Origin of the sequence: Stenotrophomonas sp., assembly GCF_032099025.1 — a bacterium.
Taxonomy (GTDB): domain Bacteria; phylum Pseudomonadota; class Gammaproteobacteria; order Xanthomonadales; family Xanthomonadaceae; genus Stenotrophomonas.
The window spans coordinates 57,206-114,876 of record NZ_DAMCID010000009.1 but is presented as its reverse complement, the minus strand read 5'-3'; the positions used below and the strand labels follow the sequence as shown (position 1 = coordinate 114,876).

At 65.9% G+C, this 57,671-nt stretch carries 47 protein-coding genes (1 of these 47 cut by a window edge); 22 read left to right on the top strand and 25 right to left on the bottom strand.

Going from position 1 to position 57,671, the window contains the following annotated elements; all coding sequences use genetic code 11:
* Positions 1-283 carry the end of an alpha/beta hydrolase gene (locus tag RT456_RS08595; protein ID WP_313345156.1) on the top strand. The gene continues 713 nt to the left of window position 1, outside the view, so the window shows 283 of its 996 coding nt (coding positions 714-996); the start codon falls outside the window, past its left edge; its stop codon occupies positions 281-283.
* On the top strand, positions 280-1,902 hold the full coding sequence (locus RT456_RS08590) for a carboxylesterase/lipase family protein (protein WP_313345153.1): 1,623 nt from the start codon (positions 280-282) through the stop codon (positions 1,900-1,902). Before RT456_RS08595 ends, RT456_RS08590 begins: the two co-directional genes overlap by 4 nt.
* 136 nt (positions 1,903-2,038) lie before the next feature.
* Here RT456_RS08590 and RT456_RS08585 read toward each other — a convergent pair whose 3' ends face one another.
* A complete protein-coding gene (locus tag RT456_RS08585; RefSeq protein WP_313345150.1) occupies positions 2,039-2,170 on the bottom strand; it encodes a hypothetical protein in 132 nt (43 codons plus the stop codon).
* A gap of 9 nt (positions 2,171-2,179) precedes the next feature.
* Here RT456_RS08585 and RT456_RS08580 point away from each other — a divergent pair, with 9 nt between their 5' ends.
* From RT456_RS08580 to RT456_RS08570, 3 genes are all read left to right on the top strand, one after another.
* Positions 2,180-2,668: a cysteine dioxygenase family protein gene (locus RT456_RS08580; protein WP_313345147.1), complete on the top strand. Its 489-nt coding sequence runs from the start codon at positions 2,180-2,182 to the stop codon at positions 2,666-2,668.
* Between the two features lie 214 nt (positions 2,669-2,882).
* The gene (locus RT456_RS08575; RefSeq protein ID WP_313345144.1) at positions 2,883-3,242 is read left to right on the top strand and encodes a hypothetical protein; all 360 of its coding nucleotides are present in this window, start codon (positions 2,883-2,885) and stop codon (positions 3,240-3,242) included.
* A 35-nt stretch (positions 3,243-3,277) separates the two neighbouring features.
* Positions 3,278-4,117, top strand: coding sequence for a PhzF family phenazine biosynthesis protein (locus tag RT456_RS08570; protein WP_313345141.1), 840 nt, complete (start codon positions 3,278-3,280; stop codon positions 4,115-4,117).
* A 57-nt stretch (positions 4,118-4,174) separates the two neighbouring features.
* On the opposite strand, the gene RT456_RS08565 is transcribed toward RT456_RS08570, so the two are convergent.
* Positions 4,175-7,987, bottom strand: a complete 3,813-nt coding sequence (locus RT456_RS08565) for a LamG-like jellyroll fold domain-containing protein (protein WP_313345139.1) — start codon at positions 7,985-7,987, stop codon at positions 4,175-4,177.
* Positions 7,988-8,192: 205 nt separating this feature from the next.
* Positions 8,193-10,952, bottom strand: coding sequence for a TonB-dependent receptor (locus RT456_RS08560; RefSeq protein ID WP_313345137.1), 2,760 nt, complete (start codon positions 10,950-10,952; stop codon positions 8,193-8,195).
* 264 nt (positions 10,953-11,216) lie between these two features.
* Between RT456_RS08560 and RT456_RS08555 the strand changes: the two genes are divergently transcribed.
* Genes RT456_RS08555 through RT456_RS08545 form a run of 3 tightly spaced genes read left to right on the top strand, consistent with a single transcriptional unit; the run spans position 11,217 to position 13,289 of the window.
* Positions 11,217-12,239, top strand: coding sequence for a sugar kinase (locus tag RT456_RS08555; protein ID WP_313345265.1), 1,023 nt, complete (start codon positions 11,217-11,219; stop codon positions 12,237-12,239).
* On the top strand, positions 12,226-12,864 hold the full coding sequence (gene eda, locus RT456_RS08550) for a bifunctional 4-hydroxy-2-oxoglutarate aldolase/2-dehydro-3-deoxy-phosphogluconate aldolase (RefSeq protein WP_313345134.1): 639 nt from the start codon (positions 12,226-12,228) through the stop codon (positions 12,862-12,864). Before RT456_RS08555 ends, eda begins: the two co-directional genes overlap by 14 nt.
* Before the next feature lie 38 nt (positions 12,865-12,902).
* Complete coding sequence (locus RT456_RS08545; RefSeq protein WP_313345131.1) at positions 12,903-13,289, top strand: hypothetical protein; 387 nt, start codon at positions 12,903-12,905, stop codon at positions 13,287-13,289.
* Between the two features lie 50 nt (positions 13,290-13,339).
* Here RT456_RS08545 and ligD read toward each other — a convergent pair whose 3' ends face one another.
* The 3 genes from ligD to RT456_RS08530 all read right to left on the bottom strand — a co-directional run bounded on the left by ligD (position 13,340) and on the right by RT456_RS08530 (position 17,342).
* Positions 13,340-15,877 (bottom strand): DNA ligase D, encoded by a 2,538-nt coding sequence (ligD, locus tag RT456_RS08540; RefSeq protein WP_313345128.1) that lies wholly within the window; start codon positions 15,875-15,877, stop codon positions 13,340-13,342.
* Positions 15,878-15,883: 6 nt separating this feature from the next.
* Complete coding sequence (locus RT456_RS08535; protein WP_313345125.1) at positions 15,884-16,837, bottom strand: Ku protein; 954 nt, start codon at positions 16,835-16,837, stop codon at positions 15,884-15,886.
* A gap of 106 nt (positions 16,838-16,943) precedes the next feature.
* Positions 16,944-17,342: a hypothetical protein gene (locus RT456_RS08530; protein ID WP_313345122.1), complete on the bottom strand. Its 399-nt coding sequence runs from the start codon at positions 17,340-17,342 to the stop codon at positions 16,944-16,946.
* A gap of 164 nt (positions 17,343-17,506) precedes the next feature.
* Here RT456_RS08530 and RT456_RS08525 point away from each other — a divergent pair, with 164 nt between their 5' ends.
* A complete protein-coding gene (locus RT456_RS08525) occupies positions 17,507-17,851 on the top strand; it encodes a hypothetical protein (RefSeq protein ID WP_313345119.1) in 345 nt (114 codons plus the stop codon).
* Positions 17,852-17,970: 119 nt separating this feature from the next.
* On the opposite strand, the gene RT456_RS08520 is transcribed toward RT456_RS08525, so the two are convergent.
* On the bottom strand, positions 17,971-20,106 hold the full coding sequence (locus tag RT456_RS08520) for a TonB-dependent receptor (protein ID WP_313345116.1): 2,136 nt from the start codon (positions 20,104-20,106) through the stop codon (positions 17,971-17,973).
* A 149-nt stretch (positions 20,107-20,255) separates the two neighbouring features.
* Between RT456_RS08520 and RT456_RS08515 the strand changes: the two genes are divergently transcribed.
* From RT456_RS08515 to RT456_RS08505, 3 genes are all read left to right on the top strand, one after another.
* Complete coding sequence (locus RT456_RS08515) at positions 20,256-21,458, top strand: amino acid aminotransferase (protein ID WP_313345113.1); 1,203 nt, start codon at positions 20,256-20,258, stop codon at positions 21,456-21,458.
* A gap of 154 nt (positions 21,459-21,612) precedes the next feature.
* Entirely contained in the window at positions 21,613-22,629 is a 1,017-nt protein-coding gene (locus RT456_RS08510; RefSeq protein WP_313345110.1) for a class 1 fructose-bisphosphatase, read from the top strand.
* 204 nt (positions 22,630-22,833) lie between these two features.
* Positions 22,834-23,544 carry a 2OG-Fe(II) oxygenase gene (locus RT456_RS08505; RefSeq protein WP_313345108.1) on the top strand — a complete coding sequence of 237 codons (711 nt, stop codon included), beginning with the start codon at positions 22,834-22,836 and terminating at the stop codon, positions 23,542-23,544.
* 23 nt (positions 23,545-23,567) lie between these two features.
* Here the strand turns inward: RT456_RS08505 and RT456_RS08500 are convergent, their stop codons facing one another.
* Positions 23,568-24,926, bottom strand: coding sequence for a GlcNAc-transferase family protein (locus RT456_RS08500; protein ID WP_313345106.1), 1,359 nt, complete (start codon positions 24,924-24,926; stop codon positions 23,568-23,570).
* Between the two features lie 585 nt (positions 24,927-25,511).
* On the opposite strand from RT456_RS08500, the gene RT456_RS08495 reads away from it, so the two are divergent.
* Both RT456_RS08495 and RT456_RS08490 read left to right on the top strand, forming a co-directional pair.
* The gene (locus tag RT456_RS08495) at positions 25,512-26,018 is read left to right on the top strand and encodes a hypothetical protein (RefSeq protein WP_313345103.1); all 507 of its coding nucleotides are present in this window, start codon (positions 25,512-25,514) and stop codon (positions 26,016-26,018) included.
* Positions 26,019-26,048: 30 nt separating this feature from the next.
* A complete protein-coding gene (locus RT456_RS08490; RefSeq protein ID WP_313345100.1) occupies positions 26,049-27,032 on the top strand; it encodes an NAD-dependent epimerase/dehydratase family protein in 984 nt (327 codons plus the stop codon).
* Between the two features lie 183 nt (positions 27,033-27,215).
* Here RT456_RS08490 and RT456_RS08485 read toward each other — a convergent pair whose 3' ends face one another.
* Positions 27,216-27,707: a hypothetical protein gene (locus RT456_RS08485; RefSeq protein ID WP_313345097.1), complete on the bottom strand. Its 492-nt coding sequence runs from the start codon at positions 27,705-27,707 to the stop codon at positions 27,216-27,218.
* A 245-nt stretch (positions 27,708-27,952) separates the two neighbouring features.
* Positions 27,953-28,999, bottom strand: coding sequence for a hypothetical protein (locus tag RT456_RS08480; RefSeq protein ID WP_313345094.1), 1,047 nt, complete (start codon positions 28,997-28,999; stop codon positions 27,953-27,955).
* 155 nt (positions 29,000-29,154) lie between these two features.
* On the opposite strand from RT456_RS08480, the gene RT456_RS08475 reads away from it, so the two are divergent.
* From RT456_RS08475 to RT456_RS08465, 3 genes are all read left to right on the top strand, one after another.
* A complete protein-coding gene (locus RT456_RS08475; RefSeq protein ID WP_313345091.1) occupies positions 29,155-29,934 on the top strand; it encodes a hypothetical protein in 780 nt (259 codons plus the stop codon).
* On the top strand, positions 29,912-31,606 hold the full coding sequence (locus RT456_RS08470) for a hypothetical protein (RefSeq protein ID WP_313345088.1): 1,695 nt from the start codon (positions 29,912-29,914) through the stop codon (positions 31,604-31,606). The genes RT456_RS08475 and RT456_RS08470 overlap by 23 nt, the downstream gene beginning before the upstream one ends.
* Positions 31,607-32,595: 989 nt before the next feature.
* Entirely contained in the window at positions 32,596-33,483 is an 888-nt protein-coding gene (locus RT456_RS08465) for a trypsin-like serine protease (RefSeq protein WP_313345085.1), read from the top strand.
* A 223-nt stretch (positions 33,484-33,706) separates the two neighbouring features.
* On the opposite strand, the gene RT456_RS08460 is transcribed toward RT456_RS08465, so the two are convergent.
* The 15 genes from RT456_RS08460 to dnaA all read right to left on the bottom strand — a co-directional run bounded on the left by RT456_RS08460 (position 33,707) and on the right by dnaA (position 50,872).
* Positions 33,707-34,798 carry a PA0069 family radical SAM protein gene (locus RT456_RS08460; protein ID WP_313345082.1) on the bottom strand — a complete coding sequence of 364 codons (1,092 nt, stop codon included), beginning with the start codon at positions 34,796-34,798 and terminating at the stop codon, positions 33,707-33,709.
* A gap of 391 nt (positions 34,799-35,189) precedes the next feature.
* Positions 35,190-35,933 (bottom strand): pyridoxine 5'-phosphate synthase, encoded by a 744-nt coding sequence (locus tag RT456_RS08455; protein WP_313345079.1) that lies wholly within the window; start codon positions 35,931-35,933, stop codon positions 35,190-35,192.
* A gap of 4 nt (positions 35,934-35,937) precedes the next feature.
* On the bottom strand, positions 35,938-36,207 hold the full coding sequence (locus tag RT456_RS08450; protein ID WP_313345263.1) for a hypothetical protein: 270 nt from the start codon (positions 36,205-36,207) through the stop codon (positions 35,938-35,940).
* 69 nt (positions 36,208-36,276) lie between these two features.
* Positions 36,277-37,746, bottom strand: coding sequence for a cardiolipin synthase (gene cls, locus RT456_RS08445; protein ID WP_313345076.1), 1,470 nt, complete (start codon positions 37,744-37,746; stop codon positions 36,277-36,279).
* Positions 37,747-37,846: 100 nt separating this feature from the next.
* Complete coding sequence (locus tag RT456_RS08440) at positions 37,847-38,263, bottom strand: biopolymer transporter ExbD (protein WP_313345073.1); 417 nt, start codon at positions 38,261-38,263, stop codon at positions 37,847-37,849.
* 3 nt (positions 38,264-38,266) lie between these two features.
* Positions 38,267-38,692, bottom strand: a complete 426-nt coding sequence (locus tag RT456_RS08435) for a biopolymer transporter ExbD (RefSeq protein ID WP_313345070.1) — start codon at positions 38,690-38,692, stop codon at positions 38,267-38,269.
* A 57-nt stretch (positions 38,693-38,749) separates the two neighbouring features.
* Positions 38,750-39,511: a TonB-system energizer ExbB gene (exbB, locus tag RT456_RS08430; RefSeq protein ID WP_313345067.1), complete on the bottom strand. Its 762-nt coding sequence runs from the start codon at positions 39,509-39,511 to the stop codon at positions 38,750-38,752.
* Between the two features lie 86 nt (positions 39,512-39,597).
* Positions 39,598-40,155 (bottom strand): energy transducer TonB, encoded by a 558-nt coding sequence (locus RT456_RS08425; RefSeq protein ID WP_313345260.1) that lies wholly within the window; start codon positions 40,153-40,155, stop codon positions 39,598-39,600.
* A gap of 256 nt (positions 40,156-40,411) precedes the next feature.
* Positions 40,412-41,608, bottom strand: a complete 1,197-nt coding sequence (locus RT456_RS08420; RefSeq protein WP_313345064.1) for a tetratricopeptide repeat protein — start codon at positions 41,606-41,608, stop codon at positions 40,412-40,414.
* 132 nt (positions 41,609-41,740) lie between these two features.
* Complete coding sequence (locus tag RT456_RS08415; protein ID WP_313345061.1) at positions 41,741-42,547, bottom strand: M48 family metallopeptidase; 807 nt, start codon at positions 42,545-42,547, stop codon at positions 41,741-41,743.
* Positions 42,548-42,616: 69 nt separating this feature from the next.
* Positions 42,617-43,456, bottom strand: coding sequence for a CPBP family intramembrane glutamic endopeptidase (locus RT456_RS08410; RefSeq protein ID WP_313345058.1), 840 nt, complete (start codon positions 43,454-43,456; stop codon positions 42,617-42,619).
* 73 nt (positions 43,457-43,529) lie between these two features.
* On the bottom strand, positions 43,530-45,989 hold the full coding sequence (gene gyrB / locus RT456_RS08405) for a DNA topoisomerase (ATP-hydrolyzing) subunit B (RefSeq protein WP_313345055.1): 2,460 nt from the start codon (positions 45,987-45,989) through the stop codon (positions 43,530-43,532).
* Positions 45,990-46,101: 112 nt separating this feature from the next.
* Positions 46,102-47,199, bottom strand: coding sequence for a DNA replication/repair protein RecF (gene recF, locus RT456_RS08400; RefSeq protein ID WP_313345052.1), 1,098 nt, complete (start codon positions 47,197-47,199; stop codon positions 46,102-46,104).
* Between the two features lie 950 nt (positions 47,200-48,149).
* Positions 48,150-49,250, bottom strand: a complete 1,101-nt coding sequence (gene dnaN, locus RT456_RS08395) for a DNA polymerase III subunit beta (protein ID WP_313345049.1) — start codon at positions 49,248-49,250, stop codon at positions 48,150-48,152.
* Positions 49,251-49,540: 290 nt separating this feature from the next.
* The gene (gene dnaA / locus RT456_RS08390) at positions 49,541-50,872 is read right to left on the bottom strand and encodes a chromosomal replication initiator protein DnaA (RefSeq protein WP_313345046.1); all 1,332 of its coding nucleotides are present in this window, start codon (positions 50,870-50,872) and stop codon (positions 49,541-49,543) included.
* Between the two features lie 252 nt (positions 50,873-51,124).
* Here dnaA and rpmH point away from each other — a divergent pair, with 252 nt between their 5' ends.
* The 5 genes from rpmH to mnmE all read left to right on the top strand — a co-directional run bounded on the left by rpmH (position 51,125) and on the right by mnmE (position 57,571).
* The gene (rpmH, locus tag RT456_RS08385) at positions 51,125-51,265 is read left to right on the top strand and encodes a 50S ribosomal protein L34 (RefSeq protein WP_006404565.1); all 141 of its coding nucleotides are present in this window, start codon (positions 51,125-51,127) and stop codon (positions 51,263-51,265) included.
* A 5-nt stretch (positions 51,266-51,270) separates the two neighbouring features.
* Positions 51,271-51,759, top strand: a complete 489-nt coding sequence (gene rnpA / locus RT456_RS08380) for a ribonuclease P protein component (RefSeq protein ID WP_313345043.1) — start codon at positions 51,271-51,273, stop codon at positions 51,757-51,759.
* Positions 51,756-53,447 carry a membrane protein insertase YidC gene (gene yidC / locus RT456_RS08375; RefSeq protein ID WP_313345040.1) on the top strand — a complete coding sequence of 564 codons (1,692 nt, stop codon included), beginning with the start codon at positions 51,756-51,758 and terminating at the stop codon, positions 53,445-53,447. Before rnpA ends, yidC begins: the two co-directional genes overlap by 4 nt.
* A 104-nt stretch (positions 53,448-53,551) precedes the next feature.
* Positions 53,552-56,224, top strand: a complete 2,673-nt coding sequence (locus tag RT456_RS08370; RefSeq protein ID WP_313345037.1) for a polysaccharide deacetylase family protein — start codon at positions 53,552-53,554, stop codon at positions 56,222-56,224.
* A gap of 3 nt (positions 56,225-56,227) precedes the next feature.
* Positions 56,228-57,571, top strand: coding sequence for a tRNA uridine-5-carboxymethylaminomethyl(34) synthesis GTPase MnmE (mnmE, locus tag RT456_RS08365; protein WP_313345034.1), 1,344 nt, complete (start codon positions 56,228-56,230; stop codon positions 57,569-57,571).
* Positions 57,572-57,671: the final 100 nt, after the last annotated feature.

The following is a 57,671-nucleotide window of genomic DNA, read 5'->3' as shown; positions in this document are numbered from 1 at the left end:
GGACGCGGCACTGGTGCGGCAGTTCTCCCTGCAGCTGCAGGTCACGCCCGCTACGCCGCCCACCTTCCTGGTGCACGCGCAGGACGACACCGTGGTGTCGGTGCACAACAGCCTGCTGTACTACCAGGCGTTGACGGCAGCCGGCGTGCCCACCGAAATGCACCTGTTTCCGCACGGCGGGCATGGCTTCGGCGTGCGCATTCCACCCGGCTTCACCGCCGCCCAATGGCCCACGCTGGCGCTGCGCTGGATGCAGGCACAGCCCCGGGGAGACGCACCATGACGGCCACCCCCGCCGATCTGCAGCGCCGCCGCTTCCTGCGCGACAGCGCGCGCTATGCCCTGATGCTGGCTGCCGGCTCGCTGCCGCTGCTGCCGGCACTGGCCAGTGCCTCGAACGGTCCTGCGCCGACGGATTCGCTTGCACGGGTGCGCGGCGGACGGCTGCGCGGCCGTTGCGAGCAGGGCGTACATCGCTTCCTCGGGCTGGCCTACGGCGCGGACACCGCCACGCGGCGCTTCCAGCCACCGCAGCCGGAACCGCCCTGGCGCGGTGTGCGCGATGCGCTCGCCCATGGCCCCTCCGCGCCGCAGGGGGGCAACGACGGCCCGGGCAGCGAGGACTGCCTGTACCTCAACGTGTGGACACCGGCGCTGCGCGACGGCGTGCGCCGACCGATTCTGTTCTACATCCACGGGGGTGCCTACAACAACGGGTCCGGCAGCGACCCGCAGTACGACGGCAGTGCGTTGTGCAGGCGTGGCGACGTGGTGGTGGTGACCGTCAATCACCGGCTCAACGTGTTCGGTTACCTGTACCTGGCGCAGCTGGGCGATGCGCGCTTCGCCGATTCGGGCAATGTCGGCCAGCTGGATCTGATCCAGGCCCTGCAGTGGGTACGTGAGCACGCCCAGGAGTTCGGCGGCGATGCGGACAACATCACGGTGTTCGGCCAGTCCGGCGGCGGTGCGAAGATCGCCACGCTGATGGCGATGCCGGCCGCGCGCGGGCTGTTCCAGCGGGCGTGGACGATGAGCGGCCAGCAGGTGACCGCAGCCGGTCCGCGCGCGGCCACCCAGCGCGCGCGCATCGCCATGGAGACGGTGGGCGCGGCCGACGTGGAGGCACTGCTGGCCCTGCCGGCGCAGGCACTGCTGGCGGCCACGCGCGCCCGCGATCCGTCGCGGGTGGAAAGCACCAGCCTGTATTTCGGTCCCGTGCTGGACGGCGGTGCGCTGCCGGTGCACCCGTTCTGGCCGGAGGCACCGGCACAGTCCGCGCAGGTGCCGATGGTGATCGGCAACACCCACGATGAAACACGCGCGTTCCTGGGCAACGACCCGGCCAACTTCACGCTGACCTGGGACACGCTGCCCGCGCGGTTGGAGAAGGAGCAGTACGTCGATCTGCTGCCGTCGGTGGTGATCGCCGAATACCGCCGCCTGTATCCGCACTACACCCCGTCGGACGTGTTCTTCGCCGCCACCACCGCCGGGCGCTCGTGGCGCGGCGCCGTGGAGGAACTGGAGGCGCGCGCGCGCCAGGGCGCGCCGACCTGGGCCTACCAGCTGGACTGGGGCTCGCCGGTGGAGGGCGGCCGGCTGGGCGCGTTCCACACGCTGGATATCCCGCTGGTGTTCGACACCGTGCGCGCGCACGGTTCGCGCACCGGCAACGGGCCGGAGGCGCAGCATCTGGCCGACCTGATGAGCGACGCCCTGATCGCCTTCGCGCGCCACGGCGACCCCAACCACGCCGGCCTGCCGCGCTGGGACACGTACTCCCTGGCACGGCGGCAGACGCTGCTGTTCGATACCACGCCGCAGCAGGCCGACGACCCACGCGGCGGCGAGCGCCGGCTGTACCGTCAGGCCCCGTTCGTGCAGCGCGGAACCCTGTAGCGACACGCCACGCGTGTCCTTCGGGAGCCCGGCCGCGTTCGACACCCCGGAGGATCGCCACGATAGGCAGCGCCAACAGATAAACGTAGTTTGATCGCTATTTCGGCCATCATGCGGCGAACGGACGTGATTCAGATCAAACATGTTGTTCACCGGGATGACCTAAACTGCGGGAATGCAAGACCAATGCAATCCATTTCCGCCGTTCCATGGCCGTGATCGACTGATCGCCGCGGTCGATCATGCAGTCCAGCACGACGATGCCCATCAGATCGCCGTGACCCTGCGCAGCGCGCTGCGCGAGGCCATCGCCGACAGCCGCATCCAGCTGCCGGCCTGCGTGCACCGCCCGATCAGCGACCACTACGCGCGCCGCGAGCTGTACCGCAGCCCCGTCCATGGCTACAGCATCGTGGCCATGAGCTGGGGCCCGGGGCAGGGCACGCCGCTGCACGACCACAGCGGCCTGTGGTGCGTGGAAGGCGTGTGGCTGGGGCAGCTGGAGATCACCCAGTACCGGCTGCTGGAACGCGACGGCGAACGGTTCCGCTTCCAGGCCGAGCCGTCGATCATCGGCGACTGTGGCAGTGCCGGCAGCCTGATTCCGCCCCATGAGTACCACACCATCCGCAACACCCGCGACGATGCGCTGGCGATCTCGGTGCATGTCTACCAGGGCGAGATGACCCGCAGCGCGATTTTCGAACCGGACGGCAACGGCTGGTACGAACGCCGCGTCAAAGAGATGGAAACCGACGCAGCCTGACCGCGCAGGCATCGTAAGTGCGAGGGCGCGCATGGCTGCCCCGGTGAGGTCCAGGTCAAATCTAGGAGTTTGTTCAATGCGTGGCGCTATCGGCCCCGATAGGCTTGCGCCCTGTTCGCCATGGCGTTGCGTCGAGGCCCCCACATGCGGATTCTGAACATTGGACAGCGACGATCGTTCCGGCGTTGAATGCGATCCCACGGCCGAAAACCCCGTGCGCCCGCCGTCGCAGGAGGCGCCGCCGGACCACCAGGCCGGGTGGCGGGTCGTCGAACTGCAGGAGGAAGGCATCGCGTACTTCGTGGTCAAGGACGACACCGACCGCGTTCAAGTGACCATCGGCAATGCCGGCGGTGTGTTCTGGGCGGTTCCCGCCGCCGGCGCGATGGCGAAAGTCTCGCTGCCGTCCTGGCGCCTGAGCATTCCGGCCGATGCCCTGCCGACGCAGGTGTATGGCAGCGCGGACTTCTCGCTGGTGCTGTTCGACCACGGCGGCGATGCCGTGTGGTCGGTCGAGTTTCTTCGCGAGGCACCGGGCCTCGATGCTCGACCCATTCCGCGCCGCACGCGATGATGGGCGTGCAGCATGCACCCCCCGCAGGAGATTCCGTGTCTACCCATCCCTTCCACCAGGTCAACGTGTTCAGCGCCGACCCGCTGCTCGGCAACCCACTGGCGGTAGTACTCGATGCCATCGGACTGGGCGAGGCGCGCATGGCCGCGTTCGCGCGCTGGACCAACCTGAGCGAAACCACCTTCGTGCTGCCACCGACCGATCCACGCGCGGACTACCGGGTGCATATCTTCACCACGATGGAAGAGCTGCCGTTCGCCGGTCACCCCACGCTGGGCAGCTGCCATGCCTGGCTGGCGCACGGTGGCGTGCCGCAGGGCGAGGAGATCGTGCAGCAGTGCGGCATCGGCCTGGTGCGCATCCGCCGCACCGGGGCAGGGCTGGCCTTTCTGGCGCCGCCGCTGCTGCGCGGCGACGCACTGGAGCCGGCATTGCGCGAGCGGGTGCGCATTGGTCTGGGGCTGGACGCGGCGGCGGTGCTCGATGCGCGCTGGGTGGACAACGGCACCGGCTGGCTGGCGATGCGCCTGCGCGACCGCGCTGCGGTGCTGGCACTGCAGCCGGATTACGCGGCGCTGGAGGGGCTGAAGGTGGGCGTGTTCGGGCCATGGCTGCAGGGCGATGGCGATGCCGCACAGTTCGAATCACGTGCCTTCATCGCCGGTGACGGCGCGCCGGAAGACCCGGCCACCGGCAGCCTCAACGCCGGCATCGCGCGTTGGCTGCTGGACGAGGGGCAGGCACCGGATCGGTATGTGATCAGCCAGGGCACCGTGCTGGGGCGTGCGGGGCGGCTGCAGGTGGAGCGGGTGGGCGATGCGCTGTGGATCGGTGGGGCGTGTGTGACGTGTATCGAGGGCGTGGTGACGTTGTAGGCGTGCAGCCGGGCATGGCCCGGCTCTACGGATGGTGCAGCCGGGCAGGGCCCGGCTCTACAGGCTCACGCTGTTGTTGAGCTGGGTTACTTCGGCACCGCCGTCGGCCAGCATCACCCGCACGCGCAGGCCGCTGCGGTTGCCGGCCGGCAACGGCAGGCCCACGGTGGTGGTTCTGGGCACCAGGTCGGTGGGCGCACCCATGGCGGGAATCTCGATACGGGCCAGTTCGCGCCCGTTCGCGTCCTCCAGCACCGCGGTTCCCACCGGCGTCCCCACATGGCCCAGGCTGTGCACGGTCACATGCACCTGGCGGCCGTCCACGCGTATGTCGCCGCGGCCGACACCCAGGTCCGGTCGCTGCTCCACCGGTGTACCGGCGGTAACCAGTTCGAACTCGAACACCTGTGCCTGGCCCGGTGCGAAGCGCAGCGGCACGGAGGCGCTGCGTTCCAGCTGCACATCGCGCGTGGTGGCCTTGCCGTCGATGCGATCGTCGCCGTCGCGGTCCACGCCGCTGGTCATCCGCCATTGCCCGGCGGTGACGTTCCAGGTGCTCATCTGCGCCTCCACGGCGCGCGTACCGAGGTTGTACGCGATCACCTTGAAACGCTCGGTGGACGGCGCATGCACCAGCAACGCCACCTGCTCGGCCGCGTCGGGCTGCGCGAAACGCCAGCTCACCGTATGGCCCGGCCAGCTCTGGTTGCGCTTGAGCGCGATGCCGCCCAGCCGCGCGCGCTGCAGGAACTCGCTGGGGGCTTCGACACGGTCGGACCACCAGTGCCCCTCGGTGTTCATGTACTCGCGCTGCGCCTTGGCCTGGATGCCGTCGGCATGCAGTGCCTCCAGGTACTTCTTGTCACCGGTTGCCTGCCAGGCCATCAGGCTGGAGAAGCCGGTGTTGCCGGCATCGGCGTCGGCGATGAGCTTCGGATTCCACGCGGATGCCTTGCCCAGCACCTCCACGTAGTTTTCGCCCAGGTTCGCCAGCGCGCCAGGGCCGCCGCGTTCCACCCGGTAGTCCAGCGCCTTGAGGTACTTGTCGTCGCCGGTCCAGCGCCACGCGGCCCAGAAGGTGTGCATGACATCGCCACCGCCGGAGCCGTTGTTGAGTTCACCGCCGCGCACCTTGCCCGTCGCCCAGTTGATCTCGTTCGGCAGCGCCCAACGGCCCTTGTCGTCGGTGTAGGCATGGGCCAGGTAGCTGTCGGCCAGGCCGGTGACCAGCTTGCGTCCGGTCGGATCGGCGTTGTACTGGCCCATCAGGAACGCCGGGTGCAGCGCCGGGAACGAGTAGGGCTTCTGCCATTGCCAGTTCGGCTCGCGGTACACCTTGTTGCCGCCGAACCAGTTGCTGGAGAACAGCAGGTGGCCCTGTGGGTTGGGCAGGATGATGCGTTCGTCGAAGGCCTTCACCGTCTCCATCAGCCGCTCGACGGTGAGGGGGTCGCCCCAGTTGAGGTAGAGCATGGCGCTGTTGGCGTTGATGCCTTCCTCGTAGGAATGCAGTTCATCGGTCTCGATGGTGCTCAGGCCATTGGAGAACATGCCGTTGCGGTACACCGCATCGGACAGCGCGGTGAGCGAGCGGTTGAGCCGGTCCGGCTCCACCCCCATCAGCGCAAGGCCCGGCCACTGCTGGGTCAGGTCGGTGTCGTCGGAGATGCCGCCGCCGAAGTCGCCGTAGTCGATCTGGCGGTTGTCGATCCACCAGTCCACGAACCGGCGCACGTACCTGAGGTCTTCGGTCTGCCGGAACGCCCACAGCGGCACGCCCTTCGGCGCCACCGGCTGGGTGAACGGCGGTTTGCCCTGGCTGTTGTAGCTGATGTAGTTCCAGTACAGCCGGCCCAGCGCATGGTCCGGATCAACCCGCAGCAGATCGCTCAGGTCGGCATACACACGCGCATACAGGCGCTGTCGCTTGGAGGTGGTGTGTTCCTCCACCAGGAAGCCCCAGTTGTCACGGACCTGGTTGAAGCGGTCGGCCAGGTGCTCCTTCTTCGCTTCGTCGCGCGCCTTGTAGACCATGCGGATCTCCGCGCCATCCAGCGAACCGGCGTTGAAGCCCGGTGCGCCCGAGGCGATGCTGATCCACAGGCTGTCGGCGGTGAGGATGCGGTCGCGCAGGTCCAGCCACAGCGTGCGCGTTTCGTTGGGCGTGACCGACACCGACACGTCGATCATGTCGCGCGCCGGCCAGATCGGATCCTTGATGCGGATGTTGAGCGGAATCAGTCCGTCGCGTGCCGCAGGGAGGTCCAGCGCGGGCAGGTCGATGGCCACGCCATCCAGGCCGTCGTACATGTTTTCCCAGCTGTGTGCCCAGCTGCGGATCAGCGGCTGCGCGCCCGGTGCGTCACCCACGCCGGACGGCACCAGCACATGCACGATCGGCAGCGGGGTGGCGGGCAGCGTGTCCGCGCCGCGCCGACGGGAGCCGGCGCCCTTGGGCAGCGCCATCACCGTGCTGCGCTCGGCCGCCGGGTAGCGGCCGTCGATGTACTCGCGCAGTGCGGTGATGTTGAGATAGTCGGGCAGGGCCTGGCTGTCGATCAGGTAGCGCTGCTTGACCGTGCCTTCCGGCTCGGCCGCGTCGCTGACCTGGTACGCCCAGATTTCCTGGATCGGGGTTTCCTGCGCCACGTTGCGGACGTGCAGCACGCCGCCGGTCTGCGCCGGAATGTCGTCCACGCTGCGCACCACGCCCTGCGGGCGCTGCAGCAGCGGCGTGGCAGCGGCGTCACCGCTGCCGTGGCTGAGCGAACCGTATGCCGCACCGCGCACTTCAATGCGGTTGACGGTCTCGCCCTCCGGCAGGGTCAGGTCGAGCTGCTGCCCGCCTTCCACGTAGGTGTTCCAGTCGGGCAGCTGGAAGTAATCGTTGCGCCCGGGCAGGCGCGAGCGGTTGTAGACACCGGGCCAGGTGGTCTCGGCAATGCCGTCGGTGGCCTTCCACATCCACTGCTTGTGGTCTTTGGTGTCGGCGAACTCGATCTTGCGGATGGTGGTGGTGGGCGCCGCCAGCGCCGGCGGTGCCGCACGGTCCCAGCCGAAGCGGTGGTTCCAGGCGCGCATCGGGCCGCTGTCGGCCACGGCGGTGGTGGGGGCCTTGTTGCCCGCCAGCGCCGCCATGCCGGCGGCATCAAGCAGGCGGTCGTAGACGCGGATCTCGTCGACGTCGCTGCCCCGCAGGAAGTTGTAACGGCTCTGCACCTGGTAAGGCGCCATCACCCGGCCGGCCAGGCCGAGCTGGTCCAGCGCGGCATCGTAATCGGCGGTGGTCTCCTGCCGCGCCACTTCCCGGCCGTCCACATACAGGCGCACGCCATGGTTTTCATCCCAGCCGAGGGCGATGTGCTGCCACTGCTGGGGCGAGGGATTCTGGTCAAGCTTGAACGACACGCGGGTGCGCGCCAGGTTGGCATCGGTCACGAAGGCATCGAAGCCGTGCCCGTTCCAGTCGATGCGCAGCCAGGCCATGTCCCAGCTGCTGTGGTCGGCATAGCCGACCCGGAATATCACGAACGGGGCTTCACCCACCGCATAGCGCGGGCGCCAGTAGAAGCCCAGCGTGCCGCGTTGCGCCTGGATGTTGCCGGGTGCGTTCCACGACAGCACGCCGTCGTCGTCCCACTGGATGGCGGCACCGTGCGCGCCGTTGGGCACGCGCTTGACCTTGTCCTGAAAATTCGGAATGGCATCGCCCTGGGCGGTGTCGGCGGTAAAGCCCTGGTCGGCCGAGACGTGGAACAGCAGCTGTGGTGCGCCCTGTGCCCAGGCCCCCGCGCTGCCTCCCAGCAGCAGCAACAGCAGGCTGGCGGAAAGAAGGGTACGGCGGGGCGAACGGACAACGTGCAGCGGCATGGCGGTTCCTTTCGACAACTCAGCGGTACGGCAGTGGCGTTGGGGATGGGCACAACGCAATGCACGTGCGCTGCCTGCAGACGCGCGGCCTTCCCCGCCGCCTGTCATGCACGCAGCACACGCTAGCAAAGCAACGGTTCCCCAACATCTTGCGTCGCAGCAGTGGCGGCGTGCCCTGGCACGCCGCCACCGGGTCTACGATGGATCAGAACTTGTAGCGCGCGCCCAGCATGAACTGCCGGCCGGTTTCGGTGTACTGCAGCGGCAGGCGGCCGGTGGCCGGCGAGTACACCCACTCATCGCTGGCCTCGTTGGTCAGGTTCATGCCTTCCAGGCTCAGCTCCAGCTTGTCGTTGATCGCGTAGCGGATCGAGGCATCGATGAAGGTGGTGCCGGTCATGCCATGGGTACCGTCCACGTTGAAACCGGCTTCGGTGCCCGGCACCTGGGTCAGGTAATCATCGCGGTTGGTGGCCGAGACGCGGCCGGAGAACACCTTGCCTTCGTAGAACAGCGTGGCGTTCCAGGACGACTTGGACAGACCGGTCAGGTCCGCCTTCATCACCGGCTGGCCGCTGGAGTTGATGTACTGGATCTGCGATTCCACCCAGGTGTAGTTCAACTGCACGCCCAGGTTGGACCACTTGCCCGGCAGGAAGGTGAAGGGCTGGATGTAGTTCGCTTCCACACCGTGCAGCTCGCCGCCGGGGGTGTTGACCGGCTTGGTGTAGGTGAAGTCATCGGCGGGCGAGGCGCCCGTGCCGATCAGCAGTTCGGCCGGCAGGCCACTGGCGCTGTACGGCGCCACTTCGCGCGTGGTCTGCACGAAGCTTTCGATGTCCTTGTAGAACAGGCCGATACCGGCCATGGCACCTTCGGAGAAGTACCACTCGAAGCCCAGGTCCACGTTGGTCGCGCGGATCGGGTCCAGGTTCGGGTTGCCGCTGGAGATGGTGCGCGCACCACCTGCCACGGCCACCGTGGCACCCGGGGTCAGGCTGCCCAGGCCCGGACGGCTCATCACCTTGGCGGCGCCAAGACGGATCAGGAAGTCCGGGCTGATTTCGGCTACCAGGTTGAACGAGGGCAGGGTGTCGTCGTAGCTGCGGTCAACGGTGGTGGACACCGTACCGGTGGCCAGCGTGGACAGACCGGTGGAGCTCTGCTTGGTCTTGACGTACCGCACGCCGAAGTTGCCCGAGAACGGGATGCTGCCCAGGTCGGTGGAGAACTCGCCCATCAGGTAGCCGCCACGGTCTTCCTCGTCCACGCTGCGCACGTTGTTGGCGCGCGGGGCGACGGCGAAGATGCCGGAGTTGCTGTAGATGTCGAACTGGTTGGCGATGGCGTCCAGGTTCGGCACCACCCACTGGTCCGGGCTGCCGGTGATGCCCTTCAGGCTGGCCTGCTGGGTCATGTCCACCGGCACGATCTTGGTGCCGTTGGGGAAGTTGGGCACGGCCAGTTCGCTGGCGCGGCGCAGTTCCACGGTGCTGAAGGTGTAGTTCTTGGCCAGGATGCCGCCCTTCAGGCGGAAGCCGGGGCTGATGTTCCAGTTGAAGTCGACCTGGCCGGTGTCGAAGTCGTTGTCCACGTACTGCGGACGCAGGCGGATCTCGGCCAGTTCCCAGCCCGCCGGGTTGGTCGGGTCGATGCCGTAGTTCAGCGTCGGGAACCGGCTGTTGCCCCGGTAGTCGTAGCTGTAATTGTCGACGTCGTACTTGTCCATGATGATCGTGGTCTGGACCGGGTTCTCGTGCTTGGAGCGCGAGATGCCGACCTTGCCGGACAAGGTGAAGTCATCGCCAAAGCGGTGCTGGCCGTTCAACGCGATCTGCTTGAACTCGGTGCTCCACTCGTCGTGGCGGTTCTCGGTGCGGATGTCGACGTTGTCGAACTCACCGTAGACCAGCGCGTTGTTCTCGATCACGCCGTTCTTGACGATCATCGCCGGCTTGCCGACCAGGCGCGGGGTGGTGCTGGTGCCACGGCTGAAGGAGATCGCCTCGATGTAGTGCTCGTCGCGCTCGGCATCGATCTTGGAGTACAGCGCGTCCAGCGAGATTTCGGTGGCGTCGCTGGGCTTCCACTGCAGGGTGCCGGTCACGCCCAGGCGCTTCTGCTCGTGTTCCATCTGCACGTAGCGCGGGAAGCGCGGGTGGTAGACGTTGGCGCTGCGCGCGGCGGCGAACGGCGAGGCGGCGTTGAAGTTGCCATTGCTCGGGCCGTTGGCCCAGCGGCCGGTGTTGGAGCCTTCTTCCAGCGCCTGGCGCTCGGAGTAGGCCACCGACAGCAGACCGCCGAAGGTGCCATCGGCCCAGGTGTTGGAGATCAGCGCGGCGATGCGCGGGTCGGCCTTCTGCGCCATGGCGTTGTAGCTGGCCTGGCCGCTGGTGGCGAAGGTGAAGCCGTCATAGTCGAACGGGCGCGCGGTGCGCAGGTCGACGGTGGCGCCCAGCGAGCCTTCCTCGACGTCGGCCGAGGCGGTCTTGCGCACGATCAGCTGCGAGAACAGGTCCGAGGCGAACACGTTGAAGTCGAAGCCGCGGCCGCGGTTGGTACCACCGCTCTGGTCGCCGGCGCCGACCGTGGTCAGGGCCTCCATGCCATTGATGCGCACGCGGGTGAAGTCCGGGCCCAGGCCACGCACCGAGATGTTGCGGCCTTCGCCGGCTTCACGGGTGATGACCACGCCGGGTACGCGCTGCAGCGACTCGGCCAGGTTCAGGTCGGGGAACTTGCCGATATCCTCGGCGACAATGGCATCGACCACGCCGGACTCGCTGCGCTTGATGTCCAGCGCTTTTTCAACGCTGGCGCGGTAGCCGGTTACGGTGACGGTATCCAGGTCGGTGGCCGCGGCCGGGGCCGGGTCCTGCGCCAGGACGGTACCGCTCAGCGCCAGGCCGATGGACAGGGCGAGCAAGGTAACCGGTGTCTTTTTCTGGTTGTTTCGATATTGCATGTTTTCCCTCTCCCAAGGTGCTACATGAAACAGCAATCCGGCGACATGTCAGTGCAATGACACCGCTGGTCAGGGCGGACGTTAACAGTCCGTTGGAGATCGGGCATCTTGCACCGCAGCAGACTTTCAATGTCCCGTAGACGCTTGCGGGACATAGGTTCCGACATTCCGTCCCGGTGGACGGACGGGTCCGCACCCGTAGAATGACACCGCTAGCCAATCTGCCAGGCCATGACCCGCGGGTCATGCCACCACGAAGGATCCATCGCCATGAGTCGTGTTGTCTGTTTCGGGGAATTGTTGCTGCGCATGAGCGCGCCAGGCCGTGAACTGCTGCTGCAGACCGCGCAGCTGGCGGTCCACGCCGGTGGTGCGGAAGCCAATGTCGGCGTCTCGCTGGCCCACTTCGGCCACACGGTGAGCATGGTCAGCACGCTGCCGGCCAACCCGCTGGGCCAGTACGTGGCCGGCGAGCTGCGCCGGCACGGGGTGGGCACCACCCACGTTCAGACCCGGCCCGGCCGCATGGGCCTGTATTTCCTGACCACCGGTGCGGTGCAGCGCGCGAGCGAGGTGGTGTACGACCGCGTGGATTCGGCGTTCGCGCTGGGCAGTGCAAGCGACTATGACTGGGACGTGCTGCTGCAGGGCGCGCAGTGGCTGCACCTGTCCGGGGTCAGTCCGGCGCTGAACCCGGCCATGGCCGAGGCCACGCTGGTGGCCGCGCGTGCGGCCTGCGCACGTGGTGTGCGGGTGTCGTTCGACGGCAACTTCCGGCCCTCGCTGTGGGCGCGCTGGGAAGGCGACGCACCGCGCATCCTGCGCGAGCTGTTCGACTGCGCCACCGTGGCCTTCGCCGATTACCGCGATATCGGCGTGGTGCTGGGCGGGCAGTTTGAACAGGCCACGCTGGCCGAGCGCGTGGATGCCGCCGCCACCCAGGCATTCGCCGCGTTCCCGCGCCTGCAGTTCATGGCGTGCACGCAGCGCACCCCGCACAGCGTGGACCATCATGCGCTGGGCGCCATGCTGGTCGGCCGCGACGGCACCCGTGCCGTGGCGCCGACGCGCGAGATGATCGGCATCGTGGACCGCATCGGCGGTGGCGACGCGTTCGCCGCCGGCATCCTGCATGGCATGATGCGTGGCTTCGAACCGGAAGCGATCGTGCGTTTCGGCCTGGCTGCGGCCTGCCTCAAGCACTCGATTCCCGGTGATTTCAACCCCGTCAGCGAAGCTGACGTACTGGCCCTTACGGGCGAGGAGCGATTCGATGTCCGGCGCTGATCCGCGCGTACGCGCAGTCCTGAAACTGGCCCCGGTGATTCCGGTGTACACCCCTGAAAGCGTTGATGAGGCGGTGAACGTCGCCCAGGCGCTGTTCAACGGCGGGCTGCCGGTGATCGAGGTGACCCTGCGCACGCCCATCGCGATGGACGCGATCCAGGCCATGGTCGAGGCCGTGCCCGATGCCGTGGTGGGCGCGGGCACCGTGCTGACCGCCGCGCACATGGAGCGGGTGAAGGCCGTGGGGGGCCGCTTCGCGGTGTCGCCCGGCGCCACGGCGCGCCTGTACGCCGCCGCGCGCGATACCGACCTGCCGTTCCTGCCGGGCGTGGCCACCTCGTCCGAACTGATGCTCGGCCTGGAACACGGGCTGGATACCTTCAAGTTCTTCCCCGCAGTGCAGGCCGGCGGCGCGGCCATGCTGTCGGCATGGAACGGCCCGTTCGGCGACGTGCGGTTCTGCCCCACCGGCGGGATCAGCGCGCAGACCGCGCGCGACTTCCTGCACCTGCCCAATGTGCTGTGCGTGGGCGGCTCGTGGCTGACCACGCGCGCCCTGCTGCAGGCGCGCGACTGGGCCGGCATTGAACAGCTGGCACGGGAATCGGCGGCGCTGGTCGGCTGACGCCATAATGGTCGCAGTTCCGTTGCGGTTGAATGCCCATGTCCTCTGCCCTGTCGCTCGCCAAGACCGTTGTGTTGTCCGTGCTGTCGGTGGTGGTTGCGCTGTTCGTGCTGGGCATGATCAACGGCGCGGCGAGCTGGCTCGCAGGGTGGATCGGGCTGGGTGAAGGGGAACCGCGCCTGGCGTGGGACCTGGCCTGGACCCTCCTCGGTGGCGTGGCCGCCACCGCCTTCGCGGCGCGCTACGCACCGGCCTGGCCGTACGTGCACGGCGGCGTGGTGTGGGCGCTGATCGCGGCGGCATCGGTGTATGCCGCGTGGGACCTGGGCAATGATTTTCCGTTCTGGTTCGTCGTCGTCTTGCTGGTGTCGCTGCCGTTCCAGGCCGCCGGTATCTGGCTGGGGGCGCGGTATCGGCCGCGGTGAGGGTGTTCAGCCACGCATGGCGTGGCTGGGCGCGATGGTCGGTCGCCGGATTACACCGTCGGCAACGCCTGCCTGATCTGATCGATGCCTTCCCACGGGTCCTGCTTCAACTTCTGCGCCCGCTGCAACGCCTTCGGCAACGGGAATGCATCGGCGGCGGTGACCCGCCCCAGCTCTTCCCACCGCAACGGCACCGCCACACCGGCTGACGGCCGCGCGCGCAGCGACCAGGAACTCACGCTGGTCGCCCCGCGCGCATTGCGCAGCCAGTCGATGAAGATCACCCCGGTGCGCTTGGCTTTGCTCATGGTGGCCACGTAGCGGTCCGGTGCGTGTTCGGCCATGGCCTGCGCGAAGGCATCGCAGAAGTTTTTGGCCTGCGCCCAGTCGGCCTTCGGCGTCAACGGCACCACCACGTGCACGCCCTTGCCGCCGGACAGGCGCACGAAGCTTTCCAGGCCCACTTCCTGCAGGCGCGCACGCACGTCGCGGGCGGCGGCCTTGATCGCCGTCCAGCTCACACCTTCGCCCGGGTCCAGGTCGAACACCAGGCGGTCGGGATGTTCGGGGTCCGCCACCGTCGCGCCCCACGGGTGCAGCTCCAGCGTGTTCATCTGCACCAGCTGCAGCAGGCCTTCCACGTCCTCGATGTACAGGTAGTCTTCGCGGCCGCTCTTCTGTTCGAGCGGAATCGCCTTCACCGCGTCGCCCAGCCCCGTGCCGTGGTGCTTCTGGAAGAAGCACGGCTTGTCCACGCCATCCGGGCAGCGCAGCAGCGACAGTGGCCGCCGTGCCACCTCGGGCAGGATCCAGCGCGCCATCTGCCGGTAGTAGTCGGCCACATCGCCCTTGGTGAGCCCGGCCTTGGCGAACACCACCCGTTCGGGATGGCTGATGGTCACGTCGGTCGACGTGTCCGCGGAGGCCTTCGCGGCCGAACGCGATGTCGCCCGCGCGGGGATGCCGGTGGTACGGCGCGCCTTGGCCGGTGTTGCAGCATCCGGTGCCCCCAGGTCCTTCGCCTGCTTGTCCTCGCGCAGCCGCTTGAAGCTGGCCTGGCGCAACAACCCTTCCTTGGCCCAGCCGCGGAAGGCCACTTCGGCCACCAGCGTGGGTGTCACCCAGTGCACGCTGCGTGCGGTGAATGGCACATGCGAGGGCAGTTCAACCGCTGCGGTGTCGGTGGCCAGCGCCTTCAGCTGGCGATGCATGGTGGCCAGCCTGGCGTCGTCGAAACCCGTCCCCACGCGGCCCACGTAACGCAGCCCGGCCTTGTCAGGCGTGGCCATCAGCAGCGAGCCGAAGCCGCTGCGTGAGCCCTTCGGATCGGTATAGCCCACCACCACGAACTCATCGGTATTCTCGTGCTTCACCTTCACCCAGCTCGGCGAGCGCGTGTTGACGTAGGGCGCATCCACGCGCTTGCTGATGATCCCTTCAAACCCGGCCGTGCCGCTCGCCTCGAATACGGCCGGGCCATGGTCGAGCACGTGGTCGCTGTACGCGAGCGTGCCCGGGGTCTCGCCCAGCAGCGCCTTCAGCAGGGCTTTGCGATCCAGCAGCGGCGAGCGGCTGATATCTACACCGGCCACGCCAGGCATGTCGAACACCACATAGCGCAGCGGCTGTTTCGCGGTACCGTCGATCACCTTCTGCAGCGCAGTGAAATCGCTGCGGCCCTGCGCGTCGAGCACCACCAGTTCGCCATCCAGGCGCAGGTCGGTGACCGGCAGCGCGGCAATGGCCTGCACCACTTCCGGAAAATCATCGGTCCAGTTCAGGCCGTTGCGCGAACGCAACGCCACCGCGCCGTCGCGCACGTCGGCGAGCAGGCGGTAGCCGTCCCACTTGATCTCGTGCAGCCACGCATCGCCATCGGGCGCGGTGGCGCGGTGGTCGGTGAGCTGCGGCGTGAAGTCGTGCGGGTAGGGCGTGGCGCGCGCGTGCTCAAGCGCCAGCGCGCGTTTGTTCCAGCGCGCGTTGGCGTTGCGGCGTGTGGTGGGCTTGGGTGCGGCGTTGGATCTGGATGTGGCGCTGGGCGTTTTCGCCGCAGCACGCTTCGCCGGCGCTGGTGGCGCGTCCAGCAATGCGTCGGCATCGGCATCACGTGCTTCATCGTCATCGCGCTTGATCAGCAGCCACTGGTGCTGCTTGCCCTCCATCGCGGTGCGCACCAGCTTCCAGCCGCCCTTCAGCCTGCTTCCGTGCAGCACGAAGTCGAGCTTCCCGGTCGCGATCGCTTCCAGCGGATTGCCATCGCACGCCCAGGTGCCGTGGTCGTAGACATCGACGTGGCCGGCCCCGTAGTGACCCTTGGGAATGTCGCCCTCGAAGGTGGCGTACGACAGCGGGTGGTCTTCTACTTCGACCGCCAACCGCTTCTCGCCCACACGCAGCGACGGTCCCTTCGGCACCGCCCAGCTCTTGAGCACGCCATCGGCCTCCAGGCGGAAGTCGTAGTGGCGGGAACTGGCATGATGCAGCTGCACCACGAAGATCGGCCGTCGCGCCGCCGCACCGCGCCGCTCGTCATCGGGCTCGGGCGTTTCACCGAAGCGGCGCTTGCGCCTGTATTCCTGCAGCGACATGGCGGCTTACCCGGCCTTGCGCGTGCTGGTGCGCTTGGGGGTCGCTTTGCTGGCGGCCTTGGCGACCTTGGTCGCGGCCTTGGCGACCTTGGCCGCCTTCTTGGCCGGCTTTTGCTTCTTCACCACCTTGGACACCGCCGCGCTCTTCTTCGCCGGCGTGCGCTTCTTGGCATCCAGGCTCTTCTGCAGCAGCGACATGAAGTCCACCACGTTGGTGGCGGCATCCTCGCGCGGCGCGGGATCGTCTTCCACCGTGGTGGTGCCGCCCTTCTCCTTGATGCGCTTGGTCAGCACGGCCTGCAGGCGTTCGCGGAACTCATCGTGGTATTCATCCGGCTTCCATTCGCCGGACATCGATTCGATGAGCTGCTCGGCCATCTCCGTTTCCTTGCTGCTAATGCGGTATTCGGACAGCGAGCCGGTAGGCAGCTTGTGTTCTTCCGGATCCACCAGTTCCTGCGGGTAGCGCAGGATCAGCAGCACCAGAGCATGCTCGTGCGGCATCACCGCGCAGAGGTATTCGCGGGTACGCACCACCACGCGGGCGATGCCTACCTTGCCGGTACTGCGCAGCGTTTCGCGCAGGAGCACGTAGCCTTTCTCGGCCTTCTTGCCGGGCACCAGCAGGTACGGCTTCTCGAAGTAGCGCGGGTCGATCTGGCTGGCGTCGACGAAGCTTTCCACTTCCACCGTCTCGTGGCTTTCCGGCGCAGCGGATTTGATATCGCTCTCGTCCAGGACGACGTAACTGCCTTTGTCATACTCGTAGGCTTTGACGATGTCCTTCCACGGCACTTCTTCGCCGGTATCGGCATTGACCCGTTCGAACCGGATCGGCTTGCGGTCGCGCGAATCGAGCATGCGGAAGCTGAGGTCGGTCTTGCGCTCACCCGACATCAGCGACACCGGCACATTCAGCAGCCCGAACGAGAGGGTTCCGGTCCAGATCGGTCGGGCCATGGCGGCGCCACTCCACGTCGGAAAAGAGGGACGACAGCTGTACCGCGCAGTGTGTGAAACGCCTGTGTCCGCTGCGTGCAGGCCAGCTGCACGCGTGCCTGCCTGTTTACTGCACCAGGCCGTGCACCGCTGCAGCGGGCATGTGGTCAAGCGCCAGCCAGGCGTCTTCCACGATCGCGCGTGCCTGCACCCAGCCCAGCCGCGACTGCCCGCGCATCTGTTCCCAGTGCTCGGCCAGTTCGCCGTCGGTGTCGTCGTCGTTGCCGCGCGGCCAGTCTGCGTAGTGCGTGGTCAGCGCGAAGGAATACGCCGGGTACAGGTCCTTCCAGCTGCGCCGGCCGTGCGCGCGGCGGCGCTCGTAGTCGTTGCGCATGTACTGCAGGTAGTCCTGCGCCACTGCCTGCGGATCTTCGGCGCGCGCGCGGCGTCCCCGCCGTGCGTTCCGGTCCGGCTGCAGGTAGGCGTTGAACAGCACGGGTGCGGCACGGCGGTCCAGGCGGGGCATGGCACGTCTCCGGCGGTGGTGGGGGAGGCAGGAATAGCCCCGCCGCCGTTATCCAGACGTGACAGATCCGTTGGCATCCGCTGCGCTGCCTTCGTGCGGGCTTCACGGCAGATACCCACCGCGGGTGGGTACGCTGCAGGCTACCGCTCCCTGGAGACACTCCCATGCCACGCGACCCTCTGCGCGAAGCCACTGCCCCGGTCCCGGGCGAGCAGCGCGCCAAACATGACCTGCAGGACGCCGAAGACCGCGGCGCCGGCATGTCCTCGCCGGATGAGGCGGAGACGACCGGTGCGGACGATCACCTGCCCATCGCCGCCAGTTCCTCGCACGGTTACCGCGACCGCAAGGACCCGACGGGCGCCCCGGCACCGGCCATCAAGGAAAACGAGCACCAGCGCCGCGAGCGCAAGGAGCACGCCAGCGACAACCAGGATGAGGCGTTGGACGAGACGTTCCCGGCCAGCGACCCCACCTCGCCGTTCGTGCCGGCCAAGCCACCGCGCTGAATGGGCCTGTCGCGCGTGGCGGTCGCGCGGGTCCGGTTGTTCAGCCACGCAGGGCGTGGCTCTACGGACCGTTCGGCGTCTGCCGGTAGAGCCACGCCCTGCGTGGCTGTTCGCGCGCGTCAGCGCCACGTCCATTGCGCGCCCACGCTGTAACGACGGTCCGGCCCCGGCTCGAAGAAGCGCTGATTGCCGTCGTTGACGATCACCGACCCCACGTAGCGCTGGTCCAGGGCGTTGTCGATGCGCGCAAACACGCGCAGCCCGCCCTGCGTCGTGGTCCAGCGCCGCGCGGCTTCCAGGTTCAGCAGTGCGTAGCCCGGTGCGCGGTCGGTGGCCAGGTCATTGACCACCGTGTCGCTGGAGGCCACCACCTCGCCCGCCCACTGCCACTCGCCGGGGCGGTAATCCACCCGGCCAAACCACTGCTGCTCGGGCACGCCCGGCAGTCGTGAGCCCGCCGCCACCGGCGTGTTCGGGGTGGCACAGCCGCTGCCGGCGCACACCAGGTACGGCTCGCGCACCGTGGCCCGCACGTAGGTGTAGGCCAGCGTCGCGTCCACCTGCGCGCCCAACGGCAGCTGCAGGCTGGCTTCCACGCCCTGACGGCGGGTCTTCCCGATAGTGCGGTAGGTGCTGCGCCCGTTGGTGTTGCTGGCCACGGCCAGTTCGTCATCGGTGTCGGCGCGGAACAGTGCCGCGTCGAACGCCGCGCCCCCGGCACCGCGCCACTTGCTGCCCAGTTCCAGGTTGCGGCTGCGCGCCGCCGACAGGTCCAGCGCCAGCCCAGCCTGCCCATCGGCGCGGTAGCCCAGCTCGTTGAACGTGGGCGTCTCGAACCCGCGGCCTGCCGAGGCGTACACCCGCCAGGCGTCGCTGGGGTGGAACACCACGCCCGCCACCGGCGTGGTGGCGTCATAGTCGCGGCTGCCGCTGTCGTCCGGGTTGCGCCCGGTGATGTAGCGGTCGTCCGAACGGAAGCGCACCTCGCTGTGGCGCAGCCCAAGCAGCAGCGACCAGCGCGGCGCCCACTGCCAGAACGCCTGGGCGAACTGATCCACGTTGCGCACCCGGTCGCGCTGGTCGCGTCGCAGCGCGCCCCGCACGCCCAGGTCGTCGCCCACGAAGTTCTCGTAACCGCGCCGATCCTGCTGCTGCTGGTCGGCATTGGCGCCGATCACGAACTCCAGCGGCCGGCCGGCCCATTGCCCCTGCCAGGCCCAGCGCGCGTCCAGCCCACCGTAGCCGCCGTCCAGGTCGATCACCCCACCGGCATGCAGCGGATTGGCCTGCGGGCCGGGCGGAATGGCCAGGTACTGCTCCACGCTGCGCTGCCCGGCATAGCCCATCGCGCGCCAGGTCCGGGCCCCGTCGGTACGGGTGAAGACCAGCCCGGCCTGCCCCTGGCGCACCGATTTGCGGGTGTTGTACTGGCGGGCCACCGCCGTGGCCTGGCGGGGGTCCTGGCGCACCTGCTCGCGGGTGAGGCCCAGCGGGTCCTGCGCGTCGGGGGAATCGAAGTAGTTGAGCACCAGGTCCAGCTGGCCGCCGCCCACATCCGTGCCCAGCCGCGCGTTCACCGACTCGCGCCGCGCAGCGCTGTGGTCGCGCCAGCCGTCGGTACGGAAGTGGTTGGCCGCCACGTTGTAGCGCACGCCCCCCTGTTGACCGCGCAACTGGGCGCCCGCACTGAGCGTGGCGTCGCTGCCGGTGGCCAGGCGCAGCCGCCAGGGATCGCCCGGCGCCCCGTCAGCGCTCCAGACCTGCACCACGCCGCCGGAGGAATTGCCGTACAGGGCCGAGAACGGTCCGCGCAGCACCTCCACGCGCTGCGCCGACAGCAGGTTGGCATGCGAGAGCTGGCCCTGGCCGTCGGGCATGGTGGCCGGCACGCCGTCCACCAGCACCCGCACCCCGCGTACCCCGAAGGTGGACCGCGCGCCGAAGCCGCGGATCGACAGCTGGGTGTCCTGCGCCAGGTTCTGGCGGTCGCGGGCCACCACCCCGGGAATGCCGTTTAGCGCCTCGCTGACCTGGGCGAGGTTTCCATTGGCGTCGTCATCCATCCAGACCGTGCTGATCGACGCCGGCAGGTCCACGTCGGCCACCTGCTGGCCACGTGCCGCCTGGACCTGAACCGTGGGCAGGCGCTCGATGGGCGGCGCCGATGCGGTGGGGGTCTGGCCCTGTGCCAGGTTCGGCAGGGTTGCAGCCGACATCAGCGCGCAGCAGCACGCCAGCGGGGTGGGACGGAACATGCGCAGAGGGGTTCTCCTGAATCCGGGGGTCCGCACGCCATGGTACGGATCCAGACGTGACGGCGTCTGCCGCGCCCACGCCACGGCTTTGTTACGATGACTTCGTTTCGCGCAAACCTCCCCCTTCCGTCATCCGAATGAGTACCGCCGTGTCCTTCTTTGCAAATGTGGAACTGGTCCCAGGCGACCCGATCCTGGGCCTGACCGAGGCATACAACGCCGACAGCCGCCCGACCAAGGTCAACCTGGGCGTGGGCATCTACTACGACGAAAGCGGCCGCATTCCGCTGCTCCGTGCCGTCAAGCAGATCGAGCAGCAGCTGGCCAATGAAGCCAAACCGCGCGGCTACCTGCCGATCGACGGACTGCCCGCCTACAACCAGGCCACCCGCGAACTGGTCTTCGGCAAGGATTCGCCGCTGCTGGCCGCCGGCCGCGTGGCCACCTCGCAGACCATCGGCGGCAGCGGTGCGCTGCGCGTCGGCGCGGACCTGCTGCACAAGCTGCTGCCGCACGCCACCATCGCCATCAGCAACCCGAGCTGGGAAAACCACCGCGCGGTGTTCGGCGCGGCCGGCTTCGACGTTGTGGAATACAGCTACTTCGACCCGGCTACCCACGGCGTGGACTTCGACGCCATGCTGGCCGACCTGGGCAAGCTGCAGCCGGGCACCGTGGTGCTGCTGCACGCGTGCTGCCACAACCCCACCGGCGCCGACCTCACTGTCGCGCAGTGGAAGCAGGTGGCCGAACTGCTGAAGGAACGCGAGCTGTTCCCGTTCATCGACATGGCCTACCAGGGCTTCGACAAGGGCATCACCGAAGATGGCGCCGCCGTGCGCATCATCGCCGAGGCCGGCATCGACAGCTTCGTGGTGGCCAACTCGTACTCGAAGTCGTTCTCGCTGTACGGCGAGCGCGTCGGTGCGTTGTCGGTGGTCGCTCCGGACGCCAACGCCGCCAAGGCGGTGCAGTCGCAGGTCAAGCGCATCATCCGCACCATCTACTCCAGCCCGTCCAACCACGGCGCCGCGCTGGTGGCCGGCGTGTTGACCAGCCCCGAGCTGCGCCAGCTGTGGGAAGCGGAGCTGACCGAGATGCGCGAGCGCATCCACGCCCTGCGCCACGGCCTGGTGGACAAGCTGGTGGCCGCCGGTGCGCCGGAGTACGCCTTCATCAACGACCAGGCCGGCATGTTCTCGTACTCGGGCCTGACCCGCCCGCAGGTGGACCGCCTGCGTGACGAGTACGGCATCTACGCCGTCGGCACCGGCCGCATCTGCGTGGCCGCGCTGAACCAGGGCAACCTGGAGTACGTGGCCAAGGCCGTGGCGACCATCGCCAAGGGCTGAGCAGCGACAACGGTGAAATGAAGACCGGCCGCCTTGTGCGGCCGTTTTTCTTTCCGCACGCGCGCACCCTGAAACCGGTTACGTGTCCGGTTACCTCGTATTGCCTTGGCGAACGGGCGACAATACGGCCCCGAATATCGTTGGCAGCCCCTCCATGTCCCCCACCTCGCTGACCCGTTACCTGATTGAAGAGCAGCATGCCGGCCGCATCAACGCCGACCTGCGCCAGCTGATTGCCGTCGTCGCCCGCGCCTGCACCAGCATTTCCATCGCGGTCAGCAAGGGCGCACTGGGCGGCGTGCTCGGCGATGCCGGCACCGGCAACGTGCAGGGCGAAGCGCAGAAGAAGCTGGACGTGATCAGCAACGAGATCCTGCTCGAGGCCAACGCCTGGGGCGGCCACCTCGCCGCCTGCGCCTCCGAGGAAATGGACCACTGCCAGCCCGTGCCGGACACCTACCCGCGCGGCGACTTCCTGCTGCTGTTCGATCCCCTCGATGGCAGCTCCAACATCGACGTGAACGTCTCGGTCGGCACCATCTTCTCCGTCCTGCGCTGCCCGCCGGGCACCGAACAGCCCAACGACGCCAGCTTCCTGCAGCCGGGCACCAGCCAGGTGGCTGCCGGTTACTGCATCTACGGGCCCAGCACCCAGATGGTGCTCACCGTGGGCCACGGCACCCACGCCTTCACCCTGGACCGCGAAAAGGGCGAGTTCGTGCTGACCACGCCGAACATGCAGATCCCGGCGGACACCCAGGAATTTGCCATCAACATGTCCAACCAGCGCCACTGGGAAGCCCCGATGCAGGGCTACGTGCAGGACCTGCTGGACGGCAAGGAAGGCGCGCGCGGCAAGAACTTCAACATGCGCTGGATCGCCAGCATGGTCGCCGACGTGCACCGCATCCTCACCCGCGGCGGCATCTTCATCTACCCGTGGGACAGGAAAGACCCGTCCAAGGCCGGCAAGCTGCGCCTGATGTACGAAGCCAACCCCATGGGCCTGCTGGTGGAACAGGCCGGCGGCGCCGCCACCACCGGCCGCGAGCGCATCCTGGACATCCAGCCCGACCAGCTGCACCAGCGCGTACCGGTCTTCCTCGGCTCCCGCAACGAAGTAGCCGCAGCCACCCGCTACCACCGCGAGCACGACACCGCGCAGGCGTAGCCGGGTGTCGGCGACTGGCGCACCACCACCTGGGACGTCGCCGATTGGGGCGTCGCCGACTGGGTAGAGCGGACTGTTAGTCCGCTGTCGCGTTCCGCGACGCACGACACACCTCCAGACATCCCCCGTTGCCACACATGGCAACGGGGTGACATCGGTCCTCCCAGCGGTCACCATCGGGCTCAAACGCCCACGGATGACCCCATGACGGCCGAAACACCGCTCGACTTCATAGAAGTAATCCACAACGCACTACCCGCCGAAACCTGCGCCACCCTCCTGGCCCAGATGCGCGCCAGCGCACAGTTGCAGCCCGGCGAAGTAGGCAGCGGTGTATTCCCGGAACTCAAGCACAGCAAGGATCTCCGCATCAGCGGCCGCCCCGAGTGGCGCCAGGCGGAAATCCAGCTGCAGCAGGCGGTATTCAGCGGCGTTTTGACTTATCTACGCCGTTATCCACAGGCGCTGATCTCCCCGCTGATGTTGCAGGTACAAGACAACGATGGCAGCGCACGCCGCCTGAAGGCCGAGGATTTCCCCGGCATGGACGACAGCGCCCTGTCCGAACTGGCCCGCACCTGCCTGCGCCCGGGCGCCATCAACCTGCAGTGGTATGCGGCAGGCGAGGGCGGCTATCCCTACTGGCACTGCGAGCTGTACCCGCGCGACCCGGCCGGCGAGACCCTGCATCGGCACCTGCTGTGGACGCTCTACCTCAATGATGAATTCGAGGCGGGCGAAACCGAGTTCCTGTTCCAGGACCGCAGGATCGCCCCGCGCACCGGCAGCCTGCTGATCGCCCCCACCGCATTCACGCACACCCACCGGGGGAATCGGCCACAGGGTGGGGACAAGTTCATTGCGACAAGCTGGATCCTGTTCCAGAGCGCGGAGAAGCTGTATGGGGGTGGGTGAGGCCTATAGGGCAGCACCGGGCTTCAGTCCTGAATCTCCTGCGCGGCCACAGAGAAAAACTGCTGGGCATCAGGATGGCTCGTAATGGCCTCGATCACGAATGCCACGGGTAGGTGCTGGGGACCGGAGGAGTGCTCGTGCAGGAGCTCTACGGTGGATGTAGCAGTGAGTGTAGCGATGTCCAGGCGTGTGAGGTTCTTGATGACGATCGCGTCGCCGCACTCTGTCTCCATCGACACCTGAACGGAATCAAGACTAATGCTCTCATTTGGTTCGTACGAAACGACCACCCGCAGGGTGCGCTTGCAGATCAGCTCATTTTTCCAGTCGGCATCAGGTGCGGATCCAAGCGAGTCATCGGGCTCCGTCTTCACCAGGGCGCTCTTATGAATACCTCTATGGGTGAAGCTCAATCCCGCGTACCTTTCATAGTCGCGCAGCGTCCGCTCAACGCCCAGTTGGAAATCGTATCCGGCGCCTTCGTCTGACTCGCCTGACAATCCCAACAGCGACATCGCGCGCTGCGCAGACGCAGCCATCCTCTCGTCGACGGAACGCCCAACACGGCCGCGCACCTTCGAGTCATCCATGTGATCGTCCCAGACCTTCGGCGATGGAGTGCCGTAGTAGTGCCACAGCAAAGGCCGATGTGGGTGAAACATGTCGAAGCCGTGAGTGTACGCTCTGACCGTCATGACGATCTCTTCTGTAGCGAAGAAGTGGTGTGGATCCTGCGGAACTTCATTGACGAAGGCACCTTCAGAAAACACGAACCCGCCACTCATGAAGCGAGCACGCAATGGGCGGACTCGCGATTGATCTTCGGGAATCATCTCGGCCTTGAATCGAATGATCCCGTCTGCCGTGAACTTGTCAGCAAACATCACCGCGCCCCGCTCCTGACGACCCTCGGGATAGGTTTCCGGCCAGAACGCGGGTGGGTGGCCAGTCAACAGCGGCTTCGGCGAAACAGCCTTGAGTTCTTCCAGCATGCCGATCATCTCGCTGTCCCAGTCTTTGGCGAACCGGTGGTGTGCATCAATCTGAAGGTTGTACATCTCGCCCCGGTAGCGTTGCTGTGCAACGCTCCGCGCCCACCCAGCACCTTCTGCTTCCAGAAACGGAATATCTATCAGTTCAATCGCAACCCCGCGAATCACAAGCGAATGCACCAAGCGGTCTTCGTTGACCACGGTAGCCACCAACGCGATTCCGGCTGACTGAAATGCGTCGATGCCCTCCTCAGGCCCATGTTGCCAGCACACCACAACACGAATCCTGGAGGGGGACGAAGCCTGCTCGGCCAAGTCAAACAAGGTCGCTACGAGTTGCGGATCTCGGTAGCTCGGAATCTGTACGAATATACGGTGCTGATCTCTCATGCAGAAAGAATGCAATCGACAGCAGAGAGTGCTTTGCGACGGAAATCACATTTGCCTTAGCGTGCAGTGGATTTAGGACAAATACGAGTGTTGGATCCGACGCATCGATGAATGCTTGTTGGCGCTGGCAATTCGACCAGCGACATAGGGACATCCATGTGAGCACACGTGTTTTAAGCGGACTACTACTGGGTACGGGCCTGGCGGTCGCTACGGGAGAGTCATCGGCCGCACAGACCATGGATTACAACGGCTACAGGTATACCTGTCAGACACGCTGCGAGATATTGGTGAGAGATGGCACCGCCCGGGTCGTTGATGCTGCAGGTGGTGAGACTCACAGGCGAAGGCTGATGTCGACGCCCCCGCCGAACTGCAATCAAATCTGGATTTGTGAGGGGTGAGGCGGTGAATCAGCGGCGTACCTTGTTGAGTGATCGAAGAGATCTATTTGTGAGGCCTGTGGGCTGTGTGCTTTTCGCAGTAATGCTTCAGTGCGCGGGATGCTCGGCTGGAGGGTTGGAGACTGAAGCCCAGGCAAGGCATGAAGCTCGCTCAACCAACGAGCTGGCCGACCAGGTTCCTATGAACAGCCCGCTGCGCGGGACCTCGTCAGCGGGGTCTACCCTGCGGCCGATCTCGGCCTCGAATCCGGAAGCGACGGTCCCCGGAAATATGACTTACCTTCCAGCCGAATCTGCATTGGTCGAGCTGGACGGTATCTCGGCCAACATGACCGATCAGATCATTGAGTCGAGAGAGGCTTTCTCCAAAGCACTTCAGGAAATGAGCAACGACGAGAATAGGAGCATGGAAGCTCAGGACCTGGCCAAGCACTATCGCGATGCGTTTGAGCGTGCGGTTGGATCAAGGGGTGCCGTCGGGAACCTATCCTGCGGCCTCAGTGTCTGCATGGGATCTGTAACTGCCGGATCCGTAGCGGATCACGACGCATGGCTGAGCCGACTACACGATGACCCTGGTGCAGCCACGTATGGATTCATTGAGGCAATCGAAAGTACAGGTGATCACTTCCAAAGCCGGTTTGTTTTCTCAACCGATCCAGCGCTCAAGGCCATCATCGTGCACTGACAAAGGACCTCTTTTGCGTCGAGTCTGTGCATGTCGAGTGTGACGCCACCGGTGCTCGTGATTGGGGGAGCGGGGTACATTGGCAGCCACGTCGTACGTCTGCTATTTGCGGCAGGCCGAGACGTGGTCGTCGTCGATGACTTGAGCACGGGATCCGCCAATTGCGTGGCCGGATCATGGTTTTATGCCGGAGACTTGTTTGCTCCGGCAATGCTGACTCAGATTGTTGCTGAGCATTGCATCGATACGATCATCTATGCTGCCGCGACCCAACATGAGCTCCCATGTCCCACTACGGCGCATGCACGCCTGTGTGTTGAATCGCCCCTGGCAGCTGTGTTCAATACCGTCGTCAGGTCTGGCGTCTCGAAGGTGGTCTTTACGTCGACGTGCGCTGTGTACGGACCGTCCCGCGACGGATGCATTGTGGATGAGACGTGTCCGACAGTGCCGTTGAGCCCATACGGCGTCGACAAGCTCGCAGTCGAGCAGCACTTGTTGAACCTCTCGCGTGAGGTTGGACTCAGATGCGTTGTACTGCGGTGCTTCAACGTCGCCGGTGCATACCGGGGAGAAGGATTTTCCGGGACATCAGGGAATCCTGCGCGGCTTGTAAACGTCGCTTGTCAAGTCGCCGCTGGTCGCAGAGCCAACGTGCCCGTCTTCGGTTGGGACTTTCCTACGAAGGACGGAACAAGCATAAGGGATTACGCTGATGTGGATGACGTTGCCCGAGCACATGTGAACGCGGTTGACTATCTGAACGGCGGTGGGAGTTCAATTGTCCTGAACTGTGGGTCCGGACAGGGACATTCGCTCATTGACGTGGTGCGCGCAGTTGAGATCGAAGCCCGTGCGGCGGTTCCCCTGTGTCTGCTCGATCGCAGGCTTCAAGAGGTTCCTTTCATGGTGGCCAACATCGCGAAGATCCGGGAAACGCTGGGATGGGTGCCTCGTACTGACTCCCTCCTCTCCGTCGTCCGCAGCGCGCTCGCATGCGAGAGGGAAATCTGAGCCGCAGCGCCCTGCCGGAACGGCACCGCACGTGCCTGCTCCCATCGTCCATTCAACGACTTGCGAGACCCCGCGCGGCAGCTGGTGATCGCGCCTGCGGGGCAACAAAAGAACCAGCGACCAGAAATCGATGATGCTGAACACGCAGCAGAAGTTGAACCTGGACGGATCCGCGCCCTGTGGTCAGTTTTCCTGATAGTCGCTTTCATCGTAGCTACCCGCCACGGTGCAGGTCAGCTTCGCGGCGCCATCGTCGCTCAGCATGAGCTCGCCCATCGTGGTGGTACGCCCACCCTCCGCGTTGAGCTTCGCTGCCTTGCGTACAGCAGCCGAACCAGCGCCGATCTCGGCGGTGTAGCTTTCGCCCAGTTCGCCATCCGGGTCGATGAAGATGGATACGTCCCGCACCGGCAACCCGAACACCGCAAAGGGCGCAGGCGGCGTGATCGTCTTGATTCCACCGGACGCGTCGCGGGGCAGCGTCTTCCACGCCTTCGCGGCCGTATCAGGCTTTGCCTGGCACTCCAGCGCAGCCTGGACCGAAGGTGCGACGGCCTGCCATTGCGCGGCGTCGAGCGCGTGCGCCGCCGGGGCGGCCAGTGCGGCAAACAGCAGAGCGGTCAGGGTCGTCACTCGAGCGCCGCGACGATGCGGCATCCGTGGGGTCACGGTCATTGAAGGGCATTCCGTTTGCATGTGGGCTTCGGCGTCCCGGGAGCGCAATCTCCGCCTCCCAGGTAGGACAAGTCTACTGCCCAGGTATGACGCTCAACGCATCAGGCCGCCTGTTGGCGGCCTGATGGTTTACGTAGCTGCGATGCTCAGAAGAAGATCGCGTACAGGATCAACAGCGGAATCGGAACGCCAAGCGCCCAAAGCAGCAAGGTCTTCATGGCTGGTCTCCTTGGTAGTGGGTGGAATTACAGGTCACGGCGACGGCCGCCCCAGGTGGCACTCAGGCTGGCGAAGAACGCACCGATCAGCAGCGTGATGAACAGCCACAGCGCGGCGTAGGCGGTGGCCTTGCGGGCATCGTCCGCCACCTGCTTGGCCTTGTTCTTTGCGTCTTCCAGGGCGGCACGCATGCGCGTCTGGATGTCGGTGACGCGTGCCTCTGCCTCGGCCTGGCTCATGCCCGTCTCACGGGCGACCACTTGCGCCAGGTACTGCTTGTCGGCCGGGTTCAGGCCTTCCGACTGCAGGCTGGTGACGATGATGCGGTTGATCTCGGCGCGCACTTCGCGACGATCACCGCCCGGACCACGGCCCGGCATCGGACGCGGCGGCGGCGCGCTGCGTGGACCTGCGCCGGCGACCATCGCCGAGGGATCCACCGGTGCAGCCGGATCGGCCGGCGGCGGCGGTGCATCGACCGGGGTGGAGGCGCTGCGGAACAGCGAATCCACCCAGTAGTTCAGATCGCCCTCTTCGGTGCCCATGGCTGCTGCCCCTGCACCTGCCGTCGCGGCACCTGCGGTGGTTGCCGCCGCGCCTGCGGTGGCGCCGGCAGCTTTGACGCCCGTACCCAGGACGCCACCGATGGCCGACGTCAGCAGGCCTGCGGTAAGGAGCGTGGCCACTGCCCACGACACGAAGCCGTGGGCCGTGTCGCGGAAGTAGGTTTCGTCGCCATGGAGACGGGTCCACTTGGTGCGCAGTCGACCGGCGAGATAGCCACCGAGGCCGGACGCCGCCAACGCGGTAAGCGTCAACCAGACAATGCTGCCCCAACCGAAGGTTTCTTTGGAGACGCCCTCAAAGGACCACGGCGACACCGAGGACAGGCCCAGCCCGACCCCCAGAATCAACAGGATGAGCGACAGCGCCGCGGCGGCCACGGCACCGGCCAGGATCGCGCCCCACGACACCGCGCTCTCCGGTGCGGGTTCAATGACGGAGGTTTCGGTTACTACGGCGATGTCGGGCCCTAGTGGGCCTCGATCGGGGTAATCAATTCGGCTGCTCATGGAATATGCGCTCTACTTGGACGCTGCAACTGCAGCTGGCCATGAGAGGCTGCGCGAGCGGGCGTGAAATCGGTGAGACATGCGTTTTCACCTGATGTATGCGTTGCGGGCCGGATGACGTCGGCAGCAGACGTGTGGGCCGGTATCCTTTACCGATGCATGAAACACTCCTGCCCAATCGCCGTCGCCTGCTTGCTGGCCTTGCCAGCGCTCTATTGGTCTCTGCCTGCACGCAGAGCAGGGCGGAGCCGATCAACGCATCGCCGCCTGCACTGCTACCGCCGGAAGACGCCATCGCACCCACGGTGTTCCTTACCCTCACCAGCGCCACACGCAGCGCTTCGCAGCTGGAAGACGCGGTGCGGTCGATCCTGCTTCCCGTATTGGCGGAGGCGGGCGTAGCGCGTGCCAGCGGGCCGGGGGTGGGCATGATCCAGCTGTGGTTGGAGTTGGACCTGCGCGAGTTGGCGCCCTACGCGATGGATGTGGATGCAGGGCTGGCTGCACTGGCCGCAGCAGTGAATGGAACTGTAGCCCCTGTGCCGGGCCACCACCGCATGCAGGCGTGGGCATTGCATCGTCCGCAGACGCTGAAGGAGGTGAAGCCGCAGGAGGTCTCGCTGCTGTTGCCGGGCCGCGACTACGCGCCGCTGTCCGCACTGGGCAGCATGCAGTTCGCGCTCGCGCCGTTGGCATGGGCCGAGCAAGCGACGGTCACGGTGTTGCTGGAGTCCAATAGCCGCCTGGATGAGACCTTCCTGCAGCGCTGCGAGGCGGCACTGCTGACAGCTGGCACCACCGTTCCTGACGACCTTGAGATACAGCTCGGGCGGGTGGGCGAGTTCCTGAAGGCGGTGCCGGATGTGTATGTGAGAATGGCGGACAGCAACCAGGACGCGCAGGAAAGCTGCATTGCTACACTGCCTGGTTGTTGATGTGTTGAGGAAGGCAAGCCAGATGGATCTACCGGTACGTTTCCATACGATCGGCGTAATGGCGTTGCTTCTGGTTGCCGGAGTGTCGGCAGCGGAGGAATCAGGCCATGACGATGCGTCGGTGTACTACGTTCGCCACGCGATCAGCAGTGGCTTGGACGCGGGCGATGAAGTTTCGCAGTCGGGCTACTATCGCGCCACGCTGCAGGCATCGCCGCGCGGCGCGCCTCAGGTGCTGCTGGCCCCGCTCTGGATGCAGCGGGTGGATGCGGCAGGCAAGTCGCACTATCCGCTGGATCTCGAGCCCGGCAAGGACGACAGGCTCCTCGATGTGCTGCAGGACGGATTCGTCGCGCAGGTAACGCAGGAGGGGGAGTCCGGCCCGTTGCGGCCCGTGGATCAGAAGGCGTGGTCCACACTGGCGAAGAAGGCGCCGGCTGAGGCGGAGATCGTGCTGGCCGGTTACCAGGCACCCGGGCTGCGCCCGGTGGTGCTGCCACGAACCGTCGCCGTGGGCGACAGCATCAACAGCTGGCAGCGCATCGAGCCTTACGCGAGCTTCAAGGCGAAGCTGCGTGTGCTTGAGGTAACGCCCACGGCGGTGTTGATGGACATGACCATGGCAGCGGCTGGCGTCCAAGGCGAGGGACGGCTGGTGGTGCAGCGCGCAGACGGCATGCCGATCGAACTGCGGATGGAAGTAAGCCACGCGGCGACCAGGACGGCGCCGGCGTCCCTGCACCGTGTACATCTGGCCGACACGCGCCATGACCTCATGCTGCACATGGCCGAGGACCTGCAGAGCTATGTGGGGTACGTCGAGCAGATCAACCACCAGCTGCAACGCCCTCCTTTCAGCAACCCTTCGCCAGACGCTTCGGCGTACACGCAGCAGTCGGCAGCGTTGGCTGAGCTGGAGCAGTACATGGTGGGTGCCGGCGCTTTGCCCGCACTGGAGCCTTACATGGGCTCGCTGTGGATTCCCGCAGAGGATGGCAGCGGTCGATGGCTCGCCATCGGCGCCCGCGCCGCCGCAGCGGTGCGTCCGGGTGCGCGGCGTGTGCAGCATGAGCCTGTGCTGATGTCCCGCCTGCACGGTGTGGAGCTGCTGGATGCGCGCGGTGCGCCCATTGCCGGTCTGGAGGCGCAGACGGTGACGCGGACGCTGTTCTTCCCGGAAAAATACTCGGCCGCACAGAACGAGCTGAACTTCCCGTTCCATCTGCCGCTGGGGGCACCGCGTGCGCTGCTGGGTCAGATTGAGGCCGTGCGCATGTCGGTGGACGCCGAGGTTTACGCCTTCGAGACGTCCGAGACGCTGGCGACGGGCGAGCATTCAACGCTCAACCCGGATGCGACGGTACTGTGGCCGGCGGCGCATCGTGCCACGCTGGTGCAGGGCAGGCAGACATGGAAGGAGAAGACCGGTCTGTACAGCGTGGTCGTCCCGCTGGATGAAGACGGCAACGAGATGCCCTCGGAGCAGCTCATTGTCGCTCCGCTGAAACCCGCACAACCGACCCGGCTCGCCGAGGTGCCGCTGGCCTGGGAGAACAGCCTGATCCCGATTCGTACGGAGATCGCCACTGGCCGCCCCATCGCTCGCCTCCAGGTGCGGCACTACCGGTGGAGCTCGGTGCCCAGGACGTGGATATTCCCGATGTATCCGTGATCGCTGCGGAGCGGGTAAGGGGGTAGCGCGGACTGTTAGTCCGCCGACAGGGTAGAGCGGACTGTTAGTCCGCCGACGGGGTAGAGCGGACTGTTAGTCCGCTGACTCGGTAGAGTGGACTGTTAGTCCGCTGACGGGGTGGCGCCTGATGTTGACGATTGGTCGCGGCGAGCAGCGGACTAACAGTCCGCTCTACCCCGTCGCCCGGGGCGGGGCTGGTCCGTACAGAAGCCAGTGTTGGTGTCGCACAAAGGACTGTGTGGGCGGTCAGCTCGGACGGCCTTCCAGTTCATCAATTCGCACCCAGCTCCCCGGGCAACTCGCGGGAATGGCAGGCCCCTCTGCGCCGACCTCCCCGCGCGAGGTATTGCCGCCTCCATAGGAGGAGAACCTGCCGAGTTTCAATGATCGACCAGATGCGTCATCCCTGATGATTCCACGCGTGCGGTCAAGGATGAACCGTGGGGCGAACACCACGGCCCGATCTTCACCGTTGCCACGCAGTACGAAGCATCCGTTGCTGTCGACAACGCGGCCATGGAGGAGCCCTGTCAGGGATATCGCGTCATGCCCTTCCGCGGTCAGTGATCGAGTCAGCAATGGTGCGCTGCTGGCGCGCTCTCTCCCGCTGGACGCGCAGCCTGCGACTGCGGCAATGGCCAGGAGAGGCATGGCGTAGCGTCTGAGGCGTTGCTTCATCATGGACTGCCATCCGCAACAGGTTGGACGCACCGTATCATCTCGCGGCGCGCGGGAATGCATTGCGACCCAGGAGGATATTCTGCTGTCCTGCGAGGGATGGCATGCCGCGCTCAGCACGTGGGTTCACCTGCCATTTTTCGGCTTTCGTCGCGCCGATCCACGCTTTGTCGGACGGTGGTTTCTGACCCGGGCCGGCTCGGCTAGCCTGATTGGAGACCGCGGCACATATGGCACTTCTGTGCTCCCGCCACGCTTGAAACCGACGCATTCAGGGGATGCATAGACACATGACACGCTGGCTTTTTCTGGTTCTCATCACCCTCCCGATCACTGCCGGCGCCATTGTCATTCGGGACGACGTTGACGACGCCGCGTACCGGATCGACGCTGCTGCCTTTCCGGCACTAGCAGACATGCCCGGGGAAGGGCACGGCGCACTCATCGCGCCGCAGTGGGTAGTGACTGCGGCTCACGCGGTGCCGATGGAAGGCATGGGGTCGGAGATAGTGATCAATGGCAAGGCTTACCTGGTCGAACGCGTCTTCCTGCACCCGGGCTACAAGAGAATGCCTGACGCCTTGGGGCAGGAAGCGCTGGCAAGCGGCAACGCATCGAAGATCCACGCCTTTCTAGCGCATTCGGATGACATCGCTCTCATCAAGCTCGCGTTGCCTGTAGCGGACGTGGCGTCCTTGCGGCTCTATCGCGGCAGTGAGGAGCTGGCTCGCGTCGCCACGCTCGTCGGGAAGGGCGCCACCGGTAACGGTGCCATCGGTCAGAACCGGAATGATCCACATCGCACGATGCTGCGGCGCGCGGATAACGCCATTACCGGTGGGAATGATCGCTATCTGTGGTATCGGTTTGATCGCGGCCCGCACGGTGTGCCTCTCGAAGGCGTGCTGGGAAGCGGCGACAGCGGTGGCCCGCTGATGATCCGCGACAGCGACGGCTGGGAGCTGGTTGGGCTTGGATCGTGGATCACAGCCGTGCCCGAGCATGCCCTGGAAGCGGGGTTCTATGGTCAGGTGGTGCATAACGTCCGCATCTCGCGCTATGTCGAGTGGATCGACAGCGTGATGGCGTCTCAGAAGGACGCTGGGGTGGGACTTGAAGCCGAGGTCGGCTCCCGTGTTCGCTCATCGCACGACATGGACGTGCAGGTCGGGAAGTGAATCTCCGGCTATCACGACGGGGTAGAGCGGACTGTTAGTCCGCTGGCGCGAAGCGCTTGGGGTTGCGGGTTGGTCGCCAGGAGCAGCGGACTAACAGTCCGCTCTACCCCGTCGCGTGGTCGCGTGGTCGCGTCGTTACGCGGTTGCGTGGTCGCGCAGTTGCGTGATTGCCTGGGTCGTACGGAGCGTGGTTTCACCGGTTGGACGCGCGCGCGCCCCCCCCTCAGAACAACGCCCCCTGCGGCGAATCCTCGCGCGGCGGAAACGGCCGCAGGAACTTCGTGCAATCCAGCTTCGGCCAATGGCTGTTCTGCGCGTCGAAGCCGATGCGCTTGCGGGCCAGCCTGAAACGGTTGGAAAGCAGGTCGGCGTAGACGCCTTCGCCGCGCATGCGGGTGCCGAATTCGCTGTTGTAGTCCTTGCCACCGCGCAGCTGGTTGATGGTGCTCATGACATGCGCGGCGCGGTCCGGATGGTGGGTGTCCAGCCAGTCGCGGAACAGCGGGGCCACTTCCAGTGGGAGCCGCAGCAGGACGTAGCCGGCGGTGGTTGCACCCGCATCGTGGGCGGCCTCGAGTACGGCTTCCAGTTCCGCGTCGTTGATCCAGGGAATCACCGGCGCGACCATCACGCCCACGGGGATGCCGGCGTCGTGCAGGCGGCGCATGGCGCGCAGGCGTGCGTGTGGTGCGGACGCGCGCGGTTCCAGCTTGGCGGACAGGTGCGGGTCCAGCGAAGTCACCGAGAAGTGCACGCTGACCAGGTTCTTTTCCGCCAGCGGGGCGAGCAGGTCGATGTCGCGCTCGACCAGGGCGTTCTTGGTGATCAGGGAGAACGGGTGCTGGGTTTCCAGCATCACTTCGATCAACTGTCGAGTGAGTTTGAGCTTGCGCTCGATCGGCTGGTAGGCGTCGGTGTTGATACCGAGCGCGATGGGCAGCGGCACGTACGCAGGGCGCGAGAATTCCTTGCGCAGGAGCTGTGGGGCGTTGGTCTTGGCGAACAGCTTGGTTTCGAAGTCCAGGCCCGGCGAGAGGTTGAGGTACGCATGCGAAGGGCGGGCGAAGCAGTACGAGCAGCCGTGCTCGCAGCCGCGGTACGGGTTGACCGATTGGCTGAAGCCCACGTCCGGGGACTTGTTGCGGCTGATGATGCTGCGCGCGGTTTCGGCGCGCACCTCGGTGCGCAGGCGAGGGGTGGCGAATTCTTCGCTGTCGTCGGGTTCCCAGCCGTCGTCCATGGCTTCGCTGACGGTGACCTCGAAGCGGCCCGCCAGGTGTGTGGTGGAGCCTCGGCCCTTGATCGCGATACCCATCGTCAAAGGCTATCGCTGGGGTGTCTCAGGGGCTGAGACCTTGGCGGGGCGAGGAATGCTGTCGGCTGTGTGTGCATGGGTTAGTAGTATTACTAACCACAGGCGGGGAGGGAAGCGGAATGCGCGCCCCTGTTAGGTTCTGGCTGAATCGTTGGGGTTTGTTCCCCAGGGTTATCCACAGGCACTTGTTGGGCGTGGTTGGGGGGGTCCCTTTAAGGCACGAATATTGATCGGCAGGGGAATGTGCGCGGAGAAGGGCCGGGCAGAGCCAGGCGGTAGGATCCACCGGAACCGCGGCGTTACTGGGTTGACTGGCGGTGTAAGGGAGCCGGCCAGCGGCCGGCACTACCGGGGTGCTCGGGACAGGTGTTAGATGACCGGCATGTGCCCTTCAGAGCAGGGCGAGGTAGGCCTTCACGGTGGTGTCCAAGCCCGCGTACAGGGCTTCGCTGATCAGGGCGTGGCCGATGGACACTTCCAGCACGTCGGGCACGGTCTGCAGGAAGTCGCGCAGGTTGTCCTGCGAGAGGTCATGGCCGGCGTTGACGCCCAAGCCGGCGGCTTGGGCACGTCGGGCGGCGTCGGCGAACAGGGCGAGCATGACCGCGGCGTCGCCGGCAGCGTGCGCCTCGGCGTAAGGGCCGGTGTAGAGCTCGATGCGGTCGGCGCCGATGGCTGCCGCCTGGGCCAGGTCCGGGTTGCCGGCGTCGACGAACAGGCTGACCCGGCAGCCGTACGATTTCAGTTCGGCGATCAGCGGGCGCAGGCGCTCGGCGTCGCGGCTGAAGTCGACGCCGTGATCGGAGGTGAGCTGGCCATCGCCATCCGGTACCAGCGTCGCCTGGGCCGGACGGGTCTGCGCGCACAGCGGCAGCAGGCCGGGGTAGCCCGGGCGCGGCGGCGCGAAGGGGTTGCCTTCGATATTGAATTCGACGCCGCGCGCGGTGGTGAGCGCCGACAGCGCGATCACGTCTTCGGCATGGATATGCCGGCGGTCGGGGCGCGGATGCACGGTGATGCCGTGCGCGCCGGCGTCCAGGCAGGCAGCGGCGGCCTGCAGCACGTCGGGGTCCTGGCCGCCGCGCGAATTGCGCAGGACGGCGATCTTGTTCACGTTGACGCTGAGCTGGGTCATGGCCTTACGGGATATCGCTCTCATCGCGCTGGGCGTCACGGCGGGCCTGGGCCTGCTCGCGCAGCCGGCGCAGTTCGGTGGGGTCGATGACGCTGTGGATGTCACTCTGCATGCCGCTCTGCGCGTCGCCGAACTGGGCCACGTAGCGGCCACGCACCCAGGCCAGGAAGAACAGCAGGGCGCCCAGCAGCGAGAGCATCATGATGCCGGTGGACGGTGTTTTGATGGCGAAGGCGAAGCAGCCGATCGCCAGCAGCAGGAACAGCCAATACATTGTCATGACTCCCCGTTTTGACCGGGCCAGTGTAGCGCCGCCACCCACTCCGGTTCCACGTGGCGGTGGCTACAGCAGCGGCGAGGCCAGGCGGGCAAAGGCCTCGGGTACGCGGTGCAGCCAGAGCGAGCGCCCGCGGTCGTTGCGAACCGGGGTGGAAGCGGCGAACTCGGCGGCCAGGATCTTCTCCAGCGCGGCCACGCGGCCCGGGTCGCTGATCATCATCGACAACTCGAAATTGAGCCGGAAGCTGCGGTGGTCGAAGTTGGCGCTGCCGGCGATGCACACATCGCCGTCGGCGATGAAGGCCTTGGTATGCAGCATGCGCGGGCCGTATTCGTAGATCTTCACCCCGGACTGCAGCAGCTCGTCGAAGTACGAGCGCGCGGCCTGGGTGACGAACCACGAGTCGCTCATCTTCGGCACCAGCAGGCGCACGTCCAGCCCGCCCAGCGCGGCCGAGGTCAGCGCCATGCGCGCCGCCTCGCCTGGCACGAAGTAGGGCGTCACCAGCCAGACGCGTTCACGCGCCTCATGGATGGCCGCCACCTGCAGGCGGTGGATGGTCTCCCAGGACGAATCCGGCCCGGATACCAGCACCTGTGCGTTGATCGAACCGTCCTGGCGGCTGGGCATGTCGTTGGGCCACAGCTGGGCAATGGCGAAGCGATCCTTCGGCTCGCCGGTGGCGTAGATCCAGTCTTCGATGAAGACCAGCTGCAGGCTGCGCACCACGTGGCCTTTGAGCCGCATGTGCAGGTCGCGGTACGCGTCGGCGTTGCGGCTCTCGTCTTCCTCGTCGGTAATGTTGATGCCGCCGGTGAAGGCCACGCGGCCATCGATGACCACCAGCTTGCGGTGGGTGCGCATGTTCAACCAGGGCCGCTTGAACGGCTTGAGCAGCTGGCGTGGATGGAACCACGCGACTTCGCCACCGGCGTCGAGCAACGGCTGCAGGAAGCGCTTGCGGATGGCCGAGGAACCCACCGCATCCAGCAGCAGGCGTACGCGCACGCCCGCACGGGCACGCTCGACCAGCGCATCGCGCAAGGCGGTGCCCGCATGGTCCGGGTTGAAGATGTAGTACTCCACGTGCAGGTGGTCGCGTGCCTCGGCCACGGCGGCCAGCAGCGCGGCATAGGTCTGCGCCCCGTCGACCAACCACTCCACTTCGGTGGCCGAACTGGGCGACAGGCCGGTGGTGGCCTGGGCGATCTTGGCCAGCTCGGTGCAGTCGGCATCGGGCGGGCACACGCTGCTGTAGTGCTCCATGCCGGAGCGGGCGCGCCCGCGGCGCAGCCGCTGCCGTTTCACCTTCTGCGGGCCCAGTAGGTAATAGATGAAGAGCCCCAGGTAGGGCAGGGCGGCCAGCGACAGGATCCAGCTGAGCGTGGCCACCGGTTCGCGCTTCTGCAGCATGATCCAGCCGGTCAGCCACAGCAGGTACAGCACGTAGGCGGCAATGAGCAGCGGGCGCAGGTGCGGAACGGCATCCAGCCAGTGGAGCCAGTCGGCGAGCGCGGGGTAAGTGGCGAGCATGCGCGGATGATAGCCGGACACATGCGTCCGTTGCGTGCAAAAAAAAACGCCCCTGTTTCCAAGGGCGTTTTCCAGTCGCGTCATGACTTGGTCTTGCGTATTACTGTTGCTGCTGGAACCCGATCTTCTTCATCTGAGCATTCTTCGCGGCGGCCAGTACCTTGGCCATCACGTCGTACTCGGAGTCCGGGCTTGCGTCGATGCGCAGTTCCGGCTGGTTGGTCGGGTCACGCTGCACTTCCTGCTCCATGCGCTGCTGGAGTTCGCCCGTTGCGATCGGGCTGTTGTTCCAGGTCACCTGGTTGCTGGCGTCGATCCGCAGCTCGATCGGCGGCGGCGGTTCGACCAGCTGCGGCGGTGGGTTGAGCACGCGCTGCGGCAGGTCCACGGCGATCGGGTACGTCATGATCGGCGCGGTAACGATGAAGATGATCAACAGCACCAGCATCACGTCCACGAGGGGCGTCACGTTGATGTCGGCCATGGGGCCTTTGCCACCACCAGAACTGAATGCCATGGCTTACTGCCCCTTCTCTTTGGTGGCAACGAAGCCAACGTCGAGCATGCCCTGCTCCTGCGCAATCTTGGTCATCTCGTTGATGACACGCATCTTGGTGGTGCGGTCACCACGCAGATTGAGCGGGGGCTGGGGGGTCTGCTGGGCGGCGGTCGCCAGGCGCGACTCGAGAGTCTGCTTGTCGATCTCTTCGTCGTTCCAGTAAATCGAGCCGTCTTCCTTCACCGCGAGGGTGATGGGGCCCTTGCGATCGGCCGCATCTTCCGGGTTCTGCACCAGGTTGGCCTCGGGCAGATCGACCTTGACCTTGTGGGACATCAGGGGCGCCGTGATGATGAAGATGATCAGCAGCACCAGCATCACGTCCACGAGGGGCGTAACGTTGATGTCGGCCATGGGGCCGCCGCTGTTACCACTACTGAAAGCCATAACGGGCTCCGTCTAGATCGTGTTGACTACGTTCTCGCTGGGTACAGCGCGTCGCAATTAGCGGACGCGCGAACCGGTAGCGAAGAAGTCGTGCAGGTCGTGAGCGAACGTATCGAACTTGCTGATCGTGGCGCTGTTGATCTTGCTGAAGAAGTTGAAGGCGAACACGGCCGGGATAGCCACGAACAGACCGATGGCGGTCATGATCAGTGCTTCACCCACCGGGCCGGCAACGGCGTCGATCGAGGCGGAACCGGTGGCACCGATCTTGATCAGCGCGCCGTAGATGCCCCACACGGTACCGAGCAGACCGACGAACGGAGCGGTTGCACCGACGGTGGCCAGCAGGGTCATGCCCGACTGCAGGTTGTTGCTTTCGCGGGTCACGGCCTGACGCAGGGCGCGGTCGACGAATTCCGAACGGCTCAGGCTCTCACCCAGGCCACCGGTGGCACCGCCTTCGGCACGCTGGTGGTGGGCAGCCGCCTGGGCAGCGTCCAGAGCGATCTTCGAGAACGGCTCGGAAGCCGGCTGTTCTTCCATCGCACGGATGGCGTCCTGGGCGTTCGGGGTATCCCAGAACAGGCTCACGACCTTGTCGGCAGCGCTCTTCAGGCGGGTAGCACGGAAGATGTTGATGACAGTCCAGTACCAGGACATGGCCGACATGATGACCAGGGTCAGCAGCACGACCCAGGAAACCGCGAAGTCACCCGGCTTGGTGGTCATTTCGTGGAGAAGGTGTTCGAAGCCCATCTGCGAGAGGGCGTTCCCAGAGTTGCCCCCGGCAGCAGCGGCGATGAAGAGTTCCTGCAGCATGACGCTTACCTTTGTTGTGTGTGGTGATAATTAGTGTTGCTAGTAAATAACCGGCAGGGAGGTGGCCGGCGGGCCACCGACCACTGTCAGTTCAGCGCAAAGTTGACCGGGACGCGAACGCGACCTGCGACCTTCTTCCCGCCCGACTCCGCAGAACGGAAGCTCCACTTGCGAGCTGCTTCCATCGCGGCGCGGTCGAGGTCACGGTTACGGCTGGACCGTTCGACCGACACATTGGTGACGTTGCCGTTGGCATCGACATCAATGATCAGGATGACTTCACCCTGGATACCTGCGCGGAATGCGGCCGGCGGGTAACGCGGGGGGTTCATGTTCTTCGACGAGATATCGACGCTGGCCTCGATCGAACTCGGCGGCTGCGGCGGACTCGGCGGAGACGGCGGCGTGACGATGTCGTTCGGACGCGGTTCCGGCACATCGATCACCGGCGCCTGCGGCGGCGGCGGAACGGGCGACGGCTTCGGCGGCGAGAGGTTCTTGACCGGCGGCGGCGGCGTTTCAGTCGGCGGCGGCGGCGGCGGCGGCGGTGGGGGCGGCGGCGGAGCGTCGACCAGGGTCACCATGATGTTGCGTTCTTTCTCCGTAGCGGCCTTGGGGGCCACGGCCGGGATCAGAAGCAGCATCAGGGCGGCGAGATGCAATGCGATTACAAAGGCGATACCCACGATGCGCGGCCAGCTGAGGCCGGTGTCATCGCGTTGTTCGTACCTGTGAACGACTAGTTGTTCCGTCATGCGCCAAGAGCTCATTAGTGGGGCCGGGTACCCGAGGACAGGTAGCCCATGATCAGCGGTGCATGACACCGCAGGAACCTCCAAGCTTATACCAATCCTGAGCGCCTGCGCACGATTGTCGCAGGCGTTCAGGCGTTATTCCTACTTACTTCAGGTTGATGATTTTGTCCGCATCTTTCGGATTCTTCACACCCTTGGCCTTGGCCTGGCGGGCCGCTTCCTTGGCCTCCGGAATCCGACCCTCGGCATGCAAAACGCGTGCCAGGTTCAAGTAGGTTTCACCGTCCTTGGAAAGCGGGGCAGCGAGCTTCCACGCTTCAATTGCTTTGTCTGCCTGCTGCGGCTCGGAGTAGTAGTACGCCTGGGCCTGGGCCAGGTACACCTGGTAGTCCGGCTTCAGGATGCCCTTCTGCAGCCCGTCATTGATAACAGCAATGACTTCCTTTTCCTTGTTCTCGGTGTTGGCGTAGATCGAGTAGAGCTGCTTGTACTCGCGCTCGTCGGTCAACTTGCCGCTCTTGTACAGCGTGTCCATCGCCGCAGCGGCCTTGTCCATCTGGTCGGCCTGCATGTACATGCTGGCCAGGTTCATCTGGGCCTTCTTGTCGTCCGGGCTGCGCTTGGCGATGGCTTCGGCTTCCGCGACAGCTTCACCGGTCTGGCCGGCTTCGGACATGGCGGCCATCAACAGCTGGCGCCAGCTGTCCTTGGCGTCGGCGCCGGCAGCGGTGATGGCCTGCTTCAACACCGGGATCGCGTCCTGGTACCGCTCCAGCTGGTACAGGGCCTGGCCCTTGATGATCAGCTGTTCCGGCTTGGTCGACTTGGTTTCGGCGAAATATCTGTCCAGCGTCGCCAGGCCTTCGGTGGTCTGGTCGTCCTGGATCTGCAGCTGGCCCAGCATCAGCATCGACTGGTAATGGCCGTTGTTGTCCAGGCCGCCCAGTTCCAGCACCTGCTGCAGGTACTTCTTGGCGGCTGCAGTGTCGTCGTCGCCGTAGGCGGCCTGCGCAGCCAGCTGGGCGGCCAGCGACTTGTCGTAGGCGTTCGCGGCGCTGTTGGCCAGGATTTCATCGGCCAGGGCGCGGGTCTCCGGGAACTTCTGATCGTTGTAGCTGTCGATCAATTTCTGCAGCTGCTTGCCCAGCTTCGGCGACGCCTTGATGTTCGGCTCTGCGCGGGTGGCATCCGGGAACATCACCTCGGCCTTGGCCTCCTTGCCTCCGCGACGCTCGCTGCTGCGCTCACGGGTCTGGGCAACGGCATCAGTGACCACAACGCCACCGAGGGCGGTCGCGATGAGAACGGTAAGCACGGCTTGCTTGTGGTTGCTGAAAATCATCTTTCACCTCGATCGAACCGCCGCGGCGGGGTCAAAACGGACTGTCAGAAAAATCTGAGCCGCCAAACGTATCAGAAACCGGTGGCATGAGAAATCGTTTCCGATGCTGCATCACAGCATCCTTTAGTCGAATCAGCCGCACTTGGGGCGCCTGCCGGCAGCTTGGGCCTGCTGGAATACACCTCCCAGCGAGGGAGCATCCCGCTGCAGTTCCCGGATCCGGTTGGCAGGATCAGGGTGGGTGGACAGCCATTGCGGCGAACGACCGCCACTGGCGGCCATCATGTTCTGCCAGAGATTGACCGCCTGGGCGGGGTCGAAGCCGGCCTCGGCCATCAGCCGCTGCCCGACCACGTCGGCCTCGCTCTCCTGGGTGCGCGAACCGGGCAGCAGGAAGGCGGCCTGCGCGCCGGCACCGCCGAACTGGCTGACGGTGCTGGCTGCGCCCTCGCCGTAGGCGGCGCCCGCGAGCGCCCCCAGCACGGCCAGGCCGGTCTGCGCGCCCATCTGGCGGGTCAGGCGTTCCTCGTGGTGGCGCGAGATGACATGCCCGATCTCATGCCCGATCACGGCGGCCAGCTGGTCCTGGTTCTTGGCGACGGTGAAGATGCCGGTGTTCACGCCGACCTTGCCGCCGGGCAGGGCGAAGGCGTTCGGTTCGGGATCGACGAACACCGCCGTCTCCCACCGTACGCCACGGTACTGAGATGGCAACTGGGCCACCAATGCGTTCACGACGCATTGCACGTAGCCGTTCTGGCGGCCATCGGTGCTGATCTTTTCCTTCTGCTTGGTCTCCGCGAACGCCTGTGCGCCCAGCTGATCCAGCTCGGTCTGTGAAACGCCGCCCACCATCTGACGGCGCCCGGTGGGCGAGGTGGTGGTGGCGCAGGCGCTGACCAGCAGCGTGATGGCAAGTCCGAGCAGCAAGGGTTTCAAGGCGGGGACTCCGTGTTCATGTCTGCAGTGTGGCGGGGTTGGACGTAAGGTTTCGTCAAGCCGACACGTTCAGTGCACCCCAAGGAAAACCAGCGCACCCAAGGCGATGGCGTTGTTCAGGGCATGCGCGGCGATCGGCGCCCACAGGGTACCGGTGCGCCGGTACAGCCAGGCGAACGCCGCGCCCATGCCGCCATAGACCAGCCACAGCTGGGCAATTTCCCACGGACCATTGGCGCTGGTACCAGGTACCTCATGCACGAGAGCGAAGGCCAGGCTGCTGAGCAGCATGCCCAGCCAAGGGCGGCCGGCCTGCCACAGGCGGCCGAACAGCACGCGGCGGAACAGGAGTTCTTCGTAGGCGGGCGCCAGCACCACGGCGAACAGCGCCAGGAACCAGGGAAAACGCGCCATGGCCTGTTCCATCAGGGCCAGGTTGGTGGGCACCGGTTCAACGCCGGCCTGTTTGGCCAGCCACGCGATCAGGTTGCTGCCGATCACCACGGCGGTGGCGACAACCAGGGTCCAGCCCCAGGTGGACGGCCGCCGTGCGGCCTGCACCGAGGCGCTGCGTTCGGCGGCATCGGCGCGCCGACGCGTGAAGTAGAGCAGCAGCGCTGCGCCGCCCGTGGCGAACAGGGCCAGCAGGATCTGTGCGAGTGCACCGGGCTGGCCCACCTGCTGGACCAGGCCTTCGTCCAGCGAGACGCCGCCTTCGCGAGCGACCACCACCGCGCGGTACATGCCCCAGAACAACCCACCGACCATGCTCAGGGCGAGCAGGGTGAGGGTTGCGATACCGAGGTCAATCAGGAAACCGGCCACCGGAGAGCCGGGCTTGCGGCGCGGAGGCTGCGGCAGGGCGGGAGGCAGCGGAGGCGTCGAGGACGCCGGGGCAATAGCGGACATCGGGTTCCTGGCAGCAAAAGGCGGCGGCCGGGCCGGTTGCAGGTCGCAACCGGCCGGCCCTGTGCCGATTGTGTCAGATATCCAGGTTGGCGACCCGCAGCGCGTTGTCTTCGATGAACTCACGGCGCGGTTCGACCACATCGCCCATCAGGGTGCTGAAGATCTGGTCGGCAGCCACGGCATCTTCGATCCGAACCTGCAGCAGGCGGCGGGTATCGGGATTCACGGTGGTGTCCCACAGCTGCTCCGGATTCATTTCACCCAGGCCCTTGAAGCGCTGGATCTGGCGACCCTTCTTGGCTTCATCGAGCAGCCAGTTGCGGGCGTCGGTGAAGCTGGCGATCTCCGCGGACTTGGCGCCGCGCACGATCTTCGCACCGTCGCGAACCAGGCCATGCAGCAGCAGAGAGGACTGGTGCAGGGCACGCAGTTCGCCGGTCTCGAACGCCGACAGCGGCAGCACCTGGATCAGCTCTTCGCCCATGTGGCGACGCGTCACCAGCACGGCGGCCGGACGCTGGTCGTTGGGTTCCTGCAGCTCCAGGCTGAAACGCGGCGAACCCAGGCTGCCCCGGTTGAGGCGGGTTGCCAGTGCGGCCAGGCCTTCATCGGCGCCGGCCTTGCGCAGGTGCTCCAGGTCCATTGGGGTGAAATCGACCAGGGCTTCGAGCAGCTGGCGATCGTAGCGATGGGTGTTGCGACCGATCGATTCCTGCGCAGAGGCGTAGGCGAGCAGCAGCTTTTCCAGGGCCACCCCTTCGATGGCCGGCTCGTTGTCGGCCGGAATCAGCGAGGCGTTCTCCACGGCGTTGCTGGCCAGGTAGGCATCCAGCGCCGGGTCGTCCTTGAGGTACAGCTCCTGCTTGCCCTGCTTGATCTTGTACAGCGGCGGCAGGCCGATGTAGACGTGGCCACGCTCGATCAGCTCCGGCATCTGCCGGTAGAAGAAGGTCAACAGCAGCGTCCGGATGTGCGCGCCGTCGACGTCGGCGTCGGTCATGATGATGATGCGGTGGTAGCGCAGCTTGTCCGGGTTGTACTCGTCGCGACCAATGCCGGTACCGAGCGCGGTGATCAGCGTACCGACCTGATCCGACGCCAGCATGCGGTCGAAGCGGGCGCGTTCCACATTGAGGATCTTGCCGCGCAGCGGCAGCACCGCCTGGTTCTTGCGGTTGCGGCCCTGCTTGGCCGAGCCACCTGCCGAGTCACCCTCGACGATGAACAGCTCGGACAGTGCCGGATCCTTTTCCTGGCAGTCGGCCAGCTTGCCGGGCAGGCCGGCAATGTCCAGCGCGCCCTTGCGACGGGTCAGGTCGCGGGCCTTGCGCGCGGCTTCGCGTGCACGCGCGGCGTCGACGATCTTGCCGGCGATGGCCTTGGCTTCGTTGGGGTTTTCCTGCAGGAATTCTTCCAGGCGCTGGCCGAACGCGCTTTCCACGGCCGGGCGCACATCCGAGCTGACCAGCTTTTCCTTGGTCTGGCTGGAGAAGCTGGGGTCGGGCACCTTGACCGACAGCACCGCGATCATGCCTTCGCGCATGTCATCACCGGTGAGGTTGATCTTGGCCTGCTTGGCGATGCCGTTCTGCTCGATGTAGTTGTTGAGCACACGGGTCAACGCACCGCGGAAGCCGGCAAGATGGGTGCCGCCGTCCTTCTGCGGGATGTTGTTGGTGAAGCAGTACATCGTTTCCTGGTAGGAATCGGTCCACTGCAGCGCCACGTCCACGGTGATGCCGTTGGACTCGCCGGTGACCGAAATGACGTTCGGGTGCAGCGGGGTCTTCAGCTGCGCCAGATGCTCCACGAAGCTGCGGATGCCGCCTTCGTAGTGGAAATCATCGCGACGGCCATCGCCGCGCTCGTCGCTGAGGACGATCTTGACGCCGGAGTTGAGGAACGACAGCTCGCGCAGGCGGCGCGCCAGGATGTCGTAGTGGAACTCGACGTTGTCGTGGAATGCCTTCACCGACGGCCAGAAGCGCAGGGTGGTACCGCGCTTGGTGCTGGGCTCGACCTGCTTCAGCGGGACCAGCGCCGCGCCGTCGCCGTATTCCTGCTGGTAGTGGAAACCGCCCTGATAGATGTCCAGCACCAGCTTCTGCGACAGGGCGTTGACCACGCTGACGCCGACGCCATGCAGACCGCCGGAAACCTTGTAGCTGTTGTCGTCGAACTTGCCGCCCGCATGCAGGACCGTCATCACGACTTCCGCGGCGGACACTTCGCGGCCGAGCTTGCCGCTCATCTGCTCATGCTTGCCGGTCGGGATGCCACGGCCGTTGTCCGACACCGACACCGAACCATCGGCATGGATCGTCACCGACACGTTGTCGGCGTGACCGGCCAGGGCCTCATCGATGGAGTTGTCGACGACCTCGAACACCATGTGGTGCAGACCGGTACCGTCATGGACGTCACCGATGTACATACCAGGACGCTTGCGGACCGCCTCCAAACCTTCCAGGGCGGTGATGCTGTTGGCGTCGTAGTTGCCGCTCGTTGCCGGGGTGTTCTGTTCTTCAGTCATTGCGCTTGCCATAGGCTCCGCAGTTCGGGCCGCCGCCCGGGGGGCGGGGCGCCGATGGATAAGGGGTTGCAACAGCAATTATACCAGCCGGGCGCGTCGGGCCCTGAAGCCACTATGGCACAAGCTGGACCTGGCCATGTTCCACGTGGAACCGGGTGATATCGGTGCGGTCGCACAACGCGGCCGGGGTCTCTGTTGCAGTGATGAAGATCTGCGCCGGGCCAGCCCGCAATCGGTCCAGTACGCGGGCCTGGTGGGTGCGGTCCAGCTCGGAGGCCAGGTCATCCAGCGCGATCACCGGCCATTCGCCGCGTTGTTCGGCGTAATCCTCCGCTTGGGCCAGCAGGCAGGCGAGGGCGGTGAGCTTGGCCTGGCCACGCGAGAGCGCGTCGCGGCCCGGGATGGCGGCGAAACCCACACTCCAGTCCGCCCGGTGCGGGCCCACGGAGGTATAGCCGGCCAGCCGGTCGCGGTCGCGCGCCAGCAGCAGCGCGTCCGCCAGTGAAACCTCCTGCTTGCGCCAGCCCGGGCTCAGGGTGAGCGATTGGATGCCCAGCGTCGGCGCCAATTGCTGTGCCAGCGCCACGGTTCGGTCCTGCAGTCGCTCCAGATAGTGCTGACGGCGGCTGTTCAGGGGTTCGCCGGCCTCCGCGAGCTCTCGGTCCCACGCATCCAGCGCATGTGGGTGCCCGCCTTGCTTGAGGAGCGCGTTGCGCTGCTTCAGGGCGCGGGAATAGCGACGCCAAAGCCCAAGGAAGTCTGGTTCCACGTGGAACAAACCCCAATCGAGGAACCGCCGACGGGGTTCACCGCCGCCACTTACCAGTGCATGGCTGCCCGGCTCGAACGTGACCACCGCCAACGCGGCACAGAGATTGCCCAACTGGGCGACATCTTCCCCGTCCAGCCGTCCCTTCCAGTCCTGGCCGCTATGCCGAAGCCCGGCTTTGCGCCGCGTGGGGCTTTCCGCACTCGTGCGCTGCTCATCCCATTCGACAAACACCTCCAGGGCCTCCGCGCCGTGCCGCACCAGGCCATCCCGTACCCGTCCGCGGAAGCTGCGGCCATAGGCCATCACGTGCAATGCCTCCAACACACTCGTTTTACCGGCGCCGTTGTCCCCGGTTATCAGGTTGATACCGGGTTGCGGTGCCAGTTCCACGTGGTCGAAGCGGCGGATCTGGTGAAGGGAAAGACGGCGGATGTGCATGCAGATCGATCGAGGCCAGCGAGGGCAGTTGCAGTGGGGAGCCAGTCGATCAGCTTACTGCATCGTCTGGATTGGCGTGGCCCAGCGCACTGCGGGCGGAGCAGTCATGGAGACGGCGTCGGGATGTTCCACGTGGAGAAAAACGCACTGCGGAACGGTGTGAATTCCTTCAAATCTGGTAGCCGGGCAGGGCTGCAGCCCTGCAGATTTCAAGAAATCTGGCGCGATTCCAGTAGCCGCGTGAGTGAACTGGATCAGAGCACGGGCTGAATTTCTTGAAATCTGAAACCGCGTCTTGGTACGGGCCGTGCAGATTTGAAGCGACTGAACGGGTGCGCCGTCTGCTGTCCACAGGGGGCATGTATGACTTATGCACAACCTCTGTGCAGTCTGTGGATAAAAAGAGCCACCTGGCCCCCCCTAAAAGATATCCACAGGTTCAACCCCAGGCTCAGGGCTCCTTTTACCGGGGGTTTCGAGGTCATATAACCTTTATTATTCAAACACTTAAGGTACTTTTCAACCAAATCTGGCTCTACCACCACCACCTAGCTTTAGATTTATATACAGTTTTTAAAAGCTTAGAGCTGTGATTCGGGGCATGCGGGGAGTCAAAAACAGGAGCCGACCGCGGCCGGCTCTCAGGATGTTGATTCATCAAAATCCAGATGGGCACGTAGCAGGTCGTAGGTCCCGCCTATGGCTGGACACCGCGCGCAGGGCGGCACAACCGTCCAGGATCGCGATCACATCGGTGATCCCCAAACCACCCGACGTATAGACCTGCCGAAGCCGTTCGTCAGTTGTGCAGGATGCAAGACCGAAGAGCAGCCACGCAGGGCGTGGCTCTACCGCGCCGACACAGCCAATGCTCCACGTGGAACCAAAAAAAACCCGGCGGTTAGGCCGGGCTCTTTTTGCTCAGGTTCCACGTGGAACCGACGTGCAGGTCACAGACGCAGCGGCATCACCACATGGCGCGACTTCTCGCTGCTGGCCTCACGGACCAGGGCGGAGGAGTTCGAATCACGCAGCTGGATTACCACGTGCTCATCGCGCAGGGCAGACAGCGCGTCCAGCAGGTAGTTGACGTTGAAGCCGATGGCCAGATCGCTGACGGTGGTGTCGGCCTCGATCTCTTCCTGGGCTTCTTCCTGCTCCGGGTTATGCGCGCTGATCTTGAGGTTGCCCGGCGACACCTCGACGCGGATGCCGCGGTACTTCTCGTTCGACAGAATCGCAGCGCGCTGCAGCGACGCACGCAGCGCTTCGCGATCCACCTTCACTTCGCGGTCGGCACCGATCGGAATCACGGCCTCGTAGTCCGGGAAACGGCCGTCGATCAGCTTGGAGGTGAAGGTCACATCGTCGCGCTTGACCCGCACGTGGCTTCGGCCCACTTCCAGTTCGATCTCGCGATCGCCGCTTTCCAGCAGACGCTGCAGTTCGGTCACGCCCTTGCGGGGCACGATGATCTGGCGCTTGGCGCCACTGGCCTTTTCCAGCTCGGTTTCGCACAGCGCCAGGCGGTGGCCGTCGGTGGCGACGGTACGCAGGGCATCACCGCGAAGATCGAACAGCAGGCCGTTGAGGTAGTAACGCACGTCCTGCTGGGCCATCGCGAACGCGGTGCGCTCGATCAGCTCCTTCAGGGTGGCCTCGCCGATCGCCACGCGCTCGGTGGCTTCGACTTCGTCAACCGACGGGAAGTCGTTCGCCGGCAGCGTTGCCAGGGTGAAGCGGCTGCGGCCGGCCTGGACGGTGATCTTGTCGCCGCTCTGCGAGACGGTGATCCGGCTGCCATCGGGCAGGGCGCGGATGATCTCGAAGAGCTTGCGGGCCGGGATGGTGGTCTCGCCATCTTGGGCATCTTCCACCGCGATCCGCGACACCATCTCCACTTCCAGGTCGGTACCGGTCAGCGAGAGCTGGCCGTCCTTCACCTGGACCAGGAAATTAGCCAGAACCGGCAGGGTCTGGCGGCGTTCGACCACGTTGACGACTTGTGCCAACGGCTTGAGAAAGGCTTCGCGCTGCAGTGTGAAACGCATGTGGTTCCGTGCCCCTATGCTTTAAAAAGATGTGGAATAAATCAAAAGCTTGGTGGTGATGGTAGGGCCAGATTCGCTGGAAAACTCAGCTAAACGTCTGAAAACAAACAAGTTTTCAGACGTGAAACCCTCTGCACTACTACCCCCCAAGGGGTGGGGAAAGCTGTGGATAACTTTACCGCGATTTCAAACGGCGTTTTTATCCACAGGCTGTCCCTCGCTTACACCGGGATTTTGCACCGTTTTATGCGATGACGCCCGTGTGGTGTGCATGCATCATGCGCTCCACCTCACTCACTCAACTTCCGGATCAACTTGTCCCAGTCTTCCCGCAACTTGCCGTCGGTCTCCATCAACGTCCGGATCTGCCGGCACGCATGCAGCACCGTGGTGTGGTCGCGACCGGCGAAGGCGTCGCCGATCTCCGGCAGGCTGTGCTCGGTCAGTTCCTTGGTCAGCGCCATGGCGACCTGGCGCGGACGGGCCAGCGAACGGGTCCGGCGCTTGGACAGCAGATCCTTGATCTGCAGCCCGTAGTAGTCGGCCACGGTTTTCTGGATGTTGGGAATGCTGATCGCCTGCTGCTGGGCGCGCAGCAGGTCGCGCAGGGTTTCCTGGGCGAAGTCGGTGGTGATCGCACGGCCGGTGAAATTGGCCCGCGCGGTCAGGGTATTCAGCGCGCCCTCGAGGTCGCGGACATTGGAGCGCATCTTCTTGGCAATCAGAAACGCCACATCGTCGGGAATCTCGGCACCGCGCTCGCGCGCCTTCGCCAGCACGATGGCGGCGCGGGTCTCGAAGTCCGGCGGTTCGATGGCCACCGACAGACCCCAGGCCAGCCGCGACTTCAGGCGTGCTTCCAGGCCCTCCACTTCGCGCGGGTACCGGTCGCAGGTCAGGATGATCTGCTGCTTGCCGTCGAACAGGGCATTGAACGTGTGGAAGAACTCTTCCTGGGTCCGATCCTTGCCGGCGAAGAACTGGATGTCATCGATCAGCAGCGCGTCCACCTGCTGGAACTGGCGCTTGAACTGATCCATGGTCTTTTCCTGCAACGCACGGATCATGGCGCTGAAGAACTGTTCCGAGCGCAGGTACAGCACCTTGGCGGCCGGATTGGCCTGGCGCATCGCATTGCCGGCCGCGAACATCAGGTGGGTCTTGCCCAGACCGGTGCCGCCGTACAGCAGCAGCGGATTGTGCGAACGGTCGCCGGGCTTCTGGGCCGCCTGGAACGCCGCGGCCAGACCCAGCTGGTTGCTGCGGCCTTCCACGAAGTTGGCGAAGGTGTAGTGGGAATCCAGGTTGCCGGCGAACGGCACCAGCGGCTCGGCCACGGCCGGCGCGGAATGGCCCGAATTCGGCGCAATCTGCGCCTCCACGGCCCGGGGGCGCGAGCCGATTTCAAGGAATACGTCGCCGAAACCGGCGAAATGCGCCATCAGTTCCTTGATGCGCGGCAGGTACAGCTCGCGCACCTGGTCGACGATGAAGGCGTTTGGTGCATAAAGCACCAGGCTGTCCGCGCGCAGATCAGCCTGCAGCGGCTTCAACCAGGTGTGAACATCCTCGGGCGGGAACTCCGCTTCAAGGCGTTCGAGACAACGGGACCAGGCATCCATCGGCAATAATCGTCTGGGGCCAGCGTACAGGCGTGGGAAACCGCCGCACCGAAGGCCGGAAGGGGGAAGAATGGATGGCGCAGCCTACCACCGACGCAGGGGTCCGGGAATGGTTGTCCCGAAGTTATTCACAAAATGATCCACAGCTATTGCACAGGCCGATGAAATCCCGTAGTGACACAGGCTTGACGTGACCCGGGGTAGGTCTATAGAATTTCCGGTTCTTTCCGTCCCCTCCATATAGAGGCCCGCATGGCCACCAAGCGCACTTTCCAACCCAGCAACCTCAAGCGTAAGCGCGACCATGGCTTCCGTGCCCGTATGAAGACCGCTGACGGCCGCAAGATCCTGTCGCGTCGCCGCGCCAAGGGCCGTAAAGTCCTGAGCGCTTGATTGCAATGCCGCTTTCCGCGGCAGACGCAATCCTGACTGTGAGCAGTTCCGACCCGCGCAAGCGATTTCCTCGCTCTGCGCGGGTTCGTACGCGTGCCGAATATACAACGGTCTTCAACGGCGCCCGCCGTGTGTCCGAACCGCTGATGACCCTGCACTGGCTGAAGAGCGACACGCCAGCCAGGCTGGGTCTTGCCGTTTCGCGAAAAGTCGACCCCCGAGCCGTGGGTCGCAACCGAGTGAAGCGTGTGCTGCGCGATGCCACACGCCACCTACGGCCGTGGCTGAGTGCCGGCGATTATGTCGTCGTCGCCCGTAGTGCTGCCCGTACCGCAAGCAATACCGAGATCCGACAGGCCTTCGAACGCCTGCTCCGCCGGTTGGGCACATTGCCCATGCCGGGCGCGGACGGCACAATGCCGCCGCCCGGGGTCGCACCCCATTCCCAGTCCGAGCCGGCACCTGCTGCCGGCCCCGTCGAGCCCGCACGATGAACCAGACCCGCGTTTTCCTTATTGTTGCCTGGCTGATGGTGGCCGTCCTGCTATGGATGGAGTGGGGCCGCGACACCGCCGCGCCGACTCCGACGGCGCCCGTGGCCGCCCAGACCCAGGGCAGCGTCCCGGGTGCGGCGGGTACGGTACCTGGCGCCAACGTGCCGAACGCGCCGGGCAGCACCCCGGCCACCCAGCCGGCCGCGCAGGCCCAGGCCGGCGCGCCGCGCGTGACCGTCACCACCGACGTGCTGCGCCTGGTGCTGGATGGCGGCACGGTGCTGGACGCCGAGCTGCTGCAGTTCCCCCAGACCAAGGCCGACGGCAGCCCGCCGGTGCGCCTGCTGACTGAAGAGCCGACCCATCCGTACCGTGCGGTGACCGGCTGGACCAGCCAGGACAAGAGCATGCCGGTGCCGGAAGCCAATGGCTTCACCCTGGTCGGCGACGCCAAGGACTTCGTGCTGGCCAAGGGCCAGAACGAGCTGCAGGTGCCCTTCATCTGGAATGGCCCGAACGGCGTCAGCATCCGCCGCACCTTCACCGTCAACCGCAACGAGTACGCGGTGAAGGTCAAGGATGAGGTCATCAATGCGGGCACCACGCCGTGGAGCGGCTACGTGTACCGCACGCTGGACCGCACGCCGACCATCCTGTCGCGCAGCATGACCAACCCGGACTCCTTCAGCTTCAACGGCGCGACCTGGTTCGATGCCGAGAAGAAGTACCAGCGCCGTGCCTTCAAGGACTACCTGGACGATGGCCCGGTCAACCAGCAGGTCACCGGTGGCTGGGTGGCGTTGCTGCAGCACCACTTCTTCACCGCGTGGATCCCGCAGAAGGACCAGGCCGCGAACTACTCGCTGAGCCAGCATGACGGGCGCGACCAGATCCAGGCCACCGGCCCGGCGTTCACCGTGGCCCCGGGCCAGCAGGTGAGCAGCGAAGCGCGCCTGTGGGTGGGTCCGAAGCTGGTCAACCAGATCGCCAAGGAAGACGTGCCGGGCCTGGATCGCGTGGTGGATTACAGCCGCTTCTCGATCATGGCCGTGATCGGCCAGGGCCTGTTCTGGGTCTTGAACCAGGTGCACAAGGTCGTCAACAACTGGGGCTGGGCCATCGTTGGCCTGGTGGTGCTGCTGAAGCTGGTGCTGTATCCGCTCTCGGCCGTGCAGTACAAGAGCGGTGCCAAGATGCGTCGCTTCCAGCCGCGCATCGCGCAGCTGAAGGAACGCTATGGCGATGACCGCCAGAAGTTCCAGACCGCAATGATGGAGCTGTACAAGAAGGAAAAGATCAATCCGATGGGCGGCTGCCTGCCGATCCTCATCCAGATGCCGATCTTCTTCGCGCTGTACTGGGTGCTGGTGGAGTCGGTGGAACTGCGCCAGGCGCCGTGGCTGGGCTGGATCCAGGACCTGACCGCGCGCGACCCGTACTTCATCCTCCCGGTGATCAACGTGGCGGTGATGTGGGCCACGCAGAAGCTGACCCCCGCACCGGGCATGGACCCGATGCAGGCCAAGATGATGCAGATGATGCCGCTGATCTTCGGCGTCATGATGGCCTTCATGCCGTCCGGCCTGGTCCTGTACTGGGTGGTCAACGGCGGCCTGGGCCTGCTGCAGCAGTGGTGGATGACCAAGCGCCACGGCGGCGAGCCGGTGCCCGCCCCCGCAAAGAAGTAGAGCCGACCTGCTGAAATGAAAAACCCGCCCCCCGGCGGGTTTTTCTTTGCCGGCGATACAATCGCCACCAGACCTCCTACCACGCTCCACCCATCGAGCCCCCCATGCCCCGTGCGTCGTCGTTGTTCCGCCTGTCCTCCATCGCGCTGCTGACCCTGGCCGTCGCCAGCTGCGGCGACAACGACCCCGCCGCACCGACCACGCCCACCCAGCCAAGCGCACAGGCCGCGGCCGCCGCCGATCCAGCCGCCGCGCCGCTGCTCACCGCCCTGCAGAAGCAGCTCGACGGCCATCGCCGCATCATCGTGCTGCTCGCCGACGAAGCACAGCAATCGGCCAGCGACCGCACCACCTCCAGCCGCATCGGCCAGCAGCTGTTTCACGATGGGCTGGACCAGCGCCAGGCCATCGCCGCCCAGTTCGATACGCTGCTGCGCGGCACCAGCCCGCAACGCTTCACCACGCTGGGCACGGTGCTGGACTACATCGAATCGGCCCCGGAGCTGTACGACGCCGACCGCCTCGCGTTCCGCGAAGTGCTGCGCGACCTGCACGACCGCATCGGCGCGGATTCCTCGCTGCCGGCGGTGAAGCTGCACCAGCGCATCGGCGAGGACCTGGAGGCGCTGGATGAGATCGAGCGCAACTACAACCAGGAAATCACCCGCATCTTCAGCCGCTTCGAGCGGACCCGTGCGATCACGCTGAAGCGCGAGAAGTGGGACGACTACGTCGCGCACCTGCGTACCCAGTACCGCCGCGACGCCATCCTGCGCGACTATGGCGTGATCGAGCCGTACCCGATGTCGATGAAGGACAGCGACCGCGAGATCTTCGGCCGCGACCTGCCGCCCAAGACCGTGGTGCTGACCTTCGACGACGGCCCGCACAAGGCCTATACCGACGAAGTGGTGGCCATTCTCAAGCGTTACGACGTGCCCGGCGTGTTCTTCGAAGTGGGCCGCAACCTGGGTGAGGTACATGCCGACGGCAGCGTCAAACTGGGGCCCATGGCCGGGATCAGCCGCAGCCTGATGGAGCAGGGCTACGCGGTGGGCAACCACAGCCTGACCCATGCACAGCTGTCGCGAACCACCGGCGAGGCGCTGCGCGAGCAGGTGCTGTCCACCGACACCCTGCTCAAGGACGTGGACAAACGCCGCGCCCCGCTGTTCCGCTTCCCCTATGGCGCGCGCAACGCCGAAGGCCTGCAGCTGCTCAACGAAGCCGGGCTGAAGTCGATCATGTGGAACATCGACTCCATGGACTGGGCCGACCCGGTGCCGGAATCGATCGTGCAGCGCGTGGTCGACCAGGTGCAGAAGGAGCAGCGCGGCATCATCCTCTTCCACGACATCCACGACCGTGCGGTGAAGGCGCTGCCACAGATCCTGGATCGCCTGATCGCCGACGGCTACCAGTTCGCCGGCTGGAATGGCCGGGAGTTCACCGTCAGCCGTCCGCGCAGTGCCGCCGCCAGCGAGGCCACCGTCACCACCGGCTATGAGAAGTCGTGGGCGATCGTGATCGGCATCGACGAATACGCGAAGTGGCCGCGACTGGAGTACGCCAGCCACGATGCCCAGGCCATCGCCGATACGCTCACCGGGCAGTTCAAGTTTCCGTCCTCGCAGGTGATCGTGCTCAAGGACAAGCAGGCCACCCGCAACAACATCCTGGCCGCGTTCCATGACCGGCTGGCCGACGACCGCACCGGCCGCAACGACCGGGTGTTCGTGTTCTTCGCCGGGCACGGGGCCACGCGCCGGCTGGCGTCCGGGCGCGACCTCGGCTACATCATTCCGGTGGATTCGGACCCGAACGAGTTCGCCACCGATGCGATCGCGATGACCGACATCCAGAACATCGCCGAAAGCATGCAGGCCAAGCACGTGATGTTCGTGATGGATGCCTGCTACAGCGGCCTCGGCCTGACCCGCGGCGGACCGTCGTCTTCGGCATTCCTGCGCGAGAATGCGCGCCGCAGCGCCCGCCAGATGCTGACGGCCGGTGGCAGCGACCAGCAGGTGGCCGACAGCGGCCCGAACGGCCATTCGGTGTTCACCTGGGTGCTGCTGCAGGCGCTGGCAGGGAAGGGCGACCTCAATGGCGATGGCCTGATCACCGGTACCGAGCTGGCGGCCTACGTGGCACCGGCGGTGTCGGCCGTATCGCGGCAGACCCCCGCCTTCGGCAGCCTGCCCGGGTCGCAGGGTGGCGAGTTCGTGTTCCAGGTGCCCGACAGCCAGGAGTACCTCAACGCCGACACGAGCCAGCTGTCCGCCGATGCGATCGCACTCAACAACCGCGTCGATGCTGCACAGGACGCCAAGCCGCCGGGCGACGCGCCGGTCACCGTGGCCGACCTGCAGGGCGGCAAGAGCACGCTGGTGGTGCCGGCAGCCGTGCCCACCTCCGACCGCCAACGCGCGCAGCAGGCCAACGACCGCGGCCTGCAGCTGTACCGCGAGAAGCGCTACGACGAGGCGGCGGCGCAGTTCACCGAAGCCCTGAAGCTACGCCCGGACTTCGCCCAGGCGGCCAACAATCTCGGCTTCGTCTACTACCGCCAGCAGCGCTATGCCGAATCGGCGCGCTGGCTCGAAAACACCTTGAAGATCGATCCCTCGCGCGCGGTGGCCCATCTCAACCTGGGCGATGCCTACTTCCGCGCGGGCAATACCGCGAAGGCGAAGCAGGCCTACACCACCTACCTCGCGCTGCAGCCGCAGGGCAGCGGTGCCGCGCAGGCCCGCGCGCAACTGGAGAAGCTCTGAGCCATGAACGCGTCCACTGACACCATCGTTGCCATCGCCACCGCGCCCGGTGCCGGTGGGGTGGGCATGCTGCGCGTGTCCGGGCCGCAGGCGCTGCGCATTGCGGCGGCGCTGGGGTGCCCGCTGCTGCAGCCCCGGCACGCGCATTACGCGCGCTTCCGCGATGCCGAGGCCGAGGTGATCGATGACGGCATCGCGCTGTACTTCCCCGGCCCGCGCAGCTTCACCGGCGAAGACGTGGTGGAACTGCAGGGCCATGGCAGCCCGGTGGTGCTGCAGCAGCTGGTGGCCCGCTGCATCGCACTGGGCGCGCGCCAGGCCCGGCCCGGCGAGTTCAGCGAACGCGCCTTCCTCAACGGCAAGCTCGACCTGGCCCAGGCAGAGGCCATCGCCGATCTGATTGCCGCCAGCGACACCCGCGCGGCCCGCGCGGCGCGGCGTTCGCTCGACGGCGTGTTCTCGCGCCGCGTGGAAGACGCAGGCGAGCAGCTGGTGCGCCTGCGCATCCACGTGGAGGCGGCCATCGACTTCGCCGACGAGCCGCTCGACACGCTGGGTGGCGAACAGGTGCGGTCTGGACTCGGCGAGGTGCTGCGGTCGCTGGTGACGCTGCGCGACGACGCCGAACGCGGACGCAGACTGCGCGACGGCCTGCATGCGGTGCTGGTGGGGCCGCCCAACGCCGGCAAGAGCTCGCTGCTCAACGCGCTGGCCGGCAGCGAACGCGCCATCGTCACCGACATCGCCGGCACCACCCGCGACACCCTGCGCGAGACCATCCGCATCGACGGGCTGGAGCTGACCCTGGTCGACACCGCCGGCCTGCGCGAGGGCGGCGACGCGATCGAACGCGAAGGCATGCGCCGCGCGCGCGCCGAGATGCAGCGCACCGACCTGGCCATCATCGTGCTGGACGCGCGCGACCCGCAGGCGGGGCACGCCGCCGTGGCCGATGCGATCGCCGACGTCCCGCAGCAGTTGTGGATCCATAACAAGAGCGACCTGCTGGAATCGCTGCCGGCCGACATCGACGCCAACGTGGTGCATGTTTCGGCGGCCACCGGCCAGGGCTTGGACCGGCTGCACACCCGCTTGCGCGAACTGGCCAGCGGCAGTGCCGGCGACAGCGTGGAAGGCGAGTTCTCGGCCCGCGCCCGTCACGTGGAGGCGATCATTCTCGCCATTGGCCACGCCGAGCGCGCCGAATCGGAGCTGGTGCACGAACACCTGGAGTTGGCCGCGGAGGAACTGCGCCTGGCTCACGAAGCCTTGGGAGAGATCACCGGGCGGATGAGCGCCGACGACCTGCTGGGGCGGATCTTCTCGAGCTTCTGTATCGGCAAGTGATGCGAGGGACACGCATGGCGTGTCGCTACGACCGTTGCAGGCAATCAGCGTAGGGACACGCCATGCGTGTCCAGGCCACCGGCGCAGGCGACCAGCGTAG

What these genes read in the sequence shown, in the direction of transcription:
- RT456_RS08560 (WP_313345137.1), bottom strand. Translation starts at nt 10,952, where the DNA reads ATGCAATATCGAAACAACCAGAAAAAGACACCGGTTACCTTGCTCGCC.
- recF (WP_313345052.1), bottom strand. Translation starts at nt 47,199, where the DNA reads ATGCACATCCGCCGTCTTTCCCTTCACCAGATCCGCCGCTTCGACCAC.
- RT456_RS08530 (WP_313345122.1), bottom strand. Translation starts at nt 17,342, where the DNA reads ATGCCCCGCCTGGACCGCCGTGCCGCACCCGTGCTGTTCAACGCCTAC.
- RT456_RS08565 (WP_313345139.1), bottom strand. Translation starts at nt 7,987, where the DNA reads ATGCCGCTGCACGTTGTCCGTTCGCCCCGCCGTACCCTTCTTTCCGCC.
- RT456_RS08585 (WP_313345150.1), bottom strand. Translation starts at nt 2,170, where the DNA reads ATGGGCATCGTCGTGCTGGACTGCATGATCGACCGCGGCGATCAGTCG.
- RT456_RS08495 (WP_313345103.1), top strand. Translation starts at nt 25,512, where the DNA reads ATGAACAGCCCGCTGCGCGGGACCTCGTCAGCGGGGTCTACCCTGCGG.
- RT456_RS08545 (WP_313345131.1), top strand. Translation starts at nt 12,903, where the DNA reads ATGTCCTCTGCCCTGTCGCTCGCCAAGACCGTTGTGTTGTCCGTGCTG.
- RT456_RS08455 (WP_313345079.1), bottom strand. Translation starts at nt 35,933, where the DNA reads ATGACCCAGCTCAGCGTCAACGTGAACAAGATCGCCGTCCTGCGCAAT.
- eda (WP_313345134.1), top strand. Translation starts at nt 12,226, where the DNA reads ATGTCCGGCGCTGATCCGCGCGTACGCGCAGTCCTGAAACTGGCCCCG.
- dnaA (WP_313345046.1), bottom strand. Translation starts at nt 50,872, where the DNA reads ATGGATGCCTGGTCCCGTTGTCTCGAACGCCTTGAAGCGGAGTTCCCG.
- cls (WP_313345076.1), bottom strand. Translation starts at nt 37,746, where the DNA reads ATGCTCGCCACTTACCCCGCGCTCGCCGACTGGCTCCACTGGCTGGAT.
- RT456_RS08535 (WP_313345125.1), bottom strand. Translation starts at nt 16,837, where the DNA reads ATGGCCCGACCGATCTGGACCGGAACCCTCTCGTTCGGGCTGCTGAAT.
- RT456_RS08435 (WP_313345070.1), bottom strand. Translation starts at nt 38,692, where the DNA reads ATGGCTTTCAGTAGTGGTAACAGCGGCGGCCCCATGGCCGACATCAAC.
- rpmH (WP_006404565.1), top strand. Translation starts at nt 51,125, where the DNA reads ATGGCCACCAAGCGCACTTTCCAACCCAGCAACCTCAAGCGTAAGCGC.
- RT456_RS08480 (WP_313345094.1), bottom strand. Translation starts at nt 28,999, where the DNA reads ATGAGCAGCCGAATTGATTACCCCGATCGAGGCCCACTAGGGCCCGAC.
- RT456_RS08505 (WP_313345108.1), top strand. Translation starts at nt 22,834, where the DNA reads ATGACGGCCGAAACACCGCTCGACTTCATAGAAGTAATCCACAACGCA.
- RT456_RS08465 (WP_313345085.1), top strand. Translation starts at nt 32,596, where the DNA reads ATGACACGCTGGCTTTTTCTGGTTCTCATCACCCTCCCGATCACTGCC.
- RT456_RS08490 (WP_313345100.1), top strand. Translation starts at nt 26,049, where the DNA reads ATGTCGAGTGTGACGCCACCGGTGCTCGTGATTGGGGGAGCGGGGTAC.
- gyrB (WP_313345055.1), bottom strand. Translation starts at nt 45,989, where the DNA reads ATGACTGAAGAACAGAACACCCCGGCAACGAGCGGCAACTACGACGCC.
- mnmE (WP_313345034.1), top strand. Translation starts at nt 56,228, where the DNA reads ATGAACGCGTCCACTGACACCATCGTTGCCATCGCCACCGCGCCCGGT.
- RT456_RS08520 (WP_313345116.1), bottom strand. Translation starts at nt 20,106, where the DNA reads ATGTTCCGTCCCACCCCGCTGGCGTGCTGCTGCGCGCTGATGTCGGCT.
- RT456_RS08420 (WP_313345064.1), bottom strand. Translation starts at nt 41,608, where the DNA reads ATGATTTTCAGCAACCACAAGCAAGCCGTGCTTACCGTTCTCATCGCG.
- RT456_RS08425 (WP_313345260.1), bottom strand. Translation starts at nt 40,155, where the DNA reads ATGCTGCTTCTGATCCCGGCCGTGGCCCCCAAGGCCGCTACGGAGAAA.
- RT456_RS08460 (WP_313345082.1), bottom strand. Translation starts at nt 34,798, where the DNA reads ATGGGTATCGCGATCAAGGGCCGAGGCTCCACCACACACCTGGCGGGC.
- RT456_RS08510 (WP_313345110.1), top strand. Translation starts at nt 21,613, where the DNA reads ATGTCCCCCACCTCGCTGACCCGTTACCTGATTGAAGAGCAGCATGCC.
- yidC (WP_313345040.1), top strand. Translation starts at nt 51,756, where the DNA reads ATGAACCAGACCCGCGTTTTCCTTATTGTTGCCTGGCTGATGGTGGCC.
- RT456_RS08410 (WP_313345058.1), bottom strand. Translation starts at nt 43,456, where the DNA reads ATGTCCGCTATTGCCCCGGCGTCCTCGACGCCTCCGCTGCCTCCCGCC.
- dnaN (WP_313345049.1), bottom strand. Translation starts at nt 49,250, where the DNA reads ATGCGTTTCACACTGCAGCGCGAAGCCTTTCTCAAGCCGTTGGCACAA.
- RT456_RS08485 (WP_313345097.1), bottom strand. Translation starts at nt 27,707, where the DNA reads ATGACCGTGACCCCACGGATGCCGCATCGTCGCGGCGCTCGAGTGACG.
- ligD (WP_313345128.1), bottom strand. Translation starts at nt 15,877, where the DNA reads ATGTCGCTGCAGGAATACAGGCGCAAGCGCCGCTTCGGTGAAACGCCC.
- RT456_RS08370 (WP_313345037.1), top strand. Translation starts at nt 53,552, where the DNA reads ATGCCCCGTGCGTCGTCGTTGTTCCGCCTGTCCTCCATCGCGCTGCTG.
- exbB (WP_313345067.1), bottom strand. Translation starts at nt 39,511, where the DNA reads ATGCTGCAGGAACTCTTCATCGCCGCTGCTGCCGGGGGCAACTCTGGG.
- RT456_RS08450 (WP_313345263.1), bottom strand. Translation starts at nt 36,207, where the DNA reads ATGTATTGGCTGTTCCTGCTGCTGGCGATCGGCTGCTTCGCCTTCGCC.
- RT456_RS08590 (WP_313345153.1), top strand. Translation starts at nt 280, where the DNA reads ATGACGGCCACCCCCGCCGATCTGCAGCGCCGCCGCTTCCTGCGCGAC.
- RT456_RS08500 (WP_313345106.1), bottom strand. Translation starts at nt 24,926, where the DNA reads ATGAGAGATCAGCACCGTATATTCGTACAGATTCCGAGCTACCGAGAT.
- rnpA (WP_313345043.1), top strand. Translation starts at nt 51,271, where the DNA reads ATGCCGCTTTCCGCGGCAGACGCAATCCTGACTGTGAGCAGTTCCGAC.
- RT456_RS08475 (WP_313345091.1), top strand. Translation starts at nt 29,155, where the DNA reads ATGCATGAAACACTCCTGCCCAATCGCCGTCGCCTGCTTGCTGGCCTT.
- RT456_RS08525 (WP_313345119.1), top strand. Translation starts at nt 17,507, where the DNA reads ATGCCACGCGACCCTCTGCGCGAAGCCACTGCCCCGGTCCCGGGCGAG.
- RT456_RS08440 (WP_313345073.1), bottom strand. Translation starts at nt 38,263, where the DNA reads ATGGCATTCAGTTCTGGTGGTGGCAAAGGCCCCATGGCCGACATCAAC.